The sequence below is a fragment of the Streptomyces sp. NPDC006476 genome, from assembly GCF_040612015.1.
GTDB classification, from domain to species: domain Bacteria; phylum Actinomycetota; class Actinomycetes; order Streptomycetales; family Streptomycetaceae; genus Streptomyces; species Streptomyces griseorubiginosus_B.
This window is the reverse complement of record NZ_JBEXPK010000004.1, coordinates 57672-113111: the sequence shown is the minus strand read 5'-3', so window position 1 is coordinate 113111 and position 55440 is coordinate 57672. Positions and strand designations below refer to the sequence as shown.

55 protein-coding genes (2 of these 55 running past the window's edge) are annotated in these 55440 nt (G+C 71.2%); 33 read left to right on the top strand and 22 right to left on the bottom strand.

The genetic code is table 11. The annotated features are described in order from the left end of the window. Positions 1–1052, top strand: the 3' portion of a protein-coding gene (locus tag ABZZ74_RS06265; protein WP_356762145.1) for a dipeptide ABC transporter ATP-binding protein. It extends 94 nt beyond the left edge of the window; only the last 1052 of its 1146 coding nucleotides appear in the window; the start codon falls outside the window, past its left edge; the stop codon is at positions 1050–1052. A 310-nt stretch (positions 1053–1362) separates the two neighbouring features. On the opposite strand, the gene ABZZ74_RS06260 is transcribed toward ABZZ74_RS06265, so the two are convergent. From ABZZ74_RS06260 to ABZZ74_RS06240, 5 genes are read right to left on the bottom strand one after another with little or no spacing between them, the layout of a single operon-like run. Next, complete coding sequence (locus ABZZ74_RS06260) at positions 1363–2385, bottom strand: ABC transporter ATP-binding protein (protein ID WP_356762144.1); 1023 nt, start codon at positions 2383–2385, stop codon at positions 1363–1365. Then, positions 2382–3386: an ABC transporter ATP-binding protein gene (locus ABZZ74_RS06255; RefSeq protein WP_356762143.1), complete on the bottom strand. Its 1005-nt coding sequence runs from the start codon at positions 3384–3386 to the stop codon at positions 2382–2384. Before ABZZ74_RS06255 ends, ABZZ74_RS06260 begins: the two co-directional genes overlap by 4 nt. Beyond that, complete coding sequence (locus tag ABZZ74_RS06250) at positions 3383–4291, bottom strand: ABC transporter permease (protein ID WP_133044448.1); 909 nt, start codon at positions 4289–4291, stop codon at positions 3383–3385. The genes ABZZ74_RS06255 and ABZZ74_RS06250 overlap by 4 nt, the downstream gene beginning before the upstream one ends. Further along, positions 4288–5370, bottom strand: coding sequence for an ABC transporter permease (locus ABZZ74_RS06245; RefSeq protein ID WP_356762142.1), 1083 nt, complete (start codon positions 5368–5370; stop codon positions 4288–4290). The genes ABZZ74_RS06250 and ABZZ74_RS06245 overlap by 4 nt, the downstream gene beginning before the upstream one ends. Before the next feature lie 3 nt (positions 5371–5373). Next, positions 5374–7245, bottom strand: a complete 1872-nt coding sequence (locus tag ABZZ74_RS06240) for an ABC transporter substrate-binding protein (RefSeq protein ID WP_356762141.1) — start codon at positions 7243–7245, stop codon at positions 5374–5376. A gap of 379 nt (positions 7246–7624) precedes the next feature. On the opposite strand from ABZZ74_RS06240, the gene ABZZ74_RS06235 reads away from it, so the two are divergent. From ABZZ74_RS06235 to ABZZ74_RS06215, 5 genes are all read left to right on the top strand, one after another. Further along, positions 7625–9268, top strand: a complete 1644-nt coding sequence (locus ABZZ74_RS06235) for an ABC transporter substrate-binding protein (protein ID WP_356762140.1) — start codon at positions 7625–7627, stop codon at positions 9266–9268. 6 nt (positions 9269–9274) lie between these two features. After that, positions 9275–10198, top strand: a complete 924-nt coding sequence (locus tag ABZZ74_RS06230) for an ABC transporter permease (protein WP_356762139.1) — start codon at positions 9275–9277, stop codon at positions 10196–10198. Beyond that, positions 10191–11171, top strand: a complete 981-nt coding sequence (locus ABZZ74_RS06225; RefSeq protein ID WP_356762138.1) for an ABC transporter permease — start codon at positions 10191–10193, stop codon at positions 11169–11171. Before ABZZ74_RS06230 ends, ABZZ74_RS06225 begins: the two co-directional genes overlap by 8 nt. A gap of 768 nt (positions 11172–11939) precedes the next feature. After that, the gene (locus ABZZ74_RS06220) at positions 11940–12914 is read left to right on the top strand and encodes an ABC transporter ATP-binding protein (RefSeq protein WP_356762137.1); all 975 of its coding nucleotides are present in this window, start codon (positions 11940–11942) and stop codon (positions 12912–12914) included. Beyond that, complete coding sequence (locus tag ABZZ74_RS06215) at positions 12907–13965, top strand: dipeptide ABC transporter ATP-binding protein (RefSeq protein WP_356762136.1); 1059 nt, start codon at positions 12907–12909, stop codon at positions 13963–13965. The genes ABZZ74_RS06220 and ABZZ74_RS06215 overlap by 8 nt, the downstream gene beginning before the upstream one ends. Before the next feature lie 110 nt (positions 13966–14075). Here ABZZ74_RS06215 and ABZZ74_RS06210 read toward each other — a convergent pair whose 3' ends face one another. Next, positions 14076–16208, bottom strand: a complete 2133-nt coding sequence (locus ABZZ74_RS06210; protein ID WP_356762135.1) for a prolyl oligopeptidase family serine peptidase — start codon at positions 16206–16208, stop codon at positions 14076–14078. A gap of 185 nt (positions 16209–16393) precedes the next feature. Between ABZZ74_RS06210 and ABZZ74_RS06205 the strand changes: the two genes are divergently transcribed. The 8 genes from ABZZ74_RS06205 to ABZZ74_RS06170 all read left to right on the top strand — a co-directional run bounded on the left by ABZZ74_RS06205 (position 16394) and on the right by ABZZ74_RS06170 (position 24263). Beyond that, positions 16394–16588: a hypothetical protein gene (locus tag ABZZ74_RS06205; RefSeq protein WP_208781185.1), complete on the top strand. Its 195-nt coding sequence runs from the start codon at positions 16394–16396 to the stop codon at positions 16586–16588. A 45-nt stretch (positions 16589–16633) separates the two neighbouring features. Continuing rightward, positions 16634–17515, top strand: coding sequence for an N-acetyl-1-D-myo-inositol-2-amino-2-deoxy-alpha-D-glucopyranoside deacetylase (gene mshB, locus ABZZ74_RS06200; RefSeq protein WP_356762134.1), 882 nt, complete (start codon positions 16634–16636; stop codon positions 17513–17515). Beyond that, positions 17512–17922 (top strand): DUF6113 family protein, encoded by a 411-nt coding sequence (locus tag ABZZ74_RS06195; RefSeq protein ID WP_356762133.1) that lies wholly within the window; start codon positions 17512–17514, stop codon positions 17920–17922. The genes mshB and ABZZ74_RS06195 overlap by 4 nt, the downstream gene beginning before the upstream one ends. Before the next feature lie 154 nt (positions 17923–18076). Continuing rightward, on the top strand, positions 18077–20659 hold the full coding sequence (locus ABZZ74_RS06190; protein ID WP_356762132.1) for a hypothetical protein: 2583 nt from the start codon (positions 18077–18079) through the stop codon (positions 20657–20659). Between the two features lie 142 nt (positions 20660–20801). Beyond that, positions 20802–21728, top strand: a complete 927-nt coding sequence (locus ABZZ74_RS06185; protein ID WP_356762131.1) for an ABC transporter ATP-binding protein — start codon at positions 20802–20804, stop codon at positions 21726–21728. Beyond that, positions 21725–22456: an ABC transporter permease gene (locus tag ABZZ74_RS06180; RefSeq protein ID WP_356762130.1), complete on the top strand. Its 732-nt coding sequence runs from the start codon at positions 21725–21727 to the stop codon at positions 22454–22456. Before ABZZ74_RS06185 ends, ABZZ74_RS06180 begins: the two co-directional genes overlap by 4 nt. A 5-nt stretch (positions 22457–22461) precedes the next feature. Beyond that, positions 22462–23652: a histidine kinase gene (locus ABZZ74_RS06175; protein WP_356762300.1), complete on the top strand. Its 1191-nt coding sequence runs from the start codon at positions 22462–22464 to the stop codon at positions 23650–23652. Further along, complete coding sequence (locus ABZZ74_RS06170; protein ID WP_356762129.1) at positions 23649–24263, top strand: response regulator transcription factor; 615 nt, start codon at positions 23649–23651, stop codon at positions 24261–24263. Before ABZZ74_RS06175 ends, ABZZ74_RS06170 begins: the two co-directional genes overlap by 4 nt. A gap of 3 nt (positions 24264–24266) precedes the next feature. Here the strand turns inward: ABZZ74_RS06170 and ABZZ74_RS06165 are convergent, their stop codons facing one another. Both ABZZ74_RS06165 and ABZZ74_RS06160 read right to left on the bottom strand, forming a co-directional pair. Next, on the bottom strand, positions 24267–25118 hold the full coding sequence (locus tag ABZZ74_RS06165) for a transglutaminase-like domain-containing protein (protein WP_356762128.1): 852 nt from the start codon (positions 25116–25118) through the stop codon (positions 24267–24269). Between the two features lie 30 nt (positions 25119–25148). Next, positions 25149–26156, bottom strand: a complete 1008-nt coding sequence (locus ABZZ74_RS06160) for a GNAT family N-acetyltransferase (RefSeq protein WP_356762127.1) — start codon at positions 26154–26156, stop codon at positions 25149–25151. A gap of 140 nt (positions 26157–26296) precedes the next feature. On the opposite strand from ABZZ74_RS06160, the gene fdxA reads away from it, so the two are divergent. Both fdxA and ABZZ74_RS06150 read left to right on the top strand, forming a co-directional pair. Next, positions 26297–26614 carry a ferredoxin gene (gene fdxA, locus ABZZ74_RS06155; RefSeq protein WP_004926152.1) on the top strand — a complete coding sequence of 106 codons (318 nt, stop codon included), beginning with the start codon at positions 26297–26299 and terminating at the stop codon, positions 26612–26614. Between the two features lie 116 nt (positions 26615–26730). Next, positions 26731–27825: a bifunctional succinyldiaminopimelate transaminase/glutamate-prephenate aminotransferase gene (locus tag ABZZ74_RS06150; protein WP_356762126.1), complete on the top strand. Its 1095-nt coding sequence runs from the start codon at positions 26731–26733 to the stop codon at positions 27823–27825. 73 nt (positions 27826–27898) lie between these two features. Here ABZZ74_RS06150 and ABZZ74_RS06145 read toward each other — a convergent pair whose 3' ends face one another. Then, positions 27899–28348, bottom strand: a complete 450-nt coding sequence (locus tag ABZZ74_RS06145; protein WP_356762125.1) for an ATP-binding protein — start codon at positions 28346–28348, stop codon at positions 27899–27901. A 285-nt stretch (positions 28349–28633) separates the two neighbouring features. Beyond that, positions 28634–29614 (bottom strand): heavy metal transporter, encoded by a 981-nt coding sequence (locus tag ABZZ74_RS06140; RefSeq protein WP_356762124.1) that lies wholly within the window; start codon positions 29612–29614, stop codon positions 28634–28636. A gap of 85 nt (positions 29615–29699) precedes the next feature. Between ABZZ74_RS06140 and dapE the strand changes: the two genes are divergently transcribed. Continuing rightward, complete coding sequence (gene dapE, locus ABZZ74_RS06135; RefSeq protein ID WP_356762123.1) at positions 29700–30779, top strand: succinyl-diaminopimelate desuccinylase; 1080 nt, start codon at positions 29700–29702, stop codon at positions 30777–30779. 68 nt (positions 30780–30847) lie between these two features. Further along, complete coding sequence (locus tag ABZZ74_RS06130) at positions 30848–31606, top strand: TIGR00730 family Rossman fold protein (RefSeq protein WP_356762122.1); 759 nt, start codon at positions 30848–30850, stop codon at positions 31604–31606. Between the two features lie 29 nt (positions 31607–31635). On the opposite strand, the gene folP is transcribed toward ABZZ74_RS06130, so the two are convergent. Next, positions 31636–32496 carry a dihydropteroate synthase gene (folP, locus tag ABZZ74_RS06125; protein WP_356762121.1) on the bottom strand — a complete coding sequence of 287 codons (861 nt, stop codon included), beginning with the start codon at positions 32494–32496 and terminating at the stop codon, positions 31636–31638. A gap of 141 nt (positions 32497–32637) precedes the next feature. On the opposite strand from folP, the gene ABZZ74_RS06120 reads away from it, so the two are divergent. Together ABZZ74_RS06120 and ABZZ74_RS06115 are read left to right on the top strand one after the other, a co-directional pair. Continuing rightward, a complete protein-coding gene (locus ABZZ74_RS06120; protein WP_208781188.1) occupies positions 32638–32994 on the top strand; it encodes a DivIVA domain-containing protein in 357 nt (118 codons plus the stop codon). After that, entirely contained in the window at positions 32991–33569 is a 579-nt protein-coding gene (locus tag ABZZ74_RS06115) for a DNA-3-methyladenine glycosylase I (protein WP_356762120.1), read from the top strand. The genes ABZZ74_RS06120 and ABZZ74_RS06115 overlap by 4 nt, the downstream gene beginning before the upstream one ends. A 3-nt stretch (positions 33570–33572) precedes the next feature. On the opposite strand, the gene ABZZ74_RS06110 is transcribed toward ABZZ74_RS06115, so the two are convergent. Next, positions 33573–34376, bottom strand: a complete 804-nt coding sequence (locus ABZZ74_RS06110; RefSeq protein ID WP_356762119.1) for an enoyl-CoA hydratase-related protein — start codon at positions 34374–34376, stop codon at positions 33573–33575. Between the two features lie 55 nt (positions 34377–34431). On the opposite strand from ABZZ74_RS06110, the gene ABZZ74_RS06105 reads away from it, so the two are divergent. Together ABZZ74_RS06105 and ABZZ74_RS06100 are read left to right on the top strand one after the other, a co-directional pair. After that, complete coding sequence (locus tag ABZZ74_RS06105) at positions 34432–34596, top strand: hypothetical protein (protein WP_356762118.1); 165 nt, start codon at positions 34432–34434, stop codon at positions 34594–34596. Positions 34597–34748: 152 nt separating this feature from the next. Further along, a complete protein-coding gene (locus ABZZ74_RS06100; RefSeq protein WP_003966491.1) occupies positions 34749–34916 on the top strand; it encodes a DUF3117 domain-containing protein in 168 nt (55 codons plus the stop codon). A 106-nt stretch (positions 34917–35022) separates the two neighbouring features. Here ABZZ74_RS06100 and ABZZ74_RS06095 read toward each other — a convergent pair whose 3' ends face one another. Further along, a complete protein-coding gene (locus tag ABZZ74_RS06095; RefSeq protein ID WP_133044473.1) occupies positions 35023–35721 on the bottom strand; it encodes an O-methyltransferase in 699 nt (232 codons plus the stop codon). Between the two features lie 238 nt (positions 35722–35959). On the opposite strand from ABZZ74_RS06095, the gene sigE reads away from it, so the two are divergent. The 5 genes from sigE (at position 35960) to ABZZ74_RS06070 (ending at position 41998) form a co-directional block, all read left to right on the top strand. Next, a complete protein-coding gene (gene sigE / locus ABZZ74_RS06090; RefSeq protein WP_133044474.1) occupies positions 35960–36664 on the top strand; it encodes an RNA polymerase sigma factor SigE in 705 nt (234 codons plus the stop codon). Continuing rightward, positions 36661–37647: a zf-HC2 domain-containing protein gene (locus ABZZ74_RS06085; RefSeq protein WP_356762117.1), complete on the top strand. Its 987-nt coding sequence runs from the start codon at positions 36661–36663 to the stop codon at positions 37645–37647. Before sigE ends, ABZZ74_RS06085 begins: the two co-directional genes overlap by 4 nt. 944 nt (positions 37648–38591) lie before the next feature. After that, the gene (locus tag ABZZ74_RS06080; RefSeq protein ID WP_356762299.1) at positions 38592–40439 is read left to right on the top strand and encodes a trypsin-like peptidase domain-containing protein; all 1848 of its coding nucleotides are present in this window, start codon (positions 38592–38594) and stop codon (positions 40437–40439) included. A gap of 199 nt (positions 40440–40638) precedes the next feature. Then, positions 40639–41097, top strand: a complete 459-nt coding sequence (locus tag ABZZ74_RS06075; RefSeq protein WP_356762116.1) for a sec-independent translocase — start codon at positions 40639–40641, stop codon at positions 41095–41097. Between the two features lie 235 nt (positions 41098–41332). Beyond that, positions 41333–41998, top strand: coding sequence for a hypothetical protein (locus tag ABZZ74_RS06070; RefSeq protein WP_356762115.1), 666 nt, complete (start codon positions 41333–41335; stop codon positions 41996–41998). Between the two features lie 63 nt (positions 41999–42061). On the opposite strand, the gene ABZZ74_RS06065 is transcribed toward ABZZ74_RS06070, so the two are convergent. The 3 genes from ABZZ74_RS06065 to ABZZ74_RS06055 are packed head-to-tail and all read right to left on the bottom strand — an operon-like array spanning position 42062 to position 45144. After that, the gene (locus ABZZ74_RS06065) at positions 42062–43195 is read right to left on the bottom strand and encodes an Mrp/NBP35 family ATP-binding protein (protein WP_356762114.1); all 1134 of its coding nucleotides are present in this window, start codon (positions 43193–43195) and stop codon (positions 42062–42064) included. Positions 43196–43238: 43 nt separating this feature from the next. Next, entirely contained in the window at positions 43239–43832 is a 594-nt protein-coding gene (locus ABZZ74_RS06060) for a DUF1003 domain-containing protein (protein WP_356762113.1), read from the bottom strand. Continuing rightward, on the bottom strand, positions 43822–45144 hold the full coding sequence (locus ABZZ74_RS06055) for a CBS domain-containing protein (RefSeq protein ID WP_356762112.1): 1323 nt from the start codon (positions 45142–45144) through the stop codon (positions 43822–43824). Before ABZZ74_RS06055 ends, ABZZ74_RS06060 begins: the two co-directional genes overlap by 11 nt. A gap of 199 nt (positions 45145–45343) precedes the next feature. Here ABZZ74_RS06055 and ABZZ74_RS06050 point away from each other — a divergent pair, with 199 nt between their 5' ends. After that, complete coding sequence (locus ABZZ74_RS06050; RefSeq protein ID WP_356762111.1) at positions 45344–46087, top strand: hypothetical protein; 744 nt, start codon at positions 45344–45346, stop codon at positions 46085–46087. A 4-nt stretch (positions 46088–46091) separates the two neighbouring features. Here the strand turns inward: ABZZ74_RS06050 and ABZZ74_RS06045 are convergent, their stop codons facing one another. Both ABZZ74_RS06045 and ABZZ74_RS06040 read right to left on the bottom strand, forming a co-directional pair. After that, complete coding sequence (locus ABZZ74_RS06045; protein ID WP_356762110.1) at positions 46092–46607, bottom strand: hypothetical protein; 516 nt, start codon at positions 46605–46607, stop codon at positions 46092–46094. A 22-nt stretch (positions 46608–46629) separates the two neighbouring features. Further along, positions 46630–47745, bottom strand: coding sequence for a magnesium and cobalt transport protein CorA (locus ABZZ74_RS06040; protein ID WP_133044484.1), 1116 nt, complete (start codon positions 47743–47745; stop codon positions 46630–46632). A 485-nt stretch (positions 47746–48230) separates the two neighbouring features. Here ABZZ74_RS06040 and ABZZ74_RS06035 point away from each other — a divergent pair, with 485 nt between their 5' ends. Then, on the top strand, positions 48231–48815 hold the full coding sequence (locus tag ABZZ74_RS06035; RefSeq protein WP_356762109.1) for a suppressor of fused domain protein: 585 nt from the start codon (positions 48231–48233) through the stop codon (positions 48813–48815). Between the two features lie 30 nt (positions 48816–48845). On the opposite strand, the gene ABZZ74_RS06030 is transcribed toward ABZZ74_RS06035, so the two are convergent. After that, a complete protein-coding gene (locus tag ABZZ74_RS06030) occupies positions 48846–50072 on the bottom strand; it encodes an MFS transporter (protein ID WP_356762108.1) in 1227 nt (408 codons plus the stop codon). A gap of 168 nt (positions 50073–50240) precedes the next feature. Between ABZZ74_RS06030 and ABZZ74_RS06025 the strand changes: the two genes are divergently transcribed. From ABZZ74_RS06025 to ABZZ74_RS06015, 3 genes are all read left to right on the top strand, one after another. Then, positions 50241–50882 (top strand): DUF6758 family protein, encoded by a 642-nt coding sequence (locus tag ABZZ74_RS06025; protein WP_356762107.1) that lies wholly within the window; start codon positions 50241–50243, stop codon positions 50880–50882. A gap of 147 nt (positions 50883–51029) precedes the next feature. Then, positions 51030–51887, top strand: coding sequence for a PHP domain-containing protein (locus ABZZ74_RS06020; RefSeq protein WP_356762106.1), 858 nt, complete (start codon positions 51030–51032; stop codon positions 51885–51887). 46 nt (positions 51888–51933) lie between these two features. Then, the gene (locus ABZZ74_RS06015; protein ID WP_356762105.1) at positions 51934–52539 is read left to right on the top strand and encodes a MarC family protein; all 606 of its coding nucleotides are present in this window, start codon (positions 51934–51936) and stop codon (positions 52537–52539) included. A 101-nt stretch (positions 52540–52640) separates the two neighbouring features. On the opposite strand, the gene ABZZ74_RS06010 is transcribed toward ABZZ74_RS06015, so the two are convergent. Next, positions 52641–52793 (bottom strand): hypothetical protein, encoded by a 153-nt coding sequence (locus ABZZ74_RS06010; protein ID WP_133044490.1) that lies wholly within the window; start codon positions 52791–52793, stop codon positions 52641–52643. A 182-nt stretch (positions 52794–52975) separates the two neighbouring features. Between ABZZ74_RS06010 and ABZZ74_RS06005 the strand changes: the two genes are divergently transcribed. Beyond that, positions 52976–53869 (top strand): NYN domain-containing protein, encoded by an 894-nt coding sequence (locus ABZZ74_RS06005; RefSeq protein WP_356762104.1) that lies wholly within the window; start codon positions 52976–52978, stop codon positions 53867–53869. Between the two features lie 28 nt (positions 53870–53897). Here the strand turns inward: ABZZ74_RS06005 and ABZZ74_RS06000 are convergent, their stop codons facing one another. Next, the gene (locus ABZZ74_RS06000) at positions 53898–54779 is read right to left on the bottom strand and encodes an alpha/beta hydrolase (protein WP_356762103.1); all 882 of its coding nucleotides are present in this window, start codon (positions 54777–54779) and stop codon (positions 53898–53900) included. Positions 54780–54974: 195 nt separating this feature from the next. Further along, positions 54975–55440, bottom strand: the 3' portion of a protein-coding gene (locus ABZZ74_RS05995; RefSeq protein ID WP_356762102.1) for a DEAD/DEAH box helicase. 2294 nt of this gene lie beyond the right edge of the window; only the last 466 of its 2760 coding nucleotides appear in the window; its start codon lies beyond the right edge, outside the window — the gene reads right to left on this strand; it ends in the stop codon at positions 54975–54977.

Below are 55440 nucleotides of genomic sequence, written 5' to 3'. Positions count from 1 at the left end.
TGGCCGCGCTCGACGCGCCGGTGGAGCGGGGCGAACCGATCCTTCAGGTGCGCAACCTGGTCAAGTACTTCCCGCTGACCCAGGGCATCGTCATCAAGCGTCAGATCGGTGCGGTGAAGGCCGTCGACGGCATCTCCTTCGACCTGCACCAGGGCGAGACCCTGGGCATCGTGGGCGAGTCGGGCTGCGGCAAGTCGACGGTCGCCAAGCTGCTGATGAACCTGGAGCGGGCGACCTCCGGCGAGGTCTTCTACAAGGGCCAGGACATCACCAGGCTGTCCGGGCGGGCGCTGAAGGCGGTCCGCCGGAACATCCAGATGATCTTCCAGGACCCGTACACCTCGCTCAACCCGCGGATGACCGTGGGTGACATCATCGGGGAGCCGTACGACATCCACCCCGAGGTGGCACCGAAGGGTGACCGGCGGCGCCGGGTGCAGGAACTGCTGGACGTCGTCGGGCTCAACCCGGAGTACATCAACCGCTATCCGCACCAGTTCTCGGGTGGTCAGCGTCAGCGCATCGGCATCGCGCGCGGTCTGGCCCTGAACCCCGAGGTGATCATCTGCGACGAGCCGGTGTCGGCGCTGGACGTCTCCGTCCAGGCGCAGGTCATCAACCTGATGGAGCGGCTGCAGGACGAGTTCAACCTGTCGTACATCTTCATCGCGCACGACCTGTCCATCGTCCGGCACATCTCCGACCGGGTGGGCGTGATGTACCTGGGCAAGATGGCCGAGATCGGCTCCGACGAGCAGATCTACGAGCACCCGACGCACCCCTACACCCAGGCGTTGCTGTCGGCTGTTCCGGTGCCGGACCCGGAGGCGCGGGAGCAGCGCGAGCGGATCATCCTCACCGGTGACGTGCCGTCCCCGGCCAACCCGCCCTCGGGTTGCCGCTTCCGCACCCGCTGCTGGAAGGCCCAGGACAAGTGCGCGGAGGAGGTTCCGCTGCTGGCGATCCCGGAACGCTTCAAGGGCGTCGACACCCCGGCCGCCCACGAGTCGGCCTGCCACTTCGCCGAGGAGAAGGACGTCGTCCACGCGTAAGCCTGCGGCGCCTGAGCCCTTGTTCCCGGTACCCCGAGTTTGACTGGTGCCGGGAACTGGCGTTTCGGGCGGGGGTTGTCTGTCGACCGGGGCGCCGTCGTGGCTGGTCGCGCAGTTCCCCGCGCCCCTTGGGGTGTTCGTGGCACCGCCCGTGACCGGGGGAGGCCATGACCGGCTGCGGGCGGGGCTCAATCATCTGGCGTTCCATGCCGGGAGCCGTGCCGACGTCGACGGGCTGGTCGCCGAGGCGCCGGCCCATGGGTGGGCGCCGCTGTTCGCGGAGCGGTACCCGTATGCGGGCGGGGCCGCGTCACGTAGACACCGTGGTCCGCGCCCAGTGGCAGGCGACCTGCGGGACGGGGGACGCGGTCAGGATGTCCGGGTCCTCCGTGCGGCAGCGGCTTGCGACGCCCGTGGTGTCCGCCTCGCCCGAGGACAGGATCTGGCAGCGGGTGTGGAAGCGACAGCCTGTGGGGATGCGGGACGGGTCCGGGGGTTCGCCGGTCAGGACCAGCGGGGCACCCGACGCCTCCGGGAGGACCGACAACAGGGCCTGGGTGTAGGGGTGGCGGGGGGAGGTGAGGACCTGTTCCACGTCGCCCGTCTCCACGATCCGGCCCAGGTACATCACCGCCACGCGGTCCGCGATGTTCCAGGCCAGGCCCAGGTCGTGGGTGACCACCAGGGCGGACAGGCCCAGGTCCGCGCGCAGTCGGAGCAGCAGCGCCAGGATCTCGCCGCGCACGGACGCGTCCAGTGACGCCACGGGCTCGTCGGCGACAATGAGCTCCGGTTCCAGGACCAACGCGCCCGCGATGACCACCCGTTGGCGCTGACCGCCGGACAGCTCGTGCGGGTAACGCAGGAAGAAGCGCTCCGCGGGACGCAGCCCCGCCCGGGACAACGCCGAGGCCACGGCGGTGCGTTCGTCGCCGCCGTACCCGTGGATCCGCAGCCCCTCGGCCACCGCGTCGTACACCGTGTGCCGCGGGTTCAGCGATCCGCTCGGGTCCTGGAGCACGAGCTGGACGCGTCGGCGGTACGCCTTCAGGGCCCGGGAGGTGTACTCCAACGGGCGCCCCGAGAACCGGACTTGCCCCTCCGTCGGTTTCACCAGCCCCAGCAGGGTGCGCGCCAGCGTCGTCTTGCCGCAGCCCGACTCGCCGACCAGCGCCACGATCTCCCCGGCCCGGATGTCCAGCTCCACGCCGTCCACGGCCCGCACGGCGGCCTCCCCGCGTCGCCCCGGGAACGTCACCCGCAGGCCCTGGGCACTGAGCAGAGGTGTCGTCGCCGCCGGTTCGGGGTGCTCGGCAGGACTTCCCGTCGTCATGTCGTACTCCTTGCGTCCTCGTCCTCGGCCGCCGCCGTCCGTCCCGGTCCGGGCGCGCCCACGTGCACGCAGGCCGCCTGTCGGCCGGGTCCCGCGTCGCGGAGCGGCTGGTCCTCCGTGGCGCAGCGGTCCAATGCCTCCGGGCACCGTGGGTGGAAGGTGCAGCCCGAGGGCAGCTCGGACGGGTCGGGCGGGTCGCCGGCCAGGCCGCGGGGGGCGAACCGGGAGGCCGGGTCGCCGATGCGCGGGAAGGCGGCCGACAGGGCCTTGGCGTACGGGTGCCGGGCGTCCTCGTAGACCTGCCGGGCGGGGCCCTCCTCGACGATCCGGCCCGCGTACATCACCGCCAGCCGGTCGCAGGTGTCGGCGAGGACGGCCAGGTCGTGGCTGATCATGACGAGACCCACGTCCTGTTCCGCCACGAGCTGTTCGATCAGCCGGAGGATCTGCGCCTGGATCATCACGTCCAGTGCCGTGGTCGGCTCGTCGGCGATGATGAGGCGGGGGTCGCAGGCGAGGGCCATGGCGATCATCACGCGTTGGCGCTGACCGCCGGAGAGTTCGTGCGGGTAGGCGGAGGCGCGGGAGGCCGGCAGACCCACGTGCTCCAGCAGTTCGCCGGTCTTCTCGCGCGCCTCGGCCGCCGTCGCCCTGCGGTGCAGCAGGATCGGCTCGGCGATCTGGTCGCCCACGCGGTGCACGGGGTTGAGGGAGTGCATCGCGCCCTGGAAGACGATCGAGGCGCCCGCCCAGCGCACCGCCCGCACCTGCCCCCACCGCATGGTCAGGACGTCCTCGCCGTCCAGCAGGACCTCTCCGGACACCCGCGCCCCGGCGGGCAGCAGCCGCAGCAGCGCCAGCGCCAGCGTCGACTTGCCGCACCCCGACTCGCCCGCGATGCCCAGCTTGCGGCCCGCCGCGAGGGACAGGTCCACGCCCCGTACCGCGGCCGCCCCGCCCGGATAGGTCACCTCCAGGTTCCGGACCTCCAGCAACGTCAACGGGCCACCCCCAGCCTGGGGTTGAGAACCGACTCGACCGCGCGCCCGCACAGGGTGAACGCCAGCGCGACCACCGCGATGGCGATGCCCGGCGGCACCAGGTACCACCAGTCGCCGGAGCTGACCGCGCCCGCCTCCCGCGCGTCCTGCAGCAGCCCGCCCCACGAGATCACCGTCGGATCGCCGAGGCCCAGGAAGGCCAGGGTCGCCTCGGCGAGGACGGAGGAGGAGATCATCAGGGTCGTCTGGGCGAGCACCAGCGGCATCACGTTGGGCAGCACATGCCGGCTCATGACGTGCCAGTGGCCGCCGCCGAGCGCCTTCGCGCGCTCGATGTACGGCCGTGACTCGACCGCCAGCGTCTGCGCGCGCACCAGCCGTGCCGTCGTCGGCCAGGAGGTGACGCCGATGGCGAGGATCACCGTGCCCAGGGAGTGGGGCATCACCGTGGCCAGCGCGATGGCCAGCACCAGCGCCGGCATCACCAGGAACCAGTCGGTGATCCGCATCAGCACGGTCGCGTACGCCCCCCGGAAGTGCCCGGCGGTGATCCCGACGACCGTGCCGATCACCACCGACAGCACGGCCGCGAGCAGCCCCACGAGCAGCGAGACCCGCGAGCCCCACACCACCAGTCCGAGCAGGTTCCGCCCGAACCGGTCGGTGCCCAGCGGGAACTCACCGCTCGGCGCCTGCAGCGGACTGCCCGGCGCGTCGGTCACCCCGGTCACCCCGGAACCGACGGTCAGTGGGGCCGTCAGCGCGACCAGCGCGAACAGGGCGAGCGCGGCCAGCCCGACGAGGCCCGCGCGATGGGTGCGGTACTGCCGCCAGAACCGCGCGGCGGAGCGGCGCCGGCGCTGCCAGGCCAGCGTGCGGGGCCCGGGCGCCGTGTCGGTCGTCATCGGCCCACCCGGGGGTCGAGCAGCGGGTAGACCAGGTCGGCCAGAGTGTTCATGACGATCACCGCCGAGGCGAAGAAGAGGAACAGCCCCTGCACCAGGGGCAGATCGGGCACGCTCAGGGCCTGGTAGAACAGCCCGCCGAGGCCCGGCCAGGAGAAGACGGTCTCGACCAGGATGACGCCGGCGACGGTCCGGCCGAGGTTGACGAAGACCAGGGTGACCGTGGGCAGCAGCGCGTTCGGCACCGCGTGCCGGCGCCGCACCAGGTCGTCCCTGAGGCCCTTGGCGCGGGCGGTCGTCAGATAGTCGCTGCCCATCTCGTCGAGCAGCGCCGAGCGGGTGACCAGCAGCGTCTGGCCGTACTCGACCGCGACCAGCGTGACCACCGGCAGGACGAGATGGTGGGCGACGTCGAGGACGTAGGCGAAGCCCTCCTTGCCGCCCGACTCCATGCCGCCGGTCGGGAACAGGCCCGGAATGGGGCCGAGGCCCACGGCGAACACGATGATGACCAGCAGGCCCAGCCAGAAGGACGGGACGGAGTAGAGGGTCAGCGCCAGGCCGGTGTTGAGCTTGTCGCCGAGCCTGCCGTGCCGCCAGGCCGAGCGGGTGCCGAGGAAAATGCCGAGCGCGGTGTAGAGCACGAAGGCCGTGCCGGTCAGCAGCAGGGTGTTCGGCAGCGCCTCGGTGATCTTGTCGATGACCGGGGTGCGGAACTGGTACGAGGTGCCCAGGTCGCCGGTGAGCGCCTTGCGGCAGTAGTCGGTGAACTGCTCCCACATCGGCAGGTCCAGGCCGAACTCCTTGCGGTACTCGGCCAGTTGTCCGGCCGATACCGGGCGGCCGCCGGTCATCGTCTTCACCGGGTCACCCGGGATCAGCCGGAACAGGAAGAAGCCGGTGACCAGGACGGCGAGCAGCGACACGGCGGCGCCGCCCGCCTTGGCCGCCCCGTAGCGCAGATACGCGGTGGTGGTGCGCGCCCGTGGGCCGCGGGCCGCAGTACCGGTGGGAACCGGTACGGCGGCCTTGTCGACCGCTGCCGACGCCGAGTCGGGCGCCGTCGGTTGGATGGACATGGCCTACTCGCGGTCGTCGGCGGTGGCGCGCCGGCGCCGCGCGAGGAAGGCCCCGGCCCCGGCGAGGACCACGACACCCGCGACGACCCCGATGATCACGCCGGTCGAGCTGCCGCCGCCGGAGGAGTCGCCGGAGTCGGCCGGGACCGCCGACCACCAGCTCCAGTAGCCGTCCTGGCCGTAGATGTTGCCGGCGGCCCTGGGCATCGTCTCGATCGACTTGATCTGGTCGGTGCGGTAGGCCTCGACGGCGTTCGGGTACGCCATGACGTTCATGTACCCGAGGTCGTACAGCCGCGACTCCATCTGCTTGACGATGCCGGCCCGTTTGCCGGGGTCGTACTCGGCGAGCTGTCGGGCGTAGAGCTCGTCGTAGGTCTTGTCGCAGACGAAGTTGTCGGTCGCGCCGGTGTCCTTCGGGGTGGCGGGCAGGGCGGCGCAGGTGTGGATGGACAGCACGTAGTCCGGGTCGGGGTTGACGGACCAGCCGTCGAAGGCGAGGTCGTACTTGCCGGCGAGCCAGGGGTCGGTGACGTTGTCCAGGCAGTCCAGGCTCATGCCGATGCCGAGCTTCGCCCACCACTCCTTGAGGTACTGTCCGACCGCCTTGTCGTTGGGGTCGGTGGCGTGGCACAGGACGCGGTAGTTCAGCGGCTTGCCGTCCTTGCCGACCCGCTTGCCGTCGGCGTTCTTCCTGTACCCGGCCTGGTCGAGGAGCTGGGCGGCCTTGGCGGGGTCGTAGGCGAGCTCCTGGCCCGGGTCCGGTTTCCAGAAGTACGTCGAGAAGCGGGGCGGGATGTAGCCCTGGCCCTCGACCGCGTGGCCCTGGAACACCTTGTCGATGATCGTCTTGCGGTCGACCGCCAGGAACAGCGCGTGCCGCACCCGCTGGTCCAGCAGGGACGGGTCGCCGTCGCCGAACTTCTGGCCGTTCTTCGCCTTCGCGCCCGGGTTGGTCGCCAGGGCGTAGAAGCGGCGGCCGGGGGCGTCGTTGACCTTGATGTCCGACTGGCCCTTGAGGGAGGCCGCCTGAGCCGGCGTCAGGGCGGGCTGGCCGGCGACGAAGGAGACCTCGCCCTTGCGCAGGGCGGCCACAGCGGCGTCCTGGTCCTTGTAGTACTTGAAGACCAGCTCGTCGAACTTGGGCGCCCCGCGCCAGAAGCTCTTGTTGGCCTTCAGCCGGACATAGCTGTCCGCCTTGTACTCGGTGAGGACGAAGGGCCCGTCCCCGACGACGGGGAAGGACTTGTCGTTGTTGAACTTCGAGAAGTCCGTGACCTTCTTCCAGACGTGCTCCGGCACGATCGGCACGTCGAGCGCGGTCATGGTGGCCTGCGGCTTCTTCAGCCGGACGACCAGCTGGGTGGGGCTCGGGGCCGTCACCTCGCGGAAGTTGCCGACGAAGCTGCCGTTCGCGGTGGCGGCCGCCTGGTCGGTCATCATCTTGTTGAACGTCCAGGCCGCGTCCTGGGCCGTCACCTTCTGGCCGTCCGACCACTTTGCGTCCGAGCGGATGGTGTAGGTCCAGGTCAGCTTGTCGGCGGACGGCTTCCAGCTGGTGGCGAGGCCGGGCACCGGGTGCGCGTCACCGGGGTCGTAGTCGGTGAGGTACTCGTACGTCAGCCGCAGGATGCTGGTGCTGAGCAGCCGTACCGCCAGGAAGGGGCTGAGCGAGTCCACGCTCTGGGCGACCGCGACGGTGAGGACCTTGTCCCCGGCCGCCTGCGCCTGCTGGGGAGCCGGGTTGAGCGGGGTCGCGAGGGCCGCCGAGGACGTCAGAGCGAGGGCGCCGGCGAGGGCGACGAGCCGGGGCGTGCGGGATCGGGGGCTTCTCGGATGTGAACGCCTTGCGCCGTGCTGCTCTTGTGGGCTCATGAATCGTGACCTCGCGTCATCGCTCGCACAGGGACGGCTTGTTCGGACTGCAGGACCGGGTTCTGCCTGGTGACGCCAGCTGGGTGATGAGTGTGTCTATCAGCGGGTGTCTGCGCGCGTCAACGGCCCGCGAAACCTCATGTGGCCTGCGAAAACGGGTGAGTTGATGTTCGGGATCGCAAATATTGGTCCAGACCGGTGAAGGTGTCCTGGTGGAGCGCTGGCGCCTGTCGGTGACCTGCCTTCACCCCGCGCCTCACCCGTACGGCGGCACCGTCCTCCGGACGGCCGTCCCGCGAACGGGCGCGCCGAATGTGCGGAATGTCTTGTGTGCTCGGATATTCACCGGTAACGGACCGGGATTCTGAGGAGGCACTCCATGCGTGGAGCCACGCACGCCCCATGGGCCGCATGCGCGGTGGTGGTCGCCCTCGCGGCGAGCGCCTGCGGCAGCGGCAGCAGCAGTGGTGGCGGCAGCGGTGGTGGCGGTGACGGTGGCGGGGTGCTCAGCTCGTCCTGGGGCGACCCGCAGAACCCGCTGGAGCCGGCCAACACCAACGAGGTGCAGGGCGGCAAGGTCCTCGACATGATCTTCCGTGGGCTGAAGCGGTACAACCCGAAGACCGGCGCCGCCGAGGACATGCTCGCCGAGAAAATCGACACCACGGACTCGCAGAACTTCACCATCACCGTCAAGAGCGGCTGGAAGTTCAGCAACGGCGAGGCGGTCACCGCCAAGTCCTTCGTCGACGCCTGGAACTACGGGGCGAGCCTGAAGAACAACCAGAAGAACGCGTACTTCTTCGGGTACATCGAGGGCTACGACAAGGTGCACCCGGACACCGGCACACAGACCGCCACCACGCTCTCCGGCCTCAAGGTCACCGGTCCGCAGACCTTCACCGTCAAGCTCAGCCAGAAGTTCTCGACCTTCCCCGACACCCTCGGCTACGCGGTCTACGACCCGCTGCCCCAGGCGTTCTTCAGCGACCACGCCGGCTGGATCGCGAAGCCGGTCGGCAACGGCCCGTACACCATCCAGTCGTACGCCAAGGGCTCGAAGATGTCCCTCAGGAAGTGGGACGCCTACCCCGGCACCGACAAGGCGCAGAACGGCGGTGTCGACCTCAAGGTCTACACCGACAACAACACCGCCTACACCGACCTCATGGCCGGCAACCTCGACCTGGTCGACGACGTCCCGGCCGCCCAGCTGAAGAACGTCAAGAGCGACCTCCAGGGCCGGTATCTGAACACCCCCGCCGGCATCATCCAGACCCTCGCCTTCCCCTTCTACGACCCGGCCTGGAACAAGAGCGGCTCGGAGAAGGTCCGCAAGGGCCTGTCCATGGCGATCAACCGCCAGCAGATCACCGACACCATCTTCCAGAAGACCCGCACCCCGGCCACCGACTGGACCTCACCGGTGCTCGGGACGGCGGGCGGCTTCCAGGACGGGCTGTGCGGGGACGGCTGCCAGTACAACCCCAGCCAGGCCAAGAAGCTGATCCAGGAGGGCGGCGGGCTGCCCGGCGGCCAGGTCAAGATCACGTACAACGCGGACACGGGCTCGCACAAGGAGTGGGTGGACGCCGTGTGCAACTCCATCAACAACGCGCTCGGCAACGACAAGGCCTGCGTCGGCAACCCGGTCGGCACCTTCGCCGACTTCCGCAACCAGATCGGACAGCACAAGATGACCGGGCCGTTTCGGGCCGGCTGGCAGATGGACTACCCGCTCATCCAGAACTTCCTGCAGCCCCTCTACTACACCAACGCCTCCTCCAACGACGGCAAGTGGTCCAACAAGGACTTCGACAACTACGTCAACCAGGCCAACGCCGAGAGCGACACCAGCAAGGCGATCGGTCTGTTCCAGAGCGCCGAGAAGGTCGTACGGGACAACATGGCCGCCATCCCGCTCTGGTACCAGAACGGCAGCGCCGGCTGGTCCGACCGGCTCTCCAATGTCGCCCTCAACCCGTTCAGCGTCCCGGTCTACAACGAGATCAAGGTCGGCTGAGCCGCCGTGGGACGGTACGTGGTCCGGCGTCTGCTCCAGATGATCCCGGTGTTCATCGGGGCCACTCTGCTGATCTTCCTGATGGTGAACGTGATGGGCGACCCCATCGCGGGCCTGTGCGGTGAGCGGCAGTGCGACCCGGCCACGGCCGCCCAGCTGAAGAAGGAGTTCGGGCTCGACAAGCCCGTGTGGCAGCAATACCTGACCTACATGGGGAACGTCTTCACCGGCGACTTCGGTACGGCGTTCAACGGGCAGAAGGTCACCGAGCTGATGGCGAGCGCGTTCCCCGTCACCATCCGGCTGACGATCGTCGCGATCCTCTTCGAGATCGTCATCGGCATCACGCTGGGCGTCATCACGGGGCTGAAGCGCGGGCGGCCCGTCGACACCTCGGTCCTCCTGCTCACCCTCGTGGTGATCTCCGTCCCCACCTTCGTCACCGGCCTGCTGCTGCAACTGCTGCTCGGCGTCGAGTGGGGCTGGATCAAACCGTCGGTCTCCACGGACGCCACGTTCGGCGAGCTGATCGTGCCGGGGCTGGTCCTCGCGTCCGTGTCCCTCGCCTACGTCACCCGGCTCACCCGCACCTCCATCGCGGAGAACCGGCGCTCCGACTACGTCCGCACGGCCGTCGCCAAGGGCCTGCCCCGGCAGCGGGTGATCATCCGCCACCTGCTGCGCAACTCCCTGATCCCGGTGGTCACTTTCATCGGCACCGACATCGGCGCGCTGATGGGCGGCGCGATCGTCACCGAGCGGATCTTCAACATCCACGGCGTCGGCTACCAGCTCTATCAGGGCATCCTCCGCCAGAACACCCAGACGGTGGTCGGCTTCGTGACCGTCCTGGTCCTGGTCTTCCTCGTCGCCAACCTGCTGGTCGACCTGTTGTACGCCGTACTCGACCCGAGGATCCGCTATGCCTGAGCAGCCGTACGAACCGGAGGGCGCCATCGCCGGCACCGGAATGGGCGGCGCCATGGACCTGGCCACGGCGGAGGGCGAGACCCTGGAGCGGACGCCGGGCGGCCCCGCGGGCACGGGCCCGCAGCAGAAGCCGCGCTCCCTCTGGTCCGACGCCTGGCGCGACCTGCGCCGCAACCCGGTCTTCATCATCTCGGCCGTCGTGATCCTCTTCCTGGTCTTCATCTCCCTGTGGCCGTCGGCGATCACCTGGATGAGTCCCCTCAAGTGCGACCTCGCCAAGGCCCAGGAGGGCTCCCAGCCCGGCCATCCCTTCGGCTTCGACGGCCAGGGCTGCGACGTCTACACGCGCACGGTCTACGGCACCCGTACGTCCGTCACGGTCGGCGTCTGCGCCACGCTCGGGGTCGCGCTCCTCGGCTCGGTGCTCGGCGGGCTCGCGGGGTTCTTCGGCGGGGTCTCGGACTCGTTCCTCTCCCGCATCACCGACATCTTCTTCGCGATCCCGGTCGTCCTCGGCGGTCTCGTCCTGCTCTCGGTGGTCACCAGCAACACGGTCTGGCCGGTCGTCGGGTTCATCGTGCTGCTCGGCTGGCCGCAGATCGCCCGTATCGCCCGCGGGTCCGTCATCACCGCCAAGCAGAACGACTACGTCCAGGCCGCCCGCTCCCTGGGCGCCTCCAACTCCCGCATCCTGCTGCGGCACATCGCGCCCAACGCGGTCGCCCCGGTGATCGTCGTGGCAACCATCGCGCTCGGCACGTACATCGCCCTGGAGGCGACCCTGTCCTTCCTCGGCGTCGGCCTCAAACCCCCGAACGTCAGCTGGGGCATCGACATCTCCGCCGCGTCCCCCTACATCCGCAACGCCCCGCACATGCTCCTCTGGCCGGCCGGCGCCCTGGCACTCACCGTCCTGGCCTTCATCATGCTGGGCGACGCGGTCCGCGACGCCCTCGACCCGAAGCTGAGGTGAGGCCGCATGGAACGGAGCCTGCGACGCGCGGGCGCCCCGTCAGACCCCCGGCTCCCGCCCCGCCCTGCCCGGAGAGGGCGCGGTGCGGGCGGGGTGGGGGAGTCGGACGGGGTACGGCTGGGGCGGCGGGGGCGGGGGATGAGGCGCCCTGGTCCGTTGGTCCCGGCGGGATGGCGGGCGCGCGGGATCGGCCGGCGCGGGGCCTTGTGGGAGCTGATGCGGCCGGACTTCCGTTCATCCCTCGCGACACCCTCGGCTCACATCCGGCGTGAGGGCGATGGCGGCTCCCGGCGCCAGGCCCGCCCTGCCCGGGAAGGGCGCGGTGCGGGCGGGGTACGGCCTGGGCGGCGGGGGCGGGGAAGAGGTGTTCTCGTTCGGCAGGCTCGGCGCTGCGGGTCGTGGCGGGTGTTCCTCGCTCGTGGGTCGGCGGTCCGCCGCGGGGTCTGGCGCGTGCGATTCGGGCAGTCTCCGACGTCTTGGCGCCCGTCGCCCGCTGCGGGCCCACCCCGGTCCTCCCGCAGACGGATGCGGCCGGACTCCCGTTCATCGGGCGGGAGGCTCTCGGGCGGGACGTCCTCGGCCCGGTGTGGGCGGGGAGCGGGCGTCCGCGTTCGTCGTGTTCGGTCATCCGGGTCGCCGTTTTCCCGGCCGTCGTATCGCGATCTGGGCGGGTCCAGGAGCTCGTGCGGGCCGGCGTGTCCGGACTTCTGTTCATTCGGCGGGACGCCCCCGGGCGTGACGCCCCCGGGCCGAAGGTGAGGTGGCGTCATGTTGCTGGACGTGCGGGAGCTGCAGGTGGAGTTCCGGACTCGGGACGGGGTGGCCAAGGCAGTCAACGGGGTGAACTACAGCGTGGACGCCGGGGAGACGCTGGCCGTGCTGGGGGAGTCCGGGTCGGGGAAGTCCGTCACCGCGCAGGCCGTGATGGGGATTCTCGACATGCCGCCCGGGCGGATCACCGGCGGGGAGGTCCTGTTCCAGGGGCGGGATCTGCTCAAGCTCAAGGAGGAGGAGCGGCGCAAGGTCCGCGGCGCCGAGATGGCCATGATCTTCCAGGACGCCCTGTCCTCCCTGAACCCCGTGCTGTCCGTGGGCGACCAACTCGGTGAGATGTTCGTCGTGCACCGCGGGATGTCACGCAAGGACGCCCGGACCAGGGCGATCGAGCTGATGGACCGCGTGCGCATCCCGGCCGCCAAGGCCCGCGTCAAGGACTATCCGCACCAGTTCTCCGGCGGCATGCGCCAGCGCATCATGATCGCGATGGCCCTGGCCCTGGAGCCGGCCCTGATCATCGCCGACGAACCCACCACCGCCCTCGACGTCACCGTCCAGGCCCAGGTCATGGACCTGCTCGCGGAGTTGCAGCGCGAGTACAACATGGGGCTCATCCTCATCACCCACGACCTCGGCGTGGTCGCCGACGTCGCCGACAAGATCGCCGTGATGTACGCGGGCCGGATCGTCGAGTCGGCGCCGGTGCACGACATCTACAAGGCGCCCGCCCACCCCTACACGCGCGGGCTCCTCGACTCCATCCCCCGCCTGGACCAGAAGGGCCAGGAGCTGTACGCGATCAAGGGGTTGCCGCCCAACCTGATGCACATCCCTCCGGGGTGCGCCTTCAACCCCCGCTGCCCGATGGCCCAGGACGTCTGCCGCACCGACGAACCTCCCCTGTACGAGGTTGATCAAGTGAGGGGCAGCGCCTGTCACTTCTGGAGGGAGTGCCTCAATGGTTGACCAGGTTGAGCCGATCCTGGAAGTGAGTGGACTGGTCAAGCACTATCCCTTGACCCAGGGCATCCTGTTCAAGAAACAGGTCGGTGCCGTCAAGGCCGTCGACGGTGTGGACTTCACGCTCAACAGGGGCGAGACCCTCGGCATCGTCGGGGAGTCGGGCTGCGGCAAGTCAACGGTCGCCAAGATGCTCGTCAATCTCGAGCAGCCGACGCAAGGGTTGATCAAGTACAAGGGCGAAGACATCGGCAAGCTGTCCGCCAAGGCCCTCAAGTCCGTCCGCCGCAACATCCAGATGGTCTTCCAGGACCCGTACACCTCGCTCAACCCCCGTATGACGGTGGGCGACATCATCGGGGAGCCGTACGAGATCCACCCCGAGGTGGCGCCCAAGGGCGACCGGCGCAAGAAGGTCCAGGAGCTGCTGGACGTCGTCGGGCTCAACCCCGAGTACATCAACCGCTATCCGCACCAGTTCTCCGGCGGCCAGCGCCAACGCATCGGCATCGCCCGGGGCCTGGCGCTGCGCCCGGAGGTCATCGTCGCCGACGAGCCGGTCTCCGCCCTGGACGTGTCCGTGCAGGCGCAGGTCATCAACCTGATGGCGAGCCTGCAGAGCGACTTCGAGCTGAGTTACGTCTTCATCGCGCACGACCTGTCCATCGTGCGGCACATCTCCGACCGGGTCGGGGTGATGTACCTCGGGCGGATCGTGGAGATCGGCCGGGACCAGGAGATCTACGACCACCCCACGCACCCCTACACCCAGGCCCTGCTGTCCGCCGTCCCCGTGCCCGACCCGGAGGCCCGTGAGCACCGGGAGCGGATCATCCTCGCCGGCGACGTCCCGTCCCCGACCAACATCCCCTCCGGCTGCCGCTTCCGCACCCGCTGCTGGAAGGCCCGCGAGCGCTGCGCCCTGGAGGTGCCGCTGCTGGCGGTACCGGCCGAGTTCCGGATGACGAGCGGCCCGGCCGCCCACGACTCGGCGTGCCACTTCGCGGAGGAGAAGAGGGTCGTCCCCCCGGAGGGGGAAGGCAACGGACCGGGGTGACATGGCGCACCCCGGTCCGTTTACGGCACCCGCACGGCCGTACGCTGTTCAGACTCGCGTGTCCGTATATCGGGACCGCTTCCGTCAAGTTGCCTGCGTGTTAACGCGGTTCATCCCTGTTTGCGTGGTTGTGCGAGCGAACGCCGCAGGAAGTCCAGTTGCAGCCGCAGCAGGTTCTCGGCGACCTCCTCCTGCGGAGTCATGTGTGTGACCCCGGACAGCGGCAGCACCTCGTGCGGGCGGCCGGCGGCCAGCAGTGCCGAGGACAGCCGCAGCGAATGGGCGACCACCACGTTGTCGTCGGCGAAACCGTGGATGATCATCATCGGGCGGTGCGGTTCGGCGGCGTCGACCAGTCCCGTGTCGTCGATCAGCGAGTTGCGCCGATAGACCGCCGGCTGCTCCTCGGGGTGGCCGATGTAGCGCTCCTGGTAATGGGTGTCGTACAGGCGCAGATCGGTGACCGGGGCGCCCACCACCGCCGCGTGGAACACGTCCGGGCGGCGCAGCACCGCGAGTGCCGCGAGATAACCGCCGAAGGACCAGCCGCGGATCCCGACCCGGGAGAGGTCGAGCGGGAAGTCGCCGGCAACTGCCTGGAGCGCGTCCACCTGGTCCTGCAGCACCACCGCCGCCAGTTCGTCCCGTACCGCCTTCTCCCAGGCGGGGGAGCGGCCCGGGGTGCCCCGGCCGTCCGCGACGACCACCGCGAAGCCCTGGTCGGCGAACCACTGCGAGGTGAGATGCGGGTTGTGCGCGGCGACCACCCGCTGACCATGAGGCCCGCCGTAGGGATCCATGAGCACCGGGAGGGGAGTGTCCCCGTGGTAGTCCCGTGGCATAAGCACGGCGCACGGGATCCGCCGTGCGCCCCCCTGTGTGAGCGTCACGCGCGGGGACATACCGGGATTTTCGGCGTACGAGGCGATGGTCGCCGTCTGCTTGCCGTCCCGGAGCACCTGCACGCGGGCGCCCGGCCGGTCCGGCGTGGCGGACACCAGGACGGTCACGCCCCCGGCGCGCACCGCCGAGTGCACGCCGGGCTCGTGCGAGACGCGCTCCAGGCCGCGTTCGCTGACGCGATAGACATGCACCTCACCGGTCTCCGGGTGCTCGGCCTCCTCGCCCGCCGACGCCGAGACCAGCGCGTCCTCGTCCGCCACGTCCAGCACGGCCCTGATGTGCAACTGCGGCCCGGTGAGCGGCCGTTCGCCGACCGCGAGCACCCGCGCGCCGCCCTCGTCCGCGATCCGCACCAGCCGCCCCGAGGGGCTCCAGCAGGGCACCCCGGGGAAAAGATCCAGCCAAACTGGATCTTCGTCCGCGTGCACCAGCCGGGTCGCCCCGGTGTCCGGCTCCACCGCCAGGTACAGCTGGCTGCGCTGGTCCCGCGCCTGGACGAGCAGCAGTGGGGCACCCGCCGCTGACCAGTGCACATGCGCCAGATACGGATAGCGCGCCCAGTCCCAGACGACCTCCGTCCGCGACCCGTCCAGGCCGATCACGAACAGCCGTACGTCCGCGTTGTCCGTGCCCGCCGCCGGATACGGGACGTGTTGTGGATCACGTTCCGGATGGGCGGGGTCGGAGATCCACCAGCGCCGTACCGGCGTGTCGTCCACGCGCGCGACCAGCAGCCGGTCCGACTCGGGCGACCACCAGAACCCCCGCGAACGCTGCATCTCCTCGGCCGCGATGAACTCGGCCAGGCCGTAGGTGACGTTCTCCGACTCCGGCTCGGCGAGAGCCCGTTCACCCTCGCCCTCGGCGCCCACCACCCGCAGGGCGCCCCGCGCCACATACGCCACGTGCCGGCCGTCGGGGGAGGGGCGTGGGTCGATCACCGGCCCCGGAGTGGGGAGTTCACGTGCCGTGCCGGCCCGCAGCTCGGCCGTGAAAAGCCGTCCTGACAACGCGAAAGACGCCAACTCCACATCCCCGTCGGTGGCATAGCCGACGATGCCGGCACCACCCTCACGGCTGCGTTCGCGGCGCGCCCGCTCCTGGGGCGAGAGGTCCTCGCCGGCGCCGCCGAGCAGGGTGCGCGGGTCGGCCGCCACCCGCTCCGTGCCGCTGTCCACGTCGAGGACCCAGAGCGAATTCGCCCTGTCCGTACCGGAACCGGAACGCAGGAACACGACACGGGCGCCGTCGGGCGCCACGGTGAAGGAGCGCGGCGCGCCGAGCGTGAAACGCTGGGTGCGGGCGTGCCTGCGGGGGAAGGAGTCGGACGTCGTCGTCATGCCCCGACCATATTGGCCATGCGCCCCCTTGTGCGGCCGTGCGCCGATCGATGCGCAGGTCCGGATAGTTATGATCACTACCGCACAGTGGGTATGAACCTGCTGGTCCTTGTGGATTTATCTGCCGGGATTTTTGCCCCCTGGTCCGACCCCCGCGCTCTTGGGATCTTTGGAGGTGAGCCGCCGTGGCACTCTCGATTTCGGCGGTGGTGCTGCTGGCGATCGTCGTCTTCCTGTTGGTCAGGAAGTCCGGGCTGAAGGGCGGGCATGCGGTCGTCTGCATCCTTCTGGGGTTCTATCTCGCCTCCTCGACCGTCGCACCCACGATCAACGATCTGACGACGAACATCGCGAGCATGATCGGCAGCATCAAGTTCTGACCCGGGCTGCGCCGCGCTGTCAGTGGTGCCTCGTAGGGTGGACCCATGACGGAACCACCCCGGCGTCTGCTGCTGGTGCACGCGCACCCGGACGACGAGTCGATCAACAACGGCGCGACCATGGCGCGGTACGCGGCCGAGGGTGCCCGAGTGACGCTGGTCACCTGCACTCTCGGTGAGCGCGGCGAGGTCATCCCGCCCGGCCTGCGGCACCTCACCGGCGCGGCCCTGGGCGAGCACCGGCTGGCGGAGCTCACCGCCGCCATGCGGGAGCTCGGCGTCGAGGACTTCCGTCTGCTCGGCGGCCCCGGCCGCTACGGCGACTCCGGGATGATGGGCCTGTCCGACAACGAGGACCCCGCCTGCTTCTGGCAGGCCGACCTCGACGAGGCCGCCGCCTACCTGGTCCAGGTGATCCTGGAGGTACGCCCGCAGGTCCTTGTCACCTACGACGACAACGGCGGCTACGGCCACCCCGACCACATTCAGGCCCACCGCGTCGCCATGCGCGCGGCCGAGCTGGCGGCGGGGCAGGGCTGGGAGATCCCCAAGGTCTACTGGAACCGGGTGCCCCGGCCGGTCGCCGAGGAGGCCTTCGCCCGGCTCGCGAAGGATCTGCCCGCGCTCCCCTTCTCCAAGGCCGCCGTCGTCGACGACGTCCCGGGCGTGGTGGACGGCGACCGGATCACCGCCGAGATCGACGGCACCGCGTACGCGGACGCGAAGGCCGCCGCGATGCGGGCGCACGCGACGCAGATCGAGGTCGCGGCGCCGTACTTCGCGCTTTCCAACGAACTCGCGCAACCCCTGTTCACCACCGAGTACTACGAATTGGTAAGAGGTGAGCGGGCAGGAGGGATGCGGGAGACGGATCTCTTCGCCGGGCTCGGGCTCGGGGTCGGTGTCGGTGGCAGGGAGGCGTCATGAGTGAGCGGGGCTCGATGCTCGCGCAACCGCTTCAGCGGCCCTCCGCGGGGCGGACGTTGCTGTTCCTCGGGCTGTTCGTGCTGGGCGCGGTCGTCGGGGCCGCCGGTGCGCTGGTCCAGGCGGGCTGGTTCCCCGGTGGGTTGCTGCTCGCGCTCGCCGGCGAGGCCGGGCTGCTGCTCGGCGGCGGACGGGCCACCGGCAGCCGGGGCGGAGCGATCGCACCGGCCGCCGGCTGGGTGATCGCCGTCATCCTGCTCACCGCGAGCAGACCCGAGGGCGACTTCCTGTTCGGGGCCGGAGGGGGCTCGTACCTCTTCCTGCTCGGCGGGATGGCCGTTGCTGTGATCTGCGCCACCCTTGGGCAGGGGCGGCAACCAACGGGGCGTGACGTCCGACTTGCCAAGTGACGTACCACTTGGCCGTTAACCAGGCGTGCGAGTCCGGTGTGGGTTTCCCCGGCGGTCGTGGGATACGCGCCAGAAGTGGCCAGTATGGTGGTGCGCGCCGCCGAGCTGCCCGTGAGGTCATGTCGGGCGGCGGAGCCAACCGGGAGAACCTGCCTTGAGTCGTGAAACTGACACTCCGTCCTCCGGGCCCAACGGGCGCGGCGGCGGAGCCGCATACCCGTCCGGCACGCCGCCGTACGGCACCCCCGCGGCATCCGACGCCGGTTCGGACAAGGGCCGTTCGGCCGAGCGGCCGGAGGAACGCAAGACCGAGACCACGCTGACGACCCGGATCCGGATCAACATCCCCGGATCGCGGCCGATTCCGCCGGTCGTGGTGCGTACGCCCGTCGCGGACGCCGGCACCTCCGAGGAGACCGGCGAGACCGAACTCCCCACCGCGGCACCGGGCGCGGCCACGGCCACCGTGGACGCTCCTGCCGATCCCGCGCAGTCGGCCGAGGACAAGACGAGCGACTGGTTCGCGCCCCGCAAGTCCGGCCCGGCCAAGGGAGGTCCGGGGAGCGGAGCCACCAACGGCGCCGGTCTGCCCGGCGGTTCGGCCGCGGGAACGCCGGGCGCGGGCGCTCCGGGCGCCGCCTCGGGCGGTGCGCGTCCGGGCGCGGGTGCGTCCGGTGGGGCGCGTCCGGGTGGCGTGGTCGGCTCGATGAGCGTGCCCGGCGGCTCCCGGGCGGGCGGCGCGAACGGCAGGCCCGGCGGGACGAACGGCGCGGGGCTCCCCGGCGCGACCGGCGGTCCGGTGGCTCCCGGCCACGGCGGCGGCACCGGCTCCTTCGACGTCACCGAGGCCCTGGCGGCGGGCCCGCTGGGCAACGGCGGCCCGCGCGCCGGCGGCGAGCCGCGCCGCGACGAGCTGCCGTACTTCTCGGACAACGACCCCGCCCAGCAGAACGGCCACCCCGACCAGAACGGCTTCGCCGACCCGGGCGGCCAGAACGGCCAAGGCGGTTTCGGCGGCCCGGGCGGCCAGAACGGCCAGGGCGGTTTCGCCGGCCAGGACGGCCTCAGCGGCCAGAGCGGCTACGGCGGCCAGGACAGCCTGAACGGCCAGAACGGCTACGGCGGCCCCGGCACCCAGAACGGCTTCGCGGGCCCCGCCCAGGACAACGGCTTCGGCGGCCCCGGCGGCGACCCCTTCGCCAGTCCTGGTGGCCCCGGCGCCGACAACTTCGCCGGCCCCGGCGGCGCGAGCGGCTTCAACGGGCCGAACGGCCGTGGCGGACAAGGCGGACAAGGCGGCTCGCAGGGCCCCGCCGGCCCGACCGGCGGCCCCGTCACCGGCGACGGCCCGCTGGTCCCGCCGCTCGGCCCCGGCGGCCCCGGCGCACTGCCCGGCGGCGAGTCCTTCGGCCCCGGCGGCCCCGGCGGCCCCGGCGGCCCCCGCACCGCACGCGGCGGCGCTCCCGCCGGGCTCGGCATGGCTCCCGGTGCCCCCGGTAGCGCTGCCCCCGGCACCGGCACCGGTCGCGGCCCCGGCGGCGGCCTCAGTGACGACACGGCGATCCTGACCCCGCAGAAGCCGGCCCCCGAGCCCGGCACGCCGGGCTACCCGACGCCCGACAACGTCTCCGGGCACACCGTCACCAGCGGCATCCCGGTCGTGCCGCCCGGCGCCAAGTCGCCGTTCGGTCCGGGCGGCTCCACCGACGGCCCGCTGCCCCACACGCCCCCCAAGCTGCCCGAGCCGGTCGCTCAGAACGTGCCGGCGGCCGCCGCGCCCAAGAAGAAAAAGAAGGGCCGCAGCAAGCTGGTGCTGCTCGCCGGTGTCGTGGTCGTCGCCGGCGTCGGGGTCTACGGCGCCGGGCTGCTGATGAACCACTCCGACGTGCCCAAGGGCACCACCGTGCTCGGCGTCGACATCGGCGGCGGCACCCGCGACGACGCGGTCAAGAAGCTGGACGCGGCCTTCGGCAGCCGGGTGAACAAGCCGCTGAAGCTGTCGGTCGGCGGCTCCACCGTCCCGCTGACGCCGGACCAGGCGGGCCTCCAGTTCGACGAACAGGCCACGGTCGCCAAGGCGGCGACGAGCGACTACAACCCGGTCTCCGTCGTCGGCTCCCTGTTCGGACAGCACCGCGTCATCGACCCGGTCATGCCCGTCGACGAGGAGAAGCTGGCGGCGGCCCTGAAGAGCGCCGCCGGCGGCGGCTCCGGCTCGGTGACCGACGGCACGATCGAGTTCAAGTCCGGCAAGGCCGTCGCCGTCTACGGCAAGGGGGGCAAGGGCATCGACGCCGCCAAGTCTGCCCAGGCGGTCGAGGAGGCGTACCGCTCCCAGGTCGAGTCCGGCACGACGGCCCCGGTCGCGGTGGTCACCACCGGCCAGCAGCCGACGGTCTCGAACGCCGAGGTCGACCGGGAGATGAAGGCCTTCGCGCAGCCCGCGATGTCGGCCAACGTCATCGTGAAGACCGACACGGGCAAGCAGATCGAGTTCAGCCCGCAGAACTCCCTGTGGAAGTTCCTCAGGGTCAAGGCGGTGGGCGGAAAGCTCGTCGACAGCCCCGACCTGAACGCCCTCAAGGAGCTGTACGGCCAGACCTTCGACGGCGTCCTGATCACCCGGGGCACCGGCCAGAAGACGGCCGTCACCCCGCAGGACGTCTACGTGGCCCTGCGCCAGGCGCTGCTGAGCAAGACCAACCGGGTCGGGATCATCCAGACCAACCCGAGCTGACGCCAGGCCCGAGGATCAGGCCCGAGAGGGGGGGCACCCGGCACGCGCCGGGCGCCCCCCTTCGCCGTATGACATCTGTCATCCGGCGGTCAGGACCGCCGACACTGCCGGGACGCGGGGCCCGGCGGCCACGATGGTTCACATGACGACGACAGCGACGGCCGCCGGCACCCCGGTGGTCGGGTTCGACCAGGTGAGCAAGGTCTACGGGAACGTACGGGCCGTCGACGGGCTGACGCTCGCGCTGCACCCGGGGGAGACGGTGGCCCTGCTGGGCCCCAACGGCGCCGGCAAGTCGACCACCCTCGACCTGCTGCTGGGCCTCAGGAACCCCGACGGCGGCACGGTCCAGGTCTTCGGCACCACGCCGCGCCAGGCCATCGTCGCCGGGCGCGTCGGCGCGATGCTGCAGAGCGGCGGGCTGATGGACGAGGTGACGGTCGCCGAGCTGGTGAAGCTCGCCTGCGATCTGCACCCCAGGCCCTACAAGGTCAGCGACGTCCTCGCCCGCGCCGGTATCGCGCAGATCGCCGACCGCAAGGTCAACAAGCTCTCCGGCGGCCAGTCCCAGCGCGTCCGCTTCGCCCTGGCCACGGCCGGCGACAGCGATCTGATCGTCCTCGACGAGCCCACCACCGGCATGGACGTCTCCGCCCGCCAGGCCTTCTGGGCCACCATGCGCGAGCAGGCCGACCAGGGACGGACCGTGCTGTTCGCGACCCACTACCTGGAGGAGGCCGACGCGATCGCCGACCGCGTGCTGGTCCTGCACCGGGGACGGCTGCTGGCCGACGGCACGGCCGCCGAGATCAAGGCGAAGGCGGGAGCCCGGCGGGTGGCCTTCGACCTGGAGGGCCCGATCGACGAGGCGCCCCTGCGGGCCCTGCCCTTCCTCACCTCCGTCGACATAAGCGGCCAGACGGTCCGCATCCAGTCCACCGACGCCGACGCGACCGTGCACGCCCTCTACGGGCTCGGCGTCTACCCCCGCAACCTCGAAGTCGCCGGGCTCGGGCTCGAGCAGGCCTTCGTCGCCATCACGGAGGCCGAGGAGGCCAAGCAGTCATGAACAGTCTGATCAAGCTGGAACTCACCCGCGCCCTGCGCAACCGCAGGTTCCTGTTCTTCTCCGTGATCTACCCCTCGGTGATCTTCCTGCTGGTCTCCAACCAGACGGGCACCGTCGACGGCACCGGCCTGAGCGTCGCGAAGTACGTCATGGTCTCCATGGCCTCCTTCGGCGCCCTGACCGCCGTCCTGATGGGCAACAGCGAGCGCATCGCCAAGGAGCGGGAGGGCGGCTGGGTACGTCAGCTGCGGCTGACCCCGCTGCCCGGGCGCGGCTACGTCCTCGCCAAGACCGCCAGCGCGGCCGTGGTGAGCCTGCCGTCCATCGTGATGGTCTTCCTGGTCGCCGCCGCGGTGAAGGACGTACGGCTGGACACCTGGCAGTGGTTCGCCCTCACCGGCGCGATCTGGGCCGGCAGCCTGGTCTTCGCCGCGCTCGGCGTCGCCATCGGCTACCTCGCCTCCGGGGACGCGGTCCGCCCGATCACGATGATCGTCTACTTCGGTCTGTCGATCCTCGGCGGCCTGTGGATGCCGTCCTCGACCTTCCCCACCTGGCTGCAGGACATCGCCAAGTGGCTGCCCACGCACGCGTACGCTGCCCTCGGACGGGCCATCGAGCAGAGCCAGACCCCCCACACCCAGGACATCGCCATCCTCGTCGCCTTCTTCCTGCTCTTCGCGGGCGGCGCGGCCTGGCTGTACCGGAAGGACACGCTGAAGGCGTGAGCGTCATGACGGACGACGGACTGCCCGAGGAACTGCGGGCCGAGAACGCGATCCGGGTGGGGCAGGCGCCCCGCAACCGGTCCGAGGCGATACGCAAGCTGATCTGGATCCTGCCCTGGCTGATCTTCCTCGGTGCGCCGGTGCAGGACCTGACCTCCGGCCACCACGGCACGGCCGCCACCGTGGCCGGCTGGGTGGCCCTGGCCACCTTCACCTCCGTCTACCTGACACTGGTCTTCCGCAACATGGGCCGGCCCTTCTCCGGAGGGGCCGTCGGCGCCTTCGTCGTCCTGCTCGGCGCCCTCGCCGTGGTCCTGTCCCTCACCCTCGGCAGCGCCTGGGTCGGGCTCTTCGTGTACGTCTCCGTCACCTGCGGCGCCACCCTGCCGCAGCGGATCGCCTACTGGGCGGTCGGGGCGAACACCCTCGCGATGTTCCTGGTCGGCCTGCGGACCGGCTCGGACGACTGGAGCCTGATCCTGATCGTGCTGTTGCTGGGGTTCGCGATGATGGGCGTGAAGCAACTGGTGCGCACGACGGTCGAGTTGCGCAAGGCACGCGCGACGGTGGCCCAACTGGCAGCCAACGAGGAGCGGCTGCGCCTCGCCCGCGACCTGCACGACCTCCTCGGCCACTCGCTCTCCCTGATCACGCTGAAGAGCGAGCTCGCCGGCCGTATGCTCCCCGACCACCCCGACAAGGCGGCCCAGCAGGTCGCCGACATCGAGCAGGTCAGCCGGCAGGCCCTCGTCGACGTCCGGGCGGCCGTCTCGGGCTACCGGCGCACCCGCCTGCCCGACGAACTGGCGGGCGCGCAGGTCGCCTTGAAGGCGGCCGGGGTCGTCGCCGAGGTGCCCGCCGAACCCGACCTCCGGGACGTCCCCGAGGAGAGCGAGTCCGCCCTCGCCTGGGCGCTGCGCGAGGCGGTCACCAACGTCGTACGGCACAGCGGCGCCGGACGCTGCACGGTGGAGCTGCTGCGCCGCCAGACCCTGGACGGAGCGGTCCTCGAACTGTCCGTCGAGGACAACGGCTCGGGCGGCTCGGGCAAGGGCCCCGGCAACGGGCTGACGGGCCTGACCGAACGCCTGGAGAAGGCCGGCGGCACCCTGGAGGCGGGACGCGTCAAGAAGGGCTTCCGGCTGGTCGCCCGCGTCCCGGTGGACGCCCGGTCCACCGTAGGATCCGGGGCATGAGCCCTACGATCAAGGTGCTGCTCGCCGAGGACCAGTCGATGGTCCGCGAGGCGTTGGCAGCGCTTCTCGGTCTCGAGGACGACATCGAGGTCGTCGCGCAAGTGGCGCGCGGCGACGAGGTGTTGGCGGCCGTCCGGGAACACGGCGTGGACGTGGCCCTGCTCGACATCGAGATGCCGGGCTGCACGGGCATCGAGGCCGCGCGCCAGGTCCACGGGGCCCTGCCCGCCGTGAAGCTGGTCGTGCTCACCACCTTCGGCCGCCCCGGCTACCTCCGCAGCGCCATGGAGGCCGGCGCCGACGCCTTCCTGGTCAAGGACGCCCCGGCGGCCCAGCTCGCCGCCGCGGTACGGAAGGTGCTGGCCGGCGAGCGCGTGATCGACCCCACGCTCGCGGCGGCGGCCCTGGCGGAGGGCGCCAACCCGCTGACCGACCGGGAACGGGAGGTCCTGCGCGCTGCGGCGGACGGCTCCACCAACGCGGAGCTGGCGGCGGCCCTGCACCTGTCCCAGGGCACGGTCCGCAACTACCTCTCGACGGCGATCCAGAAACTGGCGGTCCGCAACCGGGCGGAGGCGGTGCGGATAGCGCGGGAGAAGGGCTGGCTGTGAGGCTCAGTTGAGCATCGCCCGCGCGGTGTGGGCCTGTTGGCGGACCCGCTCGGCGGCCGGTTCGTCCACCGCCGCGACCACCTCGGCGTAGGCCTCCAGTTCGGTGGCGCCGGTGAGGAAGTCGCCGCGCTGGACGAGCAGTTGGGCGTGCTCGTAGCGCAGCCGCGCCGGATGCGAGGGCAGCAGCAGGGACAGCTCCACCGCCCACAGCGCCACGTCCGACCGCTCGGGCCGGGCAGCGGCCCACGCGCGGATGTTGTTCAGGATCCGCAGCACGACGTCCAGCGGATCGGCCGGCGCCAGCATCGACGGATCCAGGGCGGCCCCCGTGGCCCCGGCGACCAGCAACTCCGCGTCGCCTCCGCTGAGCACCCGCCCCCCGTCGAACGGATCCGCGAGCACCTGCTGCTCCTGCGGACCGAACCCGACGACGAAGTGCCCGGGCAGCGCGACCCCGTACACCGGCGCCCCGGCCCGCCGTGCCACCTCCATCCACACCACCGACAGCAGGATCGGCAGCCCGCGCTGCCGCCGCAGCACCTCGTGCAGCAGGGACGACTCCAGCCGCTGGTAGTCGGCGGGGGAACCGTGGAAGCCCTCCCGGGCGCCCAGCAGATGGTGCAGCGCGTTGGCCCAGGAGACCGGGCCGCCCGGACGGAACGGCACCTGCCCGGCCAGCCGGTCCAGCTCCATCTGCGCCGCGTCGATGCCGGCCTCGTCCAGCGCCCCGTCCGCCTCCGCGCCCACCAGCAGGCACAGCGTCGACAGGTCGGGCCGCTCGGAGCGCGCCTCCTCGGCGAAGCGCCGCCGCAGCTCGGCGGAGCGTTCGGGGGAGGGGGGATTCGGGGAACGCATAGCTGGCTCGTGCCCTCTCACGGCGATCGGTTACCGGCCGCCGCCGGAAGACGACGGCTCCCGGTAGTGGTGGTACGCGTGGTGCGCGGCGAAACCCATCCCGGCGTACAGCGCCCGCGCGCCCGCGTTGTCCGTCTCGACCTGCAGCCACGCGGCCGAGGCGCCCTCGTCCAGCGCCCGCCGGGCCAGCGCGGCCATCACGGTCGTCGCCAGCCCCCGCCGCCGCATCGCCGGGTCCACCTCGACGGCGGCGAAGGAGGCCCACCGCCCGTCCACGACACACCGCCCGATCGCGGCCGGTGCCTCCGCCCCCGGAACCGTCGCGAACCACACCGAGGGCCCGCTGCCGAGCACCTTCAGCGCCACCTCGCTCACCCCCTTGCGCTGGTAGCGCGCGAGCCACGCCTCGTCGGCCTCCCGTGACAGCACGACCCCGGCTCCCTCGGCCCGGTCCGCGACCGGCGCCAGTGCCCCGACCCACACCTCGGCCGTCACCTCACGCACCCAGCCGCGCCGCTCCAGCTCCGCGCAGAGCAGCTCCTGCGTGCCCTCGGCCCCGGTCGCGGCCTGGACGTACGCCGGCAGCCCACGCTCGCCGTACCACCGTCGTACGAGGTCCAGCGCCTCGTCGAGCGGTATACCGGGGTCGCCGAGGGCCAGCACCGAGTTCGCCCGGCGGGTGAAGCCGCCCGCGGCCCGCAGCTCCCACCCCCCGAGCCGCTCGCTCTCCACCGGCCGCCACGCGCGCGAGGCGACGTGCGCGAGCTCCTGGTACGAGGCGGCGGGCCCCCGGCGACGGGCCGGCGCGGCGGGGACGACCTTCCCCGCCACCAGGGCGGATTCCGGGATGCGGACGCTCTCGCCACTCTTCCGTTTGATCAGCAGCACACCGTCGTCCCATGATGTGAGAACACCCACCGTGTCGGTGAACTTCTCGTGCGCCGCTCCGGGATCGCCCAGGCGTCGTACGGAGACTCGTTTACCCACGTCAGCGGGGGTGATCCTGACCTCGAGTCGGCCGGACGCAGAGATTTCCACAGGTCTGTTCACCCCTCCTGTTCGGATCATGCCCAGGAACGGAGATACTAGGGGCGGGCATCGACGACGCCGCGCTCCCGCGCGCCAGGCGGCGGAGCCTGAGGAGGCCCGCCAGCGCCCTATCGAGGAGGAACGACAGCGTGACCTACGTCATTGCGCAGCCTTGTGTCGACGTCAAGGACAAGGCGTGCATCGAGGAGTGCCCGGTCGACTGCATCTACGAGGGCCAGCGGTCCTTGTACATCCACCCGGACGAATGCGTCGACTGCGGTGCCTGTGAGCCGGTCTGCCCGGTCGAGGCGATCTTCTACGAGGACGACACTCCGGAGGAGTGGAAGGACTACTACAAGGCGAACGTCGAGTTCTTCGACGAGCTCGGCTCCCCGGGCGGCGCGAGCAAGCTGGGTCTGATCGAGCGGGACCACCCCTTCATCGCCGCGCTCCCGCCGCAGGCCTGACAGGGCGGCGAGCCCGCAGCGTTCTCTGCCGCCTCGGTCCCGTGCGGCCTGATCACCCCTGATCAGCCGCGCGGGACCGAGGCGTTCGCGCACGACCCGAAAGTGAGCGTCAGACCGTGTCCGCAGTCTCCGACCGCCTGCCCACCTTCCCCTGGGACAAGCTGGAGCCCTACAAGAAGAAGGCCGCCGCGCATCCGGACGGCATCGTCGACCTCTCCGTCGGCACGCCGGTCGACCCGGTCCCCGACCTGATCCAAAAGGCGCTGATCGACGCGGCGGACTCCCCGGGCTACCCGACGGTCTGGGGCACCCCGGCGCTGCGGGACGCGATCACCGGGTGGCTGGAGCGCCGGCTGGGCGCCCGCGAGGTCACCCACCGCCACGTCCTGCCGATCGTCGGCTCCAAGGAACTCGTCGCCTGGCTCCCGACCCAGCTGGGCCTCGGCCCCGGCGACCGGGTCGCCTACCCGCGCCTGGCGTACCCCACGTACGAGGTGGGCGCCCGGCTGGCCCGCGCCGAGTACGAGGCGTACGACGACCCCACGGAGCTGGACCCCGAGGGCCTGAAGCTGCTCTGGCTCAACTCGCCCTCCAACCCCACCGGCAAGGTCCTCTCACAGGCCGAACTGACGCGCATCGTCGCCTGGGCCCGCGAGCACGGCGTCCTGGTCTTCTCCGACGAGTGCTACATCGAGCTGGGCTGGGAGGCGGACCCGGTCTCGGTCCTGCACCCCGAGGTGAACGGCGGCTCGTACGAGGGCATCGTCTCCGTGCACTCGCTCTCCAAGCGCTCCAACCTGGCCGGTTACCGCGCCGCCTTCTTGGCCGGCGACCCGGCGGTCCTCGCGCCCCTGCTGGAGATCCGCAAGCACGGCGGCATGATGACGTCGGCGCCCACACAGGCGGCGGTGGTGGCGGCCCTCGCCGACGACACCCACGTCCAGGAGCAGCGGGAGCGTTACGCCTCCCGCCGCGAGGCGCTCCGCGGGGCCCTGCTGAACCACGGCTTCAGCCTCGAGCACAGCGAGGCGAGCCTCTACCTGTGGGCGACCCGGGACGAGTCCTGCTGGCAGACGGTCTCCCACCTCGCCGACCTGGGCATTCTGGTGGCCCCGGGCGACTTCTACGGCCCGGCGGGCGAGAGGTTCGTACGCGTGGCACTGACGGCGACGGACGAACGGGTGCGGGCTGCCGTGCGGAGGCTTGTCTGAGGTCATGACGAAGCGACGGGGTCCAGGAAGACACCCTGGACCCCGTCGCCGTTCCGGCACAGCGCAGCCGATGTCAGCCGACCGGCAGGCCCTTCACCGGCAGGGTCTTGCCCGTCGGCAGGCCGCCCTTGGTCAGCGAGTCCGTCGGCAGCCCACCCTTCGTCGCCGTCTTCGCGGTGTCACCGAGGACCCCGCCGGCCGACCCCGCCGCGTCCCCCGCGGTCTTCTGCGCCGCGGGCGTCGCCTTCTTCACGGCCTGGCCGCTGGTCTTCCCGGCGGCCGGTAGCGCCTTCTCCACCGTCTTGCCACCGGCGCTGCCCGCGACCTTGGTGACGTTCTGCGTCGCGGCGTCGACGGTGTTGCCGACGTGCGCCCCGTCCAGGGCGGTCAGCCCGCCGAGGTTGGGCGTCGCGGGCAGTTCGGTGGCCGCGCTCGCGGAGCCGGCCGCACCGACCCCGGCAGCCACTCCCGCTGCGGTGAGCAGCGCGGCACGGGCGATCCGGCGGGTCAGAGGGAGGGACATGATGCTCCTGTTGATCGACTGGATGTTGATCGTCCGGGCTCGGACGCAGTGACTACCGCTCGAAACCCGCGAAGGTTGCGGAGGCCGAACGTAAAGAGTTGGCAATGCGTCGCATAATCAGCTGCGCACAAAAACGGGCAAACGGCGCCCGGTCCGAAAGTCTGCCGAACCCTTACAGCCCTTTGTCCCCAAGGGTTGTGACGGATCCGGGAGTGACGGCACGAAAACCTGCGCACACCACGGAACCCGGGCGGCCCGAGTGACCCGCGCGAGTGAAGACCCGTACTACTGCCCGGTCACGATCCGCACCGCGGCCTTGGCGGCTCCGCCGGTCTCCTGCGAACCGGCCGTGCGCCAGCGGCTGTCGGTGTTCCCGGCGGTCCACTCCCGCCCGCCGAACGAGACCCGCTCGATGTGCAGCGCGGTCGCGTTGGCCACGGCCCAGTGCGCCACCTGCCACCCGCGCTGGCCGGCGGTCCGCCCCTTCGCGGGGGTCTTGTCGGCGGCCACGGGAACCGTCACCGTGCGCGTGCCCGACGCCGCGGCCGTCGGCGTCGGCGAGGGCGTCGAGGCGTGCTTCTTCCGGCTCACCTCGGCCCCGGCCGGCTGCAGCACGTCCCGCCCGAAGTCCCGTACGAGAGCCGCCCGTACGGCGTCGGGCCCCACGGCCTGCACGGTGGTGGTGTCCGGGCGGCCCTGGCAGGTCAGGGTGGCCGGCGCGTGCCCGGTGAGGGCGGCGGCCAGCAGCGCGGCGTCCGGCTCGTGCTTGGCGTAGGCCTCCGGGAAGCCGCTGCGCTGCACGCGCTGCGCGGCCACGGTGAGCGGGAGCTTCTGGTAGTCGGGCACCTTGGCCAGGTGCTCGTAGAAGACGCCCGCCGCGTACGTCGGTTCCAGGATCTGCTGCGGCTTGCCCCAGCCCTGCGAGGGCCGCTGCTGGAAGAGGCCGAGGGAATCCCGGTCGCCGTGCTGGATGTTGCGCAGCCCCGACTCCTGCAGCGAGGTCGCCAGTGCGATCGTCACCGCCCGCTCGGACATCCCGCGCCCGGTGCCGACAGCGGCGATCGTCGCCGCGTTCACCGCCTGCTCGGGAGTGAACTCGTACGCCTCGCCGTCGCTCTTGCCCGAGACCACCTTGCAGCCGGGGCCGTGCCCTCCGGTGACGTACTGCACCACGAGATAGCCCGCGACGGCGAGCAGGACCACGAAGGCCGCCCCGATGCGAAGGAGACGGCCGCGGCGCTTGAGGGTGGGAGACGGCTCTGGCACGCCGTACAAGGTAGCGGAGGCCGCTGTGACTGCTGCCGCGGGTGTGGACAACTGATGAAGGCGCTGGCGGGATAGGGTCTGGGGCATGGCCGACACCTCGATTGACCTCACCCTGAACGCGGCCGAGCTCACCGCGCGGCTCGTCGACTTCCCCTCCGAGAGCGGCACCGAGGAGCCCCTCGCCGACGCGATCGAGGCCGCCCTGCGCACGCTCGGGCACCTGACGGTCGACCGGTACGGCAACAACGTGGTCGCACGGACGAACCTGGGCCGCCCGGAGCGTGTCGTCCTTGCCGGGCACATCGACACCGTCCCGATCGCCGACAACGTCCCCTCCTGGCTGGACGACGACGGCGTCCTGTGGGGCTGCGGCACCTGCGACATGAAGTCCGGGGTGGCGGTCCAGCTGCGCATCGCGGCCACCGTCCCCGAACCCAACCGGGACCTGACCTTCATCTTCTACGACAACGAAGAGGTCGAGGCCGAGCGCAACGGACTCAAGCACGTCTCCGAGGCCCGCCCGGAGTGGCTGGAGGGCGACTTCGCGGTGCTGCTGGAGCCGTCGGACGGCCAGGTCGAGGGCGGCTGCCAGGGCACGCTGCGGGTGCTGCTGAAGACCAGGGGCGAGCGCGCCCACTCCGCGCGCAGCTGGATGGGCTCCAACGCGATCCACGCGGCCGCCCCGATCCTGGCCCGGCTGGCCTCCTACGAGCCCCGCTACCCGGTGATCGACGGCCTGGAGTACCGGGAGGGCCTGAACGCGGTGCGGATCTCGGGCGGGGTGGCCGGCAACGTCATCCCCGACGAGTGCGTGGTCACGGTCAACTTCCGGTACGCGCCGGACCGCAGCGAGGAGGAGGCGATCGCCCACGTCCGCGAGGTGTTCGCGGACTGCGGGGTCGAGGAGTTCGTGGTCGACGACCACAGCGGCGGCGCGCTGCCCGGCCTCTCCCATCCGGCCGCGGCGGCCTTCATCGAGGCGGTCGGCGGCACCCCGCAGCCCAAGTACGGCTGGACCGACGTCTCCCGTTTCTCCGCCCTCGGCATCCCCGCGGTCAACTACGGTCCCGGCAACCCGCACTTGGCGCACAAGCGGGACGAACGGGTCGAAACGGCGAAGATCCTCGCGGGTGAGGAGCGGCTGCGCGCCTGGCTGACACGCTGAGGTCCCCCCTCCGTAACCCGCGTAGATCTACGCTGAGGTGGAAACACCTGCAAGTGGAGGGAGCGCACATGGCTACCGGGAACCCCGAGGGCAAGAAGGTGCCGCCGGACGAGCAGCGCCTGGGACCGGTCCTCCGACGGCGGGGACAGGTGACGGCGAGCACCACGGACCAGCGGCTGCTGGACGCGGGCGGCCCCTCGGACTGGGTCCACACGGACCCGTGGCGCGTGCTGCGCATCCAGTCGGAGTTCATCGAGGGCTTCGGCACGCTCGCCGAACTCCCGCCCGCGATCAGCGTCTTCGGCTCGGCCCGCACCCCCGTCGACTCCCCGGATTACGAGGCCGGTGTACGGCTGGGCAGCGCGCTGGTCGACGCCGGGTGGGCGGTCATCACGGGCGGCGGCCCCGGCGCCATGGAGGCGGCCAACAAGGGCGCGTTGGAGGCGGGCGGCATCTCGGTCGGCCTCGGCATCGAGCTGCCCTTCGAGCAGGGCCTCAACCCCTACGTCGACATCGGCCTCAACTTCCGCTACTTCTTCGTCCGGAAGATGATGTTCGTCAAGTACGCGCAGGGTTTCGTCGTCCTCCCGGGCGGACTCGGCACCCTGGACGAACTCTTCGAGGCCCTCACCCTCGTCCAGACCCAGAAGGTCACCCGGTTCCCGATCGTCCTCTTCGGCACCGAGTACTGGGGCGGCCTGGTCGACTGGCTCAAGAACACCCTGGTCGCCCAGGGCAAGGCGGCGGAGAGCGATCTGCTGCTCTTCCACGTGACGGACGAGGTCGAGGAAGCGGTGGCCCTGGTGTCGAAGGAAGCGGGCCGCTGACCGTCCGCGCGTGACCGGGGGCCGGCGCCCTACGCCAGCCCCCGCCGGGCCACCGCCGGAGGACGGTGACCCGCGATCGACGCCACCATGTCGAGCACCTGACGCGTCTCCGCCACCTCGTGCACCCGGTACACCTGTGCCCCCAGCCAGGCGGAGACGGCGGTGGTCGCCAGCGTCCCCACCACCCGCTCCTTCACCGGCTTGTCCAAGGTCTCGCCCACGAAGTCCTTGTTGGACAGCGACACCAGCACCGGCCAGCCCGTGTCGACCATCTCGCCCAGCCGCCGCGTCGCCTCCAGGCTGTGCCGCGTGTTCTTCCCGAAGTCGTGCCCGGGATCGATCAGCACCGACTCCCGCGGCACCCCGAGCCCCACGGCCCGCTCGGCCAACCCCAGGGTCACCCGCAGGATGTCGGCCATGACGTCGTCGTACGACACCCGGTGCGGACGCGTCCGCGGCTGCGCGCCTCCGGCGTGCGTGCACACCAGCCCCACCTTGTACCGGGCGGCGACCTCCGCGAGCCCAGGATCCACCCCGCCCCAGGCGTCGTTCAGCAGGTCGGCCCCCGCCTCGCACACGGCCTCGCCGACCTCCGCCCGCCAGGTGTCCACGCTGATCACGACGTCCGGGAAGCGCCGGCGGACCTCCGCCACGAACCCGACGGTCCGGCGTGCCTCCTCCGCGGCGCTCACCTCGTCACCGGGACCCGCCTTCACACCGCCGATGTCGACGATCGCGGCCCCCTCCGCCACCGCGTGCTCCACGCGCGCGAGGGCGGGCTCGTCGCGGAAGGTCGCCCCCTGGTCGTAGAAGGAGTCCGGGGTCCGGTTCACGATCGCCATGACCACCGGCTCGTGCGCCTCGAACTCCCGCCTGCCCAGCCTGAGCATCCGCTGTGACCTCTCCTAGGACGACCTGGGTGTTCCGGCCTTTCGGCCGCCTGTGACCCTAACTGTCAGAGTCGCATGGCACGATCGGACCCTGACACATCCAGCTTCCGTACATCGAGCGTGGGGACCACAGCGATGGTTATGTTCTTGTTCCTCGTCGTCGCTCTCGCCGTCGTGGTCGCCGCGGTGACACTGGCCGTGGTGGGCGGCGGGGAGGGCGACGGACCGCTGCCCGAGGTGGCCCCCGAGCGCCTGCAGGACCCCCTGCCGCCGGACCGCCCGGTCGGCCGCGCGGACGTCGACGCGCTCCGCTTCCCGCTCGCAGCGCGCGGCTACCGGATGGCGGACGTCGACGACGCCCTCAACCGGCTCGCCGCCGAACTGGCCGAGCGGGACGCCCGGATCGCCGACCTGGAGTCCGCGCTGGCGGGCGCCCGGGCGGCGGCCCACCACGTCTCCATGGAGAAGCCGGGGCACGGTCAGGAGGGCCACCAGTGACCGACGGCGCCGCGATCGCCGGCCCGGACGGAGCGCTGCGCTGCCCCTGGGCCCTGTCCACCGAGGACTACGTGGCCTACCACGACGAGGAGTGGGGCCGCCCGGTCCACGGCGACGACGCGCTCTACGAACGCCTCAGCCTCGAGGCCTTCCAGTCCGGCCTGTCCTGGATCACCATCCTGCGCCGCCGGCCCGGCTTCCGGGCCGCGTTCGCCGACTTCAGGATCGAGAAGGTCGCCGCCTTCACGGAGACGGACCGCGCCCGCCTCCTCACCGACCCGGGCATCATCCGCAACAGGGCCAAGATCGACGCGACGCTCGCCAACGCGCGGGTGCTGGCGGAGTGGGCGCCGGGCGAGCTGGACAGCCTGATCTGGTCCCACGCGCCGGAGCCCGGACCGGCGCCGAGGACCCTGTCGGACGTCCCGCCGGTCACCCCGGAGTCCACGGCCCTGTCCAAGGCGCTGAAGAAGAGAGGCCTGCGTTTCGTGGGGCCGACCACGGCGTACGCCCTGATGCAGGCGTGCGGCCTGGTCAACGACCATCTTCAGACGTGTGTCGCGAGGGAGGGCTGATCCTCAGCGGCCCAGGTACTTCGGCTTCTCCTTGTTGACGAACGCCTGCACCGCGATCATGTGGTCCTCGGAGGACCCGGCCCGCGTCTGCAGCTCGTCCTCCTTGTCCAGCGTCTCGTCGAGGGAGTGCGTCAGGCCGTACGCCATGGCCTCCCTGAGGGCCGCGTAGGCGACCGTCGGCCCCTCGGCCAGCGCCCGCGCCACCTTCTCCGCCTCGGCGTGCAGCTCAGCAGCCGGTACGAGACGGCTGGCGATCCCCAGCTCGTACGCCTCCTGGGCCTTGATACTGCGGGGGAAGAGCAGCAGGTCGGCGGCCCGGCCCGGGCCCACGACCCGCGGCAGCGTCCAGGACATCCCGGAGTCCGCGGTCAGGGCGACCCCCGCGAACGACGTGTTGAAGGCGGCGGTGTCGGCCACGACCCGGTAGTCGGCCACCAGCGCCAGCCCGAATCCCGCCCCCGCCGCGACCCCGTTCACCCCGGCCACCACAGGCTTCGCCATCCCGGCCAGGGCCCGCACGATCGGGTTGTAGTGCTCACGCACCGTGCTCATCGTGTGTCCGGAGCCGGTCTCCCGGTCCTGTGCCAGCAGCCCGATATGCTCCTTGAGGTCCTGACCGACACAGAACGCCCGCTCACCGGCGGCCGTCAGCAGCACCGCCCGGACGGCCGCGTCGCCCGCCGCCTCCTGGACCGCCTCCCGCAGCGCGACCTTCGTCGGGATGTTCAGCGCGTTCATCGCCTCGGGCCGGTTCAGGGTGATCGTCGCGAGCCCGTCGGTCACCTCGTAGAGCACCGTGTCGGCCATGGTCCGTCCCCTCCGTTGGTACGACCGGTCAGTACGTCTTCGTACGAAGGACAGCATGACGGAGATCGCCGTCCGCGCACCGGACCTGACGTGTGACCTGTGTCAAAGAATTCTCGGCGGTTTCCGGTGCGCGGAAGTCCGCGCGGCCGCGCAGTATCGCAGTCACATCGCCGAATTGGGTGGTTTTGCTCGCGCGCGTTGCCCAAGCGATGCCGACTGATGTTGGTCATCGGGTCCTGAGATGCGAGATAATGGCTTGGAAGCAATGTGTTCGATGCCGGTGTCGCGTGTCCAAGTCCCACGCCTGGACCGCGCGTGCCCTCCAGGGCCGTCGGCTTTGACGATGAGCTGGTTTCAGGAAGGGGAACGAGCATGGCGGCCATGAAGCCGCGAACGGGTGATGGCCCGCTCGAGGTGACCAAGGAGGGGCGGGGCATCGTCATGCGCGTTCCGCTCGAAGGCGGCGGTCGGCTCGTCGTCGAGCTGACCCCAGACGAGGCCGACGCGCTCGGCGACGCCCTCAAGAAGGTCGTCGGCTGACGCGGAAGCGACCATACCCTTTCGACAACCCCGGCATCCAAGTGGTGCCGGGGTTGCTCTGTGTGGGCCTCGTCACCGCCCCGGCGACGTCACCCTGAGGGGCCGGTCAGCGCTTCACGGCGCACAGCAACCCGTCGCCCACCGGCAGCAGTGACGGCAGCAGCTCCTGGCTCTCCCGCACCGCCCGCAGCAGCTCCCGCAGCCGCAGGACCTCCGTCGGCTGGGGCCCCGAATCGACCGTGCGGCCGTTCGCGAAGACCCCCTCGAAGACCACCAGACCCCCCGGACGGAGCAGGCGCAACGATTCAGCGAGGTAGTCCATGACCTCCTGCCGGTCGCCGTCGCAGAAGACGAGGTCGTAGCCGGCGTCCGCGAGGCGGGGCAGCACGTCCAGGGCGCGGCCCGGGATGAAGCGGGCGCGGTTGCTGGCGAAGCCGGAGGCCCGGAAGGCCTGACGGGCGAACTGCTGGTGCTCCGGCTCGGGGTCGACGGTGGTCAGGACGCCGTCCGGGCGCATCCCGTGCAGCAGGTGGATACCGGAGACGCCGGTGCCGGTCCCGATCTCGGCCACCGCCTTCGCGTCCACGGAGGCCGCCAGCAACCGCAGCGCGGAGCCCGTGCCGGGCGACACCGAGCGCAGCCCCGCCTCACGGGCCCGGTCGCGGGCCCAGCGCAGCGCTTCGTCCTCGGCGGCATAGGCGTCGGCGAACGCCCAGCTTGCCTGCCGGTTGCCGGTAATGACCCTCTCCTGTCCCCGCGGTTGCCTGGGCGTGACTGTATCCGTTGGGCCCGGGAACCCGCAGATGGGACCAGGCGTTTAGAGGGGTGGAGACGACGGCGGGGGGACACAGTTGGATCACGACGACGGTCGGGCGCTCGAGGAACCGCGGACGCGGCGGCACGAGCCGGAGCAGCCCACATCAAATTCTCGTAAAACCGCTTATCCGGTCCTAACGGGCGAGGTGGCTATGGTAGGGGCTCCACTGGACACCACCAGAGATGACAGGGGAGGTGCGGCCGCGCCCAACGGGGACCGGGGTGGAGTGCTGCGGCGCTTCCTCGGATCAGCGGGCAGGCCGAAATCCGTGAACGACACCGCTGCTGACCCCAGCCACGCCGCTGACCACGCCCAGACCGCGACTTTCTCCACCGACGCGGACGGGCAGGCGTGGACTCCGCCCACGTGGGAGGAGATCGTCAGCATGCACAGTGGCCGCGTCTACCGGCTGGCGTACCGCCTGACCGGTAACCAGCACGACGCCGAGGACCTCACCCAGGAGGTCTTCGTCCGCGTCTTCCGCTCCCTGTCGACCTACACGCCGGGCACCTTCGAGGGCTGGCTGCACCGCATCACCACCAACCTCTTCCTCGACATGGTCCGCCGCAAGCAGCGCATCCGCTTCGACGCCCTCGGCGAGGACGCGGCAGAGCGCCTGCCCAGCCGCGAGCCCACCCCGCAGCAGGCCTTCAACGACGCCCACTTCGACGCGGACGTCCAGCAGGCCCTCGACACCCTTGCGCCCGAGTTCCGCGCCGCGGTCGTCCTGTGCGACATCGAAGGACTGTCCTACGAGGAGATCGCCGCGACCCTCGGCGTCAAGCTCGGCACGGTCCGCTCCCGGATCCACCGCGGCCGCTCCCAGCTGCGCAAGGCCCTCGCACACCGCGCGCCGCAGACCCGGAGCTCCGAGCGCCGCTCCTTCGTGCCCAGGGTGGCCGCTCTGGGAGGAGGGGGCGCGACCGCGTGAGTGGATCACGACCCGACCCCGTCGAACGGCGCCTCGCCGAGCAGCATCTGGGAGACCGACTCTCCGCCCTGGTGGACGGAGAGCTCGGTCATGAGACCCGTGAGCGAGTCCTCGCCCACCTGGCGACCTGCGCCAAGTGCAAGGCCGAGGCCGACGCGCAGCGGCAGTTGAAGAGCGTCTTCGCGGAGGCGGCCCCGCCGCCTCCCTCCGAGAGTTTCCTCGCGCGGCTTCAGGCGCTGCCCGGGGGAGGTGATCCGGACGGCGGTGGCTCGCCGTTCGGCGGGGGAGGATTCGACGGCCTGTCCGGAAGACCCGGCGGCTCCGCGCTCCCCGGGGTCTTCGGCCTGAAACGCCCCGAGCGTTTCGCCTTCGACTACACGCCCGCCGCGCCGCACACCGCCCCCACCCCGGCCCTCCCCGCCTCCGACCACGGCTTCCGCATCCATGACGTCGGCCGGCCCGAGACCGACCGCTCCGCCTCGCGCGGGATGCGGTTCGCGTTCGTCGCCGCCGGGGCGGTCTCGCTCGCCGCGATCGCGCTCGGCGGGGTCACGACGGGCGCGGCGACGGACACGGCCGGGGACGCCCGCGGGGGCTCCGGCGCGGGCAGCAATGTGACGCCGGCGCGTACGCCGGGGACGGGGGCCGCGACGGCGCCCGAGAGCCAGCGGCGCCGTGGCGCGGGGCCCCTGCTCACCCAGGGCCAGGGCGGTCGCTCGCTCGGCGACACCCCGGTGGCCCCGACCCAGGTGTCCGCACCGCTGCTGCCGGGCGTGCCCAGCCCTGCCGCGGCGGACCGGACCATGCACACGCTGACGGCGCCCGTCGTGGCCGGCGCCGCGGTGATGTCCCCGCTCATACGTCCGCTCAGCATGCCCTCGCCGCTGCCGCTGACGCTGACCTCGGGGTCGGCGCGACCCGAGGCCACGACGCCCCTCCTCGCCGCACCCGTCCCCGACGCGACCACCGACCCCACTCGCTGACCGGCCCCTGCGCCCCCGCTCGGGAACCTGGTTGAATCCACGGTGAACCGCGTCTGCGCCCTGTGTCGCCGACGCGGAACCGACAAACCGCGTCCGCGACGGGCTGCGCCGCGGTCACCTGTGGGGAGATCATGAACGAGGGGAAGCCCACAAGGCCGAAGTGGTGGCACCGGGGGGTTCGCGAGACGGGCACCGGCCACGCGGACGCGACGCCGACGGATCCGCCGCTCGCCTCGACGCCGACACTGACGGAGCCGGAAGCCCATGGCGACGCCGAGGGCGACTTCCGTCTGGCCCTACCGGTCCAGGACCGGGGCCCGGCTGCGGCGATATTGGACGGCGACTTCGAGTTGGCGCGCCCGACAGCGGGGGGTGGCACCGGCGGGGCAGCGGTGGGTGGCAGCGGCGGGGCAGCGGAGGTTGGCACCGGCGCGGCAGCGGTGGCTGGCACGGGCGGGGCAGCGGTAGGTGGGACCGGCGGGGCAGCCGAGGTTGGCGCCGACGGGCATTCTGCCGCGGGTACCACCGACGCGCCTCGAGCGGCCGCCGACGGCGACTACGAACTGCCCCTTCCCCGGGCGGCGACCGACACGGGGGAGACTCCGCGACAGACACCCGGACCGGAGCCGGAGCCCGAGACGCCGGGCGGGTCTGGGGTCCTGGCCGGAGCGGAGCTGTTGACGCCGGCTGTGGCCATGGGGGAGGCGGAGGCGCCGGCGGAGGCCGTCGTGGCGATGCCGGCTGTGGTCAAGGCGGAGGAGCCGACGGAGGCCAAGGTCCCGGTGGAGCCGGAGACCCCGGATGACGATGGAGCGCGGGCGGAGGCGGAGTCGTCGGCGGCTGATGTGGCCACGGGAGAGGCGGAGACGCCGGCGGAGGCCAAGGTCCCGGTGGAGGCGGAGACGCCGGGTGACGCTGTGGTGCAGGTGGATGGCGTCGCGGAGATGCGGGCTGTCCCCCTGGGGGACGCGGAGCCGCCGGCTGTGACTGAGGCGCGGGCGGAGCGGCCGGCTGAGGCCGAGGCGTTGGCGGACTCGGCTGTTGGGGCCGGTGCGCGGGCGGAGATACCGGCTGAGGTCGAGGCGCCGGCGGCGATCGCTGTCGTAGAGGCGCAGGCGGAGCGGCCGGATGAGGCGGCCTCGGCCTCGGGTGACTACGTCACGCCCCGTCCAGCCGCCGCACCCGAACCACACCCGACCCCCGCCACCCGTCCGACCCCCCTCCACGACTCCGACCCCTACAGCACCCCGCCCTACGGCGAACCCGGACCCTGGGCCCCCGCGCCCCCGGTCCAGCACCCCGCCGCTCCACCGACGCAGGACACGCCGATTCCGCCCCCGCACAGCGGACCGGGCCCCCACACCACGCCCCCCGTCGGCCCCACGCCCGCGCCGCTGCCAGACCCGGCTCTGTCGGCACCGGTCGTTGCCACGTCCGCGCCCGCGCGCTTGCCTGACCCGGCTCCCACGGCCCCCGTCGTTCCACCCCCCGGTCCACTGCCCGACCCAACACTCGCACCCCCGACCGGCCTCACCCCGCCACCCCCACAAGACCCCGGCTCCACCCCCACCCCCATCTCTTCACTCGACCCCACCCCCAACCCCTGGCAGAACTACGACCCCTGGGCCCCCGCCCCCTTCCAGCAGAGCGGTGTCGGTGTTGATGACAAGGACACGCGACGTCGGCGGCTGCGTAGGAGGCTTGTGAGCGGAGCTGTCGCGCTGGCGCTGGTGTCCGGTGGGGTCGGTGGGATCGTCGGGGCCTATTTGGAGCGGGACGGCGGGCTCGGGACCGTGACGCTGCCGCAGGCCGGGAAGGAGCCCGCGGGGCGGGCGCCGGACAGTGTGGCCGGCATCGCCGCGCGAGCCCTGCCCAGCGTGGTCACCCTGAATGTGACCGGCGTTGAGGAGTCCAGCACCGGCACCGGCTTCGTCCTGGACGACGTCGGGCACATCCTCACCAACAACCACGTCGTCGAGCCCGCCGGGTCCAGCGGCAAGATAACCGTCACCTTCAACAGCGGCGACACCGCCAAGGCCACCGTCGTGGGCCGGGACAGCGGTTACGACCTCGCCGTCGTGAAGGTCACCGGAGTACGCGGGCTCAAGCCCCTGCCGCTCGGCAACTCCGACAACGTCCAGGTCGGCGACCCCGTCGTCGCCATCGGCGCCCCCTTCGACCTGGCCGGCACCGTCACCTCCGGCATCATCAGCGCCAAGGAGCGCCCGATCACCGCCGGCGGCGACAGCACCGACGGGACCGACGTGTCGTACGTGGACGCGTTGCAGACGGACGCGCCCATCAACCCCGGCAACTCCGGCGGCCCCCTCCTCGACTCCCGGGGCCGGGTCATCGGCATCAACTCCGCGATCCGGTCCGCCGACGACGGCTCGGACTCCGGCAGCGGCCAGGCCGGTTCCATCGGCCTCGGCTTCGCGATCCCCGTCAACCAGGCCAGGCGTGTCGCCGAGGAACTGATCAACACCGGCAAGGCCACGCACCCGGTCATCGGCGTCACCCTCGACATGAACTACACCGGCGACGGCGCCCGCGTCGGCAAGAAGGCCGCCGGCGGGGGCCCCGCCGTCACCGCGGACGGCCCCGGAGCCAAGGCCGGCATCAAGGCGGGCGACGTCATCACCGCGGTCGACGGCGTGCGCGTGCACTCCGGCGACGAACTGATCGTCAGGACCCGCGCCCACCGCCCCGGCGACCGCCTGCGGCTGACCGTGCGCCGGGGCGGCGGCGAGCGGACGATCTCGCTGGTCCTCGGGTCCTCGGACAGCAACTGACAGGAACCTCACAGATGGGTTCCAAATCGCTGCCCCGCAAGGCAAACATCCCGGAAAACCGCCACCCGGACGCACTCGGAACCCTCGGGACAGTACCGGTCGTACGGGATCGCCGGGTACCGTGGATCCGGCCCGGACCACGGAAGACCCGCACAGACCGCCGAGGGCCGAGGACCGAGGACATCGCAAGGAGCTTCAGGTGTTCAATGACATAGGACCGCTCGAGCTGCTGACGATCATTGTGCTCGCCGTGCTCGTCTTCGGTCCGGACAAGCTCCCGAAGGTCATCCAGGACGTCATGCGGACGATCCGGAAGATCCGAGAGTTCTCGGAGAGCGCCAAGGCGGACATCCGGCAGGAACTGGGCCCGGAGTTCAAGGACTTCGAGTTCGAGGACCTCAACCCCAAGACCTTCATCCGCAAGCACCTGGACAGCGAGGACCTGGGGCTGAAGGAGATCCGCAACGGCTTCGACCTGAAGAAGGAGATGGCCGAGGTCACGGAGGCGGTCCAGAGCTACGACACCGACGGTCCGTCCTCGTCCTCCACGCCGTCCTCCTCTTCCTCGTCGTCTTCCTCGTCCTCCGGTGGCCGCATCGACATGACGAAGAAGCCCGAGGAAGACGACCGGCCGCCCTTCGACGCGGACGCCACCTGAGCCGTACCGCCCGTGGCAGCGGGGGGCGCCGAAACCGTCGTACGTGACGCGTTTCATACTCCGTCGCGCCCTCTCGCGGCCTGAACCCGCCCCATGCGCGACCCACGCGCCGGTAGGTTTCCCGGCTGCCCGGAGCGGGGTGGCTATGCTGCCGAGTTGTTGTGCGGACCGGACGAGTCAGCCCGAAGGGGGGCGGGCCGCTCCGGTCCGACGAGAGCGAGGAGGCGTCCGGGCAATGGAGACGACGAGTCGGGCAGTCGCGCAGGCGCCGGCCGCGGAGGGCGGACAACAGGTCCCCTCCGCCCGGCGCACGGTCGACGGCTACCTGCAGGCGCCCTTCCCGTGGTACGGCCTCGACGAGGCCTTCACGGGGCCGCGCTGGCTGATGCAGGTCGGAACGGCGGCCGACGGTGCCGTCGAACACGGGTCGATCGGGCACGGCGACGAGCCCTCGGTCAAGAACGAGGTCGGATCCGCCGGTGAGCCGCGGGAGAAGTTCGCGGTCGTGGTGACGGTCGCGGCGAACCCCTCCCGCAGGAGCGCCGACGGTACGGGGCTGCTGGAGGCCACGTCGGTCTCCTCGGCGGCGTGGCTGGCCGGGGTGGGGCTGCTGTCGTTCACCTGGCCCGGACAGATGGACCACAGCCTCCGGGACGACTGGCTGGAGCAGCAGACGGAGACGGCGTGGGCGCTGGCCGACGATCTCGCGGGCCCCGAGTGGTCGACGCTCTCCCTGCCGGTGGACGGCGTGCCCACCCCCTTCCACTACCGCGAGTCCGAGTTCGGCTGGGTGCTCGCCGGGTCCACGCAGGCAGGGGTGCACGTGGGGGCGTACGGGAGAGGGATGAGCGCGTACGGTCTCGGCTTCGCCATGATCAAGGACATCGGCGAGTACGCCTGACGACGGCGAGACGACGAAGGGGCACCGTCCGCACCGGATGGCGCCCCACAGTCGTACGAAGTCCTAGAACTTGTTCTTCGGCGTGATCCCCAGGGACAGCCCCGAAAGGCCGCGCTGCCGTCCGCCCAGCTTGCCCGCGATGCCGCGCAGGGCCGCGCCCGCCGGGCTCTCCGGGTCGGTCAGGACCACCGGCCTGCCCTCGTCGCCGCCCTCGCGCAGGCGGACGTCGATCGGGATGGAGCCGAGGACGGGAACCGTCGCGCCCGTCGTGCGGGTGAGGCCGTCGGCGACCGTCTGGCCGCCGCCAGTGCCGAAGACGTCGACCATCTCGCCGCAGTGCGGGCAGGGCAGACCCGACATGTTCTCGACCACGCCGACGATCTTCTGGTGGGTCTGCACGGCGATGGAGCCCGCGCGCTCGGCGACCTCCGCCGCCGCCTGCTGAGGCGTCGTCACGACCAGGATCTCGGCGTTCGGGACCAGCTGGGCGACCGAGATCGCGATGTCACCGGTGCCGGGCGGCAGGTCGAGCAGCAGCACGTCCAGGTCGCCCCAGTACACGTCCGCGAGGAACTGCTGCAGCGCCCGGTGCAGCATGGGGCCACGCCAGACCACCGGCGCGTTGCCCGGCGTGAACATGCCGATGGAGATGACCTTCACGCCGTTCGCCGACGGCGGCATGATCATGTTCTCGACCTGGGTGGGGCGGCCGTCCGCGCCGAGCATGCGCGGCACGCTGTGGCCGTAGATGTCGGCGTCGACGACACCGACCTTCAGACCGTCAGCGGCCATCGCCGCCGCCAGGTTCACCGTCACGGACGACTTGCCGACGCCGCCCTTGCCGGACGCGACCGCGTACACCCGGGTGAGCGAGCCGGGCTTGGCGAACGGGATCTCCCGCTCGGCCTGGCCGCCGCGCAGGGAGTTCGCCAGCTCCTTGCGCTGCTCGTCGCTCATCACGTCCAGCGAGACGTCGACGCGGGTGACGCCCTCGACCCGGGAGACCGCATCGGTCACGCGCTGGGTGATGGTCTCGCGCATGGGGCAGCCGGAGACCGTCAGGTACACGGTCACCGCGACCGCCCCGTCCGCGCCGATATCGACCGATTTGACCATCCCGAGCTCGGTGATGGGTCGGTTGATCTCGGGGTCGTTCACCGTCGCCAGTGCCTCGCGCACCGCGTCTTCGCTAGCCATAAGGACGATGGTACGGCTCGGTAGCCTGGCCCCGGTAAGCCCGTCACCGGTCGTCTACGTCACGTCCGCGGGACCGTTCTGCCGGGAATACGGCATGTTCGTGGTGCCCGTCCTTGCGGTAGTCCAGCTCCTTCATCAGGTCCTGCAGCTCGGAGCGGATCCAGTCGCGGGTGGCGACCTCGCCGAGGCCGATGCGCAGGGCGGCGATCTCCCGGGTCAGGTACTCGGTGTCGGCGATGGACCGCTCGTTCTGCTTGCGGTCCTGCTCGAGGTTGACCCGGTCGCGGTCGTCCTGCCGGTTCTGCGCGAGCAGGATCAGCGGGGCCGCGTAGGAGGCCTGCAGGGACAGCATCAGGGTCAGGAAGATGAACGGGTAGTTGTCGAAGCGCAGGTCCTTCGGCGCGAAGACGTTCCACGCCACCCACAGGATGATGACGACCGTCATCCAGACGATGAACCGTCCGGTGCCGAGGAAACGCGCGATGCGCTCCGACAGCCGCCCGAAGGCCTCGGGGTCCCACTCGGGAACCAGTCGCCGGCGCGGCGCGCGCGGCTGGTCCAGGCGCACCCGGGTGCGCGCGGTCGCCGTCGCGCCCGCCGGGGTGCGCTCGCGGGTGCTCTCACGCTCAGGCGTCATGAGCGGCCACCCCCTCGGCTTCCTCGTCACCGGTGTTCTCGCCGTCGGCGTCCTCGTCCAGGTGGAACTCGGTCTCCCGCCAGTCCTCGGGCAGCATGTGGTCGAGTACGTCGTCCACGGTCACCGCGCCGAGCAGCGACCCGGACTCGTCCACCACGGGCGCCGCGACCATGTCGTACGTGGCGAAGAACCCGGCGACGACGGGCAGCTCCGCGTCGGGGTCGAGCGGTTGCAGGTCGTCGTCGATGATCGAGCTGACCAGCGTGTACGGGGGGTCGCGCAGCAGCCGCTGAAAGTGGACCGTGCCCAGGTACTTGCCGGTCGGTGTCTCGTCCGGCGGGCGGCAGACGTAGACCTGGGCGGCGAGGGCCGGGGAGAGGTCGCGGTTGCGGACGCGGGCGAGCGCGTCGGCGACGGTGGCGTCCGGCCGCAGCACGATCGGCTCGGTGGTCATCAGACCGCCCGCCGTGTGCTCCTCGTACGACATCAGGCGCCGCATGTCGGCGGCGTCGGAGGGCTGCATCAGGCTCAGCAGTCGCTCCTTGTCCTCCTCCGGCAGTTCGGAGAGCAGGTCAGCCGCGTCGTCGGGGTCCATGGCCTCCAGCACGTCGGCGGCCCGCTCCTCCTTCAGCTTGCCGAGGATCTCGATCTGGTCGTCCTCCGGGAGCTCTTCGAGGACGTCGGCCAGCCGGTCGTCGTCGAGGGCGGCGGCGACCTCGGCGCGGCGCTTGGGGGAGAGATGGTGCAGGACGTTCGCCAGGTCCGCCGGGCGCAGCTGCTCGAAGGTGGCCAGGAGGCTCTCCGCGCCCTGTCCGTGCTCCTCCAGGGAGAAGCCGGTGACGGCGGACCACTCGACGGTCAGCTGCTCGCCCTTGGCCCTCCTGAAGGCGCCGGCCTTGCGGCCCTTGCGGACGAAGACGCGGTCGACCTCCCACTCCCGGCGGGCCGGCAGCTGGGCCACGGACATGTCGAGGACCGTGACCTCCTCGCCGGTCTCGACGAGGGTGACCCGGCGGTCCAGGAGCTCGCCGAAGGCGAGCCGTTCCGTGGGCCGTTGCTCGAAGCGGCGGACGTTGAGCACACCGGTGGCGATGACCTGGCCGGACTCGATGCTGGTGACCCGGGTCATCTGCAGGAAGATGCGGCGCCGGGTGGGCAGTTCGACGACGAGGCCGAGCACGCGTGGGGGGCGGCGGCCGACGCGCAGCATCACGACCAGGTCGCGCACGCGGCCCACCTGGTCGCCGTTGGGGTCGAAGACGGGGACGCCGGAGAGGTGCGAGACGAAGATCCGGGGGGCGGCGCCTGCCATGGTCGTGCTTCCTTTTCGTGCGGGGTTCGTGGGGCTGTGCTGTTCCGAATTGCCCGCTCGGGTGGGCTTCAGGCTAGCCCGTCCCGATCGGATATGCCCTGGTGGACGGTCCGGACGGACCGGCTCCGCCGGTGGCCGCCGACCCCTGTAGGGTGCCGAGCACCGTTCAGGACAGCCGTTGAGAAAGGCAGCCGTGTCTGTGACTGCGAGGTCCGAGGGCCGTACTCGTCGGGCGGTGGTGGCTGGTGCCGTGTGTGTGCTGGTCGTGACGGGGAGCGGGTTTCTGACGGGGTGCGGTGAGGACCCCGACGCGGGCACGAACGGGGTCGGCAAGCTGTCCGCCGACACGATCCAGTCCAGAACGCGCACGGCCGCGCGGTCCGCGTCCGCCGTACGGCTCGCCGGAGACGTCGTCACCAATGGCCGTACGTACCGGCTCGACATGCGGCTGAAGCCCGAGGGGGCGACCGGGTCGGTCACCTCCAAGGGAGTGGCCTTCGGGCTGCTGCGCATCGGCGGGCGGCTGTATCTGAAGGCCGGCGCGGGCTTCTGGAACCACGCCGACGGGGACCACGGCACCTCGGCGGCGGGCAAGCTCGACGGCAAGTACGTGAAGGTGCCGCAGGGCGACCCCGCGTACAAGAAGTTCAGCGGTTTCACGGACAAGGACGTCCTCCTCGAGGGGCTGCTCGCCCTGCACGGTTCGCTGGCGACGGACGGGCACCACGAGCAGGCGGGTACCCGCACGATCCGCATCACGGGTGACAAGGGCTCAGGGGGCACGCTGGACGTGTCCCTGGAGGGCAGGCCGTATCCGCTGCGCCTGCAGCGCGCGGGCGGCGCGGGCACGCTGACCTTCTCGGCCTGGGACAAGGACTTCACCCTGGCGGAGCCGGGCAAGGACGAGACCGTGGACTACGGCAAACAGCTGCCGGCGTCCTGAGGGCTCATCGGCGGCGCTTCTTCTTTTTCAGCAGCAGCCGGGGCAGCCCCGCGGGGACGGGCCTGCGGGTCGTGGCCGGCGTCGGCAGGGGCGCCTCGGCCAGGCTGTCGTCGGGCAACGGCGTTGTCGTCCCGGTCGGTTCGAGCCGCAGCACCCGGCAGGTGCGGGCCCAGCGCTCGGTCATCGCCTCTCCGTCGGGCGCGTTGAGCCGCTTGCCCTTCAGTTCGGCGACCGTCGCATCCCAGGCCTCCGTACCGGACGCGAGTTCGACGACCTTCGCGGACCAGGAGACCAGCCGGCCCCCCTTGTCCTTGCTGCGCACGGTGACCTCGGCGGTCGTGCCGTCGGCCAGTCCCGGCAGCGGCTGCTCGCCCGGTCCGTCGCCCACGACACACGCGGCACCCTCGTGCCACACGTGCCACAGCGCGCGGGCCGGCCCGCCCGGGCCGCGGACCCACACGAGCCCGGACTTCTTGGTGGCCTCCTCGACGAGGGCCTGGTCGAGCAGCTCGCTTGTCATGGCCGAAGCCTATCCAGACGGCTCACAGCCAGCCGTTGCGCTTCAGCGCCCGGTGGATGCCGACACAGAGCACGACCGTGAGGCCGAGGACGGTCGGATAGCCGTAGCGCCAGTGCAGTTCGGGCATGTGGTCGAAGTTCATGCCGTAGACCCCGGTCACCATCGTCGGTACGGCGATGATGGCGGCCCAGGCGGTGATCTTCCGCATGTCCTCGTTCTGCGCGACGGACGCCTGCGCGAGGTTGGCCTGGAGGATCGAGTTGAGCAGTTCGTCGAAGCCGACGACCTGCTCCTGCACGCGGGCGAGGTGGTCGGCGACGTCCCGGAAGTACTTCTGGATGTCGGGGTCGACCAGCCGCATGGGCCGCTCGCTCAGCAGCTGCAGCGGCCGCAGCAGCGGCGCCACCGCCCGCTTGAACTCCAGCACCTCGCGCTTGATCTGGTAGATCCGCGCCGAGTCCACACCGCGGGCGACGCCGCCGCGGCCCGGGGAGAAGACCTCGGTCTCCACCTCGTCGATGTCGTCCTGCATGGCGTCGGCGACCGCGAGATAGCCGTCCACGACATGGTCGGCGATCGCGTGCAGCACCGCCGAGGGGCCCTTGGCGAGCAGCTCGGGATCGTCCTGCAGACGGTGCCGGAGGGCGCGCAGGGAGCCCTGGCCGCCGTGCCGGACGGTGATGAAGAAGTCCCGTCCGGTGAAGCACATGACCTCGCCGGTCTCGACGATCTCGCTGTTGGCGGTGAGCTCGTCGTGCTCGACGTAGTGGATGGTCTTGAAGACGGTGAACAGGGAGTCGTCGTAGCGCTCCAGCTTGGGCCGCTGGTGGGCCTGGACGGCGTCCTCGACGGCCAGCGGGTGCAGCCCGAACTCGCTTGCGATACCGGAGAATTCGGCCTCGGTCGGCTCGTGCAGACCGATCCAGACGAAGCCTCCGTCGCGGCGCACCTGGCGCATGGCCTCGTGCGGGGTGAGCGCCTGCGGTGTCTGGACGCGGGCCCCGTCCCGGTAGACGGCGCAGTCGACGACGGCCGACGGGGTGCCGGGGTCGCGTGTCGTGTCGTACGCGCCGGTGTCCTTGCGCAGGGAGATGCGGGACGGGCGGACTGCGGCACGCAGGTCACGGATCATCGACATGGCTGGCTCCTTCGTGGCAGGCAGCGAAAGGGCGCCGACGACGGGTGGAACTGCCCGGAATGGGGACGTCCTGACTTCGGGTGTTTGGCACGTCCACAAAGCGGGGAGCACCGCACCGTCGCGGTGGCGAGTTTCGCTGCTGGTTCAGATCAGACAGATCAGGCACAACGAGACGAAGTGCTCTTCCGCATGAGGACTCGTGAAGACTTGAGCGTGAAAGGCGGCGGTCAGCCCAGGCCGGATCAGCTGTATCAGCGGCGGGAAGAGCGAGTGGTACTGCACGGGTGACTTCGATCCATGACAGCCCCACCTCCTCCGGCCGGTCCCTCGTAAGGGACGTTCCATTCCCGTAAGGGAGTCCAACTGGTGTCGGGACTCGATCGCGACGCCAATGCGTGCTGCCCGAACGACCGGGCCAGAGTACCAGTCGCCCAAACTGTCAAGGCGCTGCTTTGCCCGGTACTGACGAGTTCTATGCTCGCCGCATGGTTGATGTTCTTCCTCTGGTCGAGGCAAGGTTGCGCACCGCGCTGGGCGAACCGGACGCCCGCGCGGCGGTCACGTTCCTCGGCACGGACCGCATCGAGGTGCTCCGCTTCCACGAGGGCGACATCGTCCGCTACGCCACGCTCGGCATGTCCGCGCAGCCGATGAGCGACCCCACGGCGACGCTCGCCGACCCGGTGAAGGGACCCCGCGCGGAGCTGGTCCTCTCGGTGCGCGCGGGCCTCGCCGACACCGACAAGGCGCTGCGCCCGCTCGCCGTGCTCGCCGCGTCTCCGCAGGTCGAGGGGGTGATCGTGGCCCCGGGCGCGTCCCTCGACATCGGTGAGCCGCTGTGGCCGGGCGCCCCGTTCAGCTCCGTCCTGGTCGCCGAGCCCGGCGGCCTGGTCGAGGATCTCGCCCTGGACGAGCCGCTCGACCCGGTCCGCTTCCTGCCGCTGCTGCCCATGACGGCGAACGAGGCCGCCTGGAAACGCGTCCATGGCGCCCAGGCCCTCCAGGAGCGCTGGCTGACGCACGGGACGGACCTGAGGGATCCGTCCCGCGCGTCCGTCTCCCTGGCGTGAGCAAGCTCACCAACGGACGGCCGGATTCCGTCAGTTGGCAAAGACGGTGACACCGTCCTCGGACGCGTGCTTCGTCTCCAGCTCCTCGGCCTCGTGCGTGAGCGCGTTCCGTCGTACGAGGATCACGAGCGCGCCGACCGCGGCCGTCACCGCGGCCACCACGAACGGGATGTGGATGTCGGTCCACTCCTCGATCTTCGGCGCGAAGTAGGGAGCCGCGGCCGCAGCGAACCAGCGCACGAAGTTGTAGCCGGCGCTCGCCACCGGGCGCGGGGCGTCCGAGACGCCGAGCGCCAGTTCCGTGTACACCGTGTTGTTCACGCCGATGAAGGCGCCGGACAGGACGGTGCAGACGACCGCCGTGGTGTGGTCGCCGTAGCCGAGGACGAGCACGTCGACCGCGAGCAGCACCAGCGAGCCGCCGAGCACCTTCAGCGAACCGAACCGCTTCTGCAGGCGCGGCGCCACGATCACCGAGAAGACGGCGAGCAGTACGCCCCAGCAGAAGAACACGGCACCCGACTTGTAGGGCGTCATGTTCAGCACGAACGGCGTGAAGGCCAGCACGGTGAAGAACGTGTAGTTGTAGAAGAACGCCGAGACGGCGGCGGAGGCGAGGCCCCCGTGCCCGAGCGCCTTGATCGGGTCGAGCAGCGAGGTCTTGCGCGCGGGCTTCGGCTGCTCCTTCAGGAACGCCGTGATGCACAGGAAGCCGACCGCCATCAGGAAGGCCGTGCCGAAGAACGGGTAGCGCCAGCTCTGGTTGCCGAGCAGTGCGCCCAGCAGCGGGCCGCAGGCCATGCCGAGGCCCAGGGCCGACTCGTACAGCAGGATCGCCGCGGCGCTGCCGCCCGCCGCCGCGCCGACGATGACCGCGAGCGCCGTCGAGACGAACAGGGCGTTGCCGAGGCCCCAGCCCGCGCGGAAGCCGACGAGTTCGCCGACCGAGTCCGAGGTGCCGGCCAGGCCCGCGAAGACGACGACGAAGGCGAGGCCGAGCAGCAGCGTCCTGCGCCCGCCGATCCGGCTCGAGACGAAGCCGGTGACCAGCATCGCCACGGCCGTGATCAGGAAGTACGAGGTGAAGAGCAGGGAGACCTGGCCGGCGGTGGCGTTCAGGCCCTTGGCGATGGACGGCAGGATCGGGTCGACGAGTCCGATGCCCATGAAAGCCACGACGGACGCGCCGGCCGTCGCCCACACGGCCTTCGGCTGCCGCAGGATGCCGCCCGCTCCCGCGTCGAAGGGGTCGTCCATGCTTCCTCCACTCCGGGTCGATTTAGTTGCTATATACACATAGTAAGTTAGGGCGGCTAATAGATGCAAGTGGCATCTAGTTGGGCCGGTGCGGAATCAGGTGAGGGTTCCGTCCGGTCGGGTGATCGTCCTTGACGTGAGGGTGCCGGGGTAGGACCGTGGGGCCCTATGAGGGGCGAACCCAGTTGCCCGAAGTGTGGTGGCCGGGTCAGGGCTCCCGGACTCTTCGCCGATTCGTGGCAGTGCGATGAGCACGGCACCGTGCACCCGGTGCAGCCCGTGGTCCCGCCCAGCGTCGAGGCCCTCAGTGTCGTGGTGCACCGCACTCAGGTGCCCGTGTGGATGCCGTGGCCCCTCCCCGTCGGCTGGCTGTTCACGGGCGTGGCCTGCGCCGGCGACGACCGGCACGGCGGCCGCGCCACCGCGGTGGCCTGCTCGGGGCCGGGACCGCTCGGGGGGATAGGGGAGCTGATCCTGGTCGCCGAGGAACTGGGCGTCGGTCTCGGCGCGCGGTACGCGGGCATCGCCGGCCCGGACCCGGGGCCATACATGAGCGTCGAGAAGCCGCCCCAGGCCAAGGTCCTGGCGGGCGGCCGCCCCACCCCCCTCTGGCATGTCGCCGCCACCCCCGACGACCGCGCGGTCTTCGCCGGCGAGGCGCTCGGGCTGTGGCTGTGGGCCGTGGTCTGGCCCGAGCAGTCCGGGCTGCTGATGTACGACGAGCTGGTGCTGACGGATCTGCGCGAGGCGGGGGCGGAACTCGAGCTCGTCCCCTGCGGGGCGTTGTCGCCGCGCCTGCTGGAGCCGTAGCGCCCACGGAGGGCAAGGGTGCTGTCTCATGGGCGGCTGCGGCTCGTCCTGGGTCGGTCGCGCGGTTCCCCGCGCCCCTGGGGTGGGTGGAGCGTGTCGTATTCTTGAGCGTCCCGTTCCGTTTCGTCATCGCCTGGAGTTCGCGTCGTGCGTGTTGATCTGCACTGCCACTCCACCGCTTCCGACGGTACGGACACCCCCGCCGAGCTGGTCCGCGCCGCCGCGGCGGCCGGGCTGGACGTCGTCGCACTGACCGACCACGACACCACCCGCGGGTATGCCGAGGCGATCGCCGCGCTGCCCGCCGGGCTGACCCTCGTCACCGGCGCCGAACTGTCCTGCCGTATCGACGGCATCTCGATGCACATGCTCGCCTACCTCTTCGACCCCGAGGAGCCGGCGCTGCTCGCCGAGCGCGAGCTGGTGCGCGACGACCGGGTGCCTCGGGCGCGCGCGATGGTCGACCAGCTGCGGGATCTGGGCGTGCCGGTCACCTGGAAGCAGGTGGCGCGGATCGCCGGGGACGGGTCGGTCGGCCGGCCGCATGTGGCCACCGCTCTGGTCGAGCTGGGCGTCGTGCGGAGCGTGGACGAGGCGTTCACCGCCGACTGGCTGGCCGACGGCGGACGGGCCTACGTGCCGAAGCACGAGACGGACCCGTTCGAGGCGATCCGGCTGGTCAAGGCCGCCGGCGGCGTGACGGTGTTCGCACATCCGGGCGCCAGCAAGCGCGGCCGGACCGTGCCGGAGCCGGCGATCGCCGAGATGGCCGCCGCCGGGCTCGACGGCATCGAGGTCGACCACATGGACCACGACCCGGAGACCCGGGCGCGGCTGCGGGGACTGGCCAAGGAACTGGGGCTGCTGACCACCGGGTCCAGCGACTACCACGGCAGCCGCAAGACCTGCGTGCTCGGGGAGTACACCACGGACCCCGAGGTGTACGGCGAGATCACGCGCCGGGCGACCGGGGCGTTCCCGGTGCCGGGGACCGGCGGAGCCTGACGCCCGCCCACGCCACCCCGTTCATCTCTCCTCCCGCAAGGCCCTCATGTTCGACGCTGCCGTTTTCGGCTCCCTCTTCCTCACCCTGTTCGTCATCATGGATCCCCCCGGGATCACCCCGATCTTCCTCGCCCTCACCGCCGGACGACCCGGCAAGGTGCAGAAGCGCATGGCCTTCCAGGCCGTGTGCGTGGCATGCGGTGTGATCACCGTCTTCGGGCTCCTGGGACACCAGATCCTTGACTACCTGCACGTCTCCGTGCCCGCGCTGATGATCGCGGGCGGGCTGCTGCTCCTGCTGATCGCCCTCGACCTGCTCACCGGCAAGACGGACGAGCCGAAGCAGACCAAGGACGTCAACGTGGCCCTCGTACCGCTGGGCATGCCGCTGCTGGCCGGTCCCGGCGCGATCGTGTCCGTCATCCTCGCCGTGCAGAAGGCCGACAGCCCGGCCACGCAGGTGTCGGTGTGGTGCGCGATCCTCGCCATCCATGTCGTGCTGTGGCTGGTGATGCGCTACTCGCTGCTGATCATCCGGATCATCAAGGACGGCGGTGTCGTCCTGGTGACCCGGCTCGCCGGCATGATGCTCTCGGCGATCGCCGTGCAGCAGATCATCAACGGCGTCACCCAGGTGATCCGGACGAGCTGAGCCCGCAAGCGCAGAGCCCCCGTACGGCATCGGTGCCGTACGGGGGCTCTGAAGCTTCAGCGGTGATCCGCGTCTGTGTCGGTGATCCGCGTCTCTATCGGTTACGCGGCCGTGTTCTCGGCCGGTCGGATCCACAGGCGCTGCCCGATGGCGGCGGCCTGCTGCACGATCCGGTTGACGGAGGCGGCGTCCACGACAGTGCTGTCCACGGGCGTGCCGTCGACCTCGTCGAGTCGCATGATTTCGAAGCGCATGGCCTCTCCCTTCGTCTCGTGGTTCCGATCTACTCAACGGCCTGCGTGTTACAAACATTCCCTACGCTAAAGAAATTTTTCGAACGGCTAATTACTGACCGGTAAGAGGTGCGCGAGATGTGTGAATGAGACTGACCGGGACCGGTTGTGTTCGCAGCGTGACCGCCGGGACAATGGAGACGATGAACGACGACCTCCCGGCCCTCAGTGCCCGCATCGACCGCACGAACGAGCTGCTCCAGCGCATGCTCGCCGAGGTGGCCAAGACGCCCTCGACCCATGCGATCTTCGTCGACGCCGGGTACCTCTACGCGGCCGCGGGGCGGCTCGTGGCGGGCACGGAGGACCGGCGCGCCTTCGACCTGGACGCAGAGGGCCTGATCGAGGCGCTCATCGACCGGGCCCGCACCATCTTCGCGGACAGCAGACTGCTGCGGGTGTACTGGTACGACGGCGCGAGACGCCGTATCCACACCGCCGAGCAGCAGTCGATCGCCGAACTCCCGGACGTCAAGGTCCGGTTGGGGAATCTGAACGCCAACAACCAGCAGAAGGGCGTCGACTCGCTCATCCGCAGCGACCTCGAGTCCCTCGCCCGCCACCGCGCCATCAGCGACGCGGCCCTGCTCGGCGGCGACGAGGACCTGGTCTCGGCGGTCGAGGCGGCCCAGGGGTACGGCGCCCGGGTCCACCTCTGGGGCATCGAGGCCCCCGAGGGCCGCAACCAGGCGGAGCCCCTCCTCTGGGAGGTCGACAGCCAGCGCACCTTCGACCTCGACTTCTTCAAGCCGTACGTCGCCCGGCGCACCGCCCCCGGCTATGAGGCCGGCGCCGCCCGGCCCACCCGGGAGGACGTCCGCTTCGTCGGCGCGCAGATCGCGGCGAAGTGGCTGGCGGCGCGAGGACGCGAGTCACTGGTCGAACTGCTGCCCGGGCATCCGTACCTTCCGGGCTCGGTGGACCAGGACCTGCTGGTGGAGGCGGAGGGCCTGCTGCAGTACTCCCTGCGCGGACAGGCGGATCTGCGACGGGCGCTGCGGGACGGGTTCTGGGAGCACGTGCAGTCGCAGTACTGAGCGCTCGGCCGGAGGCGCACTTTCCTGGTCAGCCCTTGCTCCGGGTGCGGTCCCAGAAGTCGGCGAAGGCGCGCGCCGTTTCCAGGGGGTTGTCGGTGTTGGGGGAGTGTTCGGCGCCCTGGACGACGGTGCGGTGGGCGCCCAGGCGCAGGGCCATGTCGTCCAGCAGCGGCACCGGCCAGGTGTCGTCGCGCGAGCCCGACAGGACGTGGAAGGGCAGCGGTACGGCGGCGAGTTCGGCCACCCGGTCCGGCTCGACGCACAACTGGCGTCCCGTGGCGAGGAGTTGGGCCGGCTTGTTGCCCAGCCAGCGGCGCCGCAGGTCCTCCCGGTCGGCCAGCCCCTCGTCGAGATCCCCGGCGTCGGTGTCCTCGGGCGGCTCCATGGCCTGGATCGCCTCCCACACCTCGGCCATCGTCATCACGGCGAGCGCGTCCTGGAGCAGCTTGACGCGCTGCTGCTGGGGGACGGAGATCTGGGCGGGCCCGGAGGCCATGAGGGTGAGCGAGAGGAAGGGGGAGTGGTCGAGCAGGACGGCGGCACGGGCGATCTGGCCGCCGAGGGAGTGCCCGACGAGATGCACCGGTGCGCCGACGGCTTCCGCCTGCGCCAGGACGTCCCTCGCCAACTCCGCCTGTGTATAGGCGGATTCATCCAGCTCCGGCCCGTCGGACTCGTACTGCCCGCGTCCGTCCAGGGCGACGACCCGGTAACCGCGGGCCGTGAGGTGCGCGTGCAGGGGGTTGAAGTCCTCCTTGCTGCCGGTGAACCCGGGCAGCATCAGCGCGGTCCCCTTCGCTTCCACACCGTCCCCCACGACCGACTCCACAGCCGCGAACTCCCCACGCGCGGTACGGATCGTGTGAACGCGGGCTCCTGGAGGCGGGACGAAGGTCGGCGGTCGGCTCATGGGGGCGAGGGTACCGGGTGGAGATTTCGGGGGTGGGGGTGGGCAGGGTGAGGAACTGGGGGCCGGGGACCGGTTTCTCGGGTCCTGACGGGTGCCTGCGCCTGCCCCTTCCCACGGCGGTGCCATGGCGTACGCCGACGGCCCGGCCCACCTGGGTGGGACCGGGCCGTCCGGGCTGTGCGTGCGGCTACCGCGTCAGGCGTCCGTGGACTCCGTCGCGGCGACCGCCTTCCGGGTCCGACGCGCCTTCGGCGCGGCCTCGGCCGTACCGTCCGCGACCTCGGCGGCTGCCGTGGCCTTGCGCGTACGACGGCGCGGAGTGGCGTCCGGCTCGTCGGCGGCCTGTGCCGGGATGGCGACGGCCGTCTTGCGGGTCCGACGCGGCGAGGCCACGGCGGATTCCTCGGCCGTCGCGCCGGCCGCGGTCTTCCGCGTACGGCGCGGCTTGGCCTCCGTACCCTCGGCCGTGTCCACCGCGGCTTCGGCGGTCGCGGCCGCCTTCCGGGTGCGGCGGGGCTTCGCCTCGGGGGCCTCCGCAGCGGCCTCGCCGGTGCCGGCGGGTGCCGCCTCGGTCGTCTTCCGCGTACGACGTGTCCTCGGCTTGGCCTCAGCGCCCTCAGCGGCGTCGACCGCCGCCTCGGCGGTCGCTGCGGCCTTGCGG

Coding starts and splice junctions, on each gene's coding strand:
- ABZZ74_RS06120 (WP_208781188.1), top strand. CDS start 32,638: ATGTTCTTGTTCCTCGTCGTCGCTCTCGCCGTCGTGGTCGCCGCGGTG.
- ABZZ74_RS06165 (WP_356762128.1), bottom strand. CDS start 25,118: ATGCGTTCCCCGAATCCCCCCTCCCCCGAACGCTCCGCCGAGCTGCGG.
- ABZZ74_RS06110 (WP_356762119.1), bottom strand. CDS start 34,376: ATGGCCGACACGGTGCTCTACGAGGTGACCGACGGGCTCGCGACGATC.
- ABZZ74_RS06210 (WP_356762135.1), bottom strand. CDS start 16,208: ATGACGACGACGTCCGACTCCTTCCCCCGCAGGCACGCCCGCACCCAG.
- ABZZ74_RS06100 (WP_003966491.1), top strand. CDS start 34,749: ATGGCGGCCATGAAGCCGCGAACGGGTGATGGCCCGCTCGAGGTGACC.
- folP (WP_356762121.1), bottom strand. CDS start 32,496: ATGCTCAGGCTGGGCAGGCGGGAGTTCGAGGCGCACGAGCCGGTGGTC.
- mshB (WP_356762134.1), top strand. CDS start 16,634: ATGACGGAACCACCCCGGCGTCTGCTGCTGGTGCACGCGCACCCGGAC.
- dapE (WP_356762123.1), top strand. CDS start 29,700: ATGGCCGACACCTCGATTGACCTCACCCTGAACGCGGCCGAGCTCACC.
- ABZZ74_RS06240 (WP_356762141.1), bottom strand. CDS start 7,245: ATGAGCCCACAAGAGCAGCACGGCGCAAGGCGTTCACATCCGAGAAGC.
- ABZZ74_RS06005 (WP_356762104.1), top strand. CDS start 52,976: ATGAACGACGACCTCCCGGCCCTCAGTGCCCGCATCGACCGCACGAAC.
- ABZZ74_RS06010 (WP_133044490.1), bottom strand. CDS start 52,793: ATGCGCTTCGAAATCATGCGACTCGACGAGGTCGACGGCACGCCCGTG.
- ABZZ74_RS06070 (WP_356762115.1), top strand. CDS start 41,333: ATGGAGACGACGAGTCGGGCAGTCGCGCAGGCGCCGGCCGCGGAGGGC.
- ABZZ74_RS06185 (WP_356762131.1), top strand. CDS start 20,802: ATGACGACGACAGCGACGGCCGCCGGCACCCCGGTGGTCGGGTTCGAC.
- ABZZ74_RS06105 (WP_356762118.1), top strand. CDS start 34,432: ATGACGGAGATCGCCGTCCGCGCACCGGACCTGACGTGTGACCTGTGT.
- ABZZ74_RS06065 (WP_356762114.1), bottom strand. CDS start 43,195: ATGGCTAGCGAAGACGCGGTGCGCGAGGCACTGGCGACGGTGAACGAC.
- ABZZ74_RS06180 (WP_356762130.1), top strand. CDS start 21,725: ATGAACAGTCTGATCAAGCTGGAACTCACCCGCGCCCTGCGCAACCGC.
- ABZZ74_RS06080 (WP_356762299.1), top strand. CDS start 38,592: ATGCGGGCTGTCCCCCTGGGGGACGCGGAGCCGCCGGCTGTGACTGAG.
- ABZZ74_RS06035 (WP_356762109.1), top strand. CDS start 48,231: ATGGTTGATGTTCTTCCTCTGGTCGAGGCAAGGTTGCGCACCGCGCTG.
- ABZZ74_RS06000 (WP_356762103.1), bottom strand. CDS start 54,779: ATGAGCCGACCGCCGACCTTCGTCCCGCCTCCAGGAGCCCGCGTTCAC.
- ABZZ74_RS06045 (WP_356762110.1), bottom strand. CDS start 46,607: ATGACAAGCGAGCTGCTCGACCAGGCCCTCGTCGAGGAGGCCACCAAG.
- ABZZ74_RS06195 (WP_356762133.1), top strand. CDS start 17,512: ATGAGTGAGCGGGGCTCGATGCTCGCGCAACCGCTTCAGCGGCCCTCC.
- ABZZ74_RS06175 (WP_356762300.1), top strand. CDS start 22,462: ATGACGGACGACGGACTGCCCGAGGAACTGCGGGCCGAGAACGCGATC.
- ABZZ74_RS06025 (WP_356762107.1), top strand. CDS start 50,241: ATGAGGGGCGAACCCAGTTGCCCGAAGTGTGGTGGCCGGGTCAGGGCT.
- ABZZ74_RS06055 (WP_356762112.1), bottom strand. CDS start 45,144: ATGGCAGGCGCCGCCCCCCGGATCTTCGTCTCGCACCTCTCCGGCGTC.
- ABZZ74_RS06130 (WP_356762122.1), top strand. CDS start 30,848: ATGGCTACCGGGAACCCCGAGGGCAAGAAGGTGCCGCCGGACGAGCAG.
- ABZZ74_RS06040 (WP_133044484.1), bottom strand. CDS start 47,745: ATGTCGATGATCCGTGACCTGCGTGCCGCAGTCCGCCCGTCCCGCATC.
- ABZZ74_RS06250 (WP_133044448.1), bottom strand. CDS start 4,291: ATGACGACCGACACGGCGCCCGGGCCCCGCACGCTGGCCTGGCAGCGC.
- ABZZ74_RS06260 (WP_356762144.1), bottom strand. CDS start 2,385: ATGACGACGGGAAGTCCTGCCGAGCACCCCGAACCGGCGGCGACGACA.
- ABZZ74_RS06015 (WP_356762105.1), top strand. CDS start 51,934: ATGTTCGACGCTGCCGTTTTCGGCTCCCTCTTCCTCACCCTGTTCGTC.
- ABZZ74_RS06060 (WP_356762113.1), bottom strand. CDS start 43,832: ATGACGCCTGAGCGTGAGAGCACCCGCGAGCGCACCCCGGCGGGCGCG.
- ABZZ74_RS06245 (WP_356762142.1), bottom strand. CDS start 5,370: ATGTCCATCCAACCGACGGCGCCCGACTCGGCGTCGGCAGCGGTCGAC.
- ABZZ74_RS06170 (WP_356762129.1), top strand. CDS start 23,649: ATGAGCCCTACGATCAAGGTGCTGCTCGCCGAGGACCAGTCGATGGTC.
- ABZZ74_RS06225 (WP_356762138.1), top strand. CDS start 10,191: ATGCCTGAGCAGCCGTACGAACCGGAGGGCGCCATCGCCGGCACCGGA.
- ABZZ74_RS06145 (WP_356762125.1), bottom strand. CDS start 28,348: ATGTCCCTCCCTCTGACCCGCCGGATCGCCCGTGCCGCGCTGCTCACC.
- ABZZ74_RS06030 (WP_356762108.1), bottom strand. CDS start 50,072: ATGGACGACCCCTTCGACGCGGGAGCGGGCGGCATCCTGCGGCAGCCG.
- ABZZ74_RS06215 (WP_356762136.1), top strand. CDS start 12,907: ATGGTTGACCAGGTTGAGCCGATCCTGGAAGTGAGTGGACTGGTCAAG.
- ABZZ74_RS06235 (WP_356762140.1), top strand. CDS start 7,625: ATGCGTGGAGCCACGCACGCCCCATGGGCCGCATGCGCGGTGGTGGTC.
- ABZZ74_RS06220 (WP_356762137.1), top strand. CDS start 11,940: ATGTTGCTGGACGTGCGGGAGCTGCAGGTGGAGTTCCGGACTCGGGAC.